Annotated in this window: 42 protein-coding genes; 3 read left to right on the plus strand and 39 right to left on the minus strand. The window is 41.2% G+C overall.

Features of this window, described 5'->3' with window-relative positions:
• From AC075J_RS13505 to AC075J_RS13650, 30 genes are all read right to left on the minus strand, one after another.
• On the minus strand, positions 1 to 1,164 hold a 1,164-nt coding region (locus AC075J_RS13505; protein ID WP_476390417.1), incomplete at its 3' end, for an MFS transporter.
• Positions 1,165 to 1,239: 75 nt separating this feature from the next.
• Entirely contained in the window at positions 1,240 to 2,643 is a 1,404-nt protein-coding gene (locus tag AC075J_RS13510; RefSeq protein ID WP_117674921.1) for a family 43 glycosylhydrolase, read from the minus strand.
• 315 nt (positions 2,644 to 2,958) lie between these two features.
• Positions 2,959 to 3,285 (minus strand): LPS biosynthesis protein, encoded by a 327-nt coding sequence (locus tag AC075J_RS13515; protein ID WP_117674922.1) that lies wholly within the window; start codon positions 3,283 to 3,285, stop codon positions 2,959 to 2,961.
• 298 nt (positions 3,286 to 3,583) lie between these two features.
• Positions 3,584 to 3,895 (minus strand): YbjQ family protein, encoded by a 312-nt coding sequence (locus tag AC075J_RS13520; protein WP_008705112.1) that lies wholly within the window; start codon positions 3,893 to 3,895, stop codon positions 3,584 to 3,586.
• Positions 3,876 to 4,517, minus strand: coding sequence for a MerR family transcriptional regulator (locus tag AC075J_RS13525; RefSeq protein WP_055060018.1), 642 nt, complete (start codon positions 4,515 to 4,517; stop codon positions 3,876 to 3,878). The genes AC075J_RS13520 and AC075J_RS13525 overlap by 20 nt, the downstream gene beginning before the upstream one ends.
• Before the next feature lie 153 nt (positions 4,518 to 4,670).
• On the minus strand, positions 4,671 to 5,984 hold the full coding sequence (locus AC075J_RS13530) for a Na+/H+ antiporter NhaC family protein (protein ID WP_476390418.1): 1,314 nt from the start codon (positions 5,982 to 5,984) through the stop codon (positions 4,671 to 4,673).
• Positions 5,985 to 6,074: 90 nt separating this feature from the next.
• Positions 6,075 to 6,929, minus strand: coding sequence for a YitT family protein (locus AC075J_RS13535; RefSeq protein WP_476390419.1), 855 nt, complete (start codon positions 6,927 to 6,929; stop codon positions 6,075 to 6,077).
• A 188-nt stretch (positions 6,930 to 7,117) separates the two neighbouring features.
• A complete protein-coding gene (locus tag AC075J_RS13540; RefSeq protein WP_022381005.1) occupies positions 7,118 to 7,771 on the minus strand; it encodes a zf-HC2 domain-containing protein in 654 nt (217 codons plus the stop codon).
• A 1-nt stretch (position 7,772) separates the two neighbouring features.
• On the minus strand, positions 7,773 to 8,282 hold the full coding sequence (locus AC075J_RS13545) for an RNA polymerase sigma factor (RefSeq protein ID WP_022381006.1): 510 nt from the start codon (positions 8,280 to 8,282) through the stop codon (positions 7,773 to 7,775).
• A gap of 282 nt (positions 8,283 to 8,564) precedes the next feature.
• Positions 8,565 to 13,004 (minus strand): coiled-coil domain-containing protein, encoded by a 4,440-nt coding sequence (locus AC075J_RS13550; protein ID WP_476390420.1) that lies wholly within the window; start codon positions 13,002 to 13,004, stop codon positions 8,565 to 8,567.
• Positions 12,997 to 13,737, minus strand: a complete 741-nt coding sequence (locus tag AC075J_RS13555; protein WP_008705122.1) for a DUF6063 family protein — start codon at positions 13,735 to 13,737, stop codon at positions 12,997 to 12,999. Before AC075J_RS13555 ends, AC075J_RS13550 begins: the two co-directional genes overlap by 8 nt.
• A 5-nt stretch (positions 13,738 to 13,742) precedes the next feature.
• Positions 13,743 to 15,377, minus strand: a complete 1,635-nt coding sequence (locus tag AC075J_RS13560) for a hypothetical protein (protein WP_008705124.1) — start codon at positions 15,375 to 15,377, stop codon at positions 13,743 to 13,745.
• Between the two features lie 114 nt (positions 15,378 to 15,491).
• Entirely contained in the window at positions 15,492 to 16,112 is a 621-nt protein-coding gene (locus AC075J_RS13565; RefSeq protein WP_008705125.1) for a DUF3786 domain-containing protein, read from the minus strand.
• Between the two features lie 76 nt (positions 16,113 to 16,188).
• Positions 16,189 to 17,121, minus strand: a complete 933-nt coding sequence (locus AC075J_RS13570) for a calcium/sodium antiporter (RefSeq protein ID WP_008705126.1) — start codon at positions 17,119 to 17,121, stop codon at positions 16,189 to 16,191.
• Positions 17,122 to 17,468: 347 nt separating this feature from the next.
• Entirely contained in the window at positions 17,469 to 18,449 is a 981-nt protein-coding gene (locus tag AC075J_RS13575; protein ID WP_476390421.1) for a Wadjet anti-phage system protein JetD domain-containing protein, read from the minus strand.
• Between the two features lie 74 nt (positions 18,450 to 18,523).
• Positions 18,524 to 18,889 carry a fluoride efflux transporter CrcB gene (gene crcB, locus AC075J_RS13580; protein ID WP_008705128.1) on the minus strand — a complete coding sequence of 122 codons (366 nt, stop codon included), beginning with the start codon at positions 18,887 to 18,889 and terminating at the stop codon, positions 18,524 to 18,526.
• Between the two features lie 84 nt (positions 18,890 to 18,973).
• A complete protein-coding gene (locus AC075J_RS13585) occupies positions 18,974 to 19,435 on the minus strand; it encodes an NUDIX hydrolase (protein WP_008705129.1) in 462 nt (153 codons plus the stop codon).
• Between the two features lie 84 nt (positions 19,436 to 19,519).
• Entirely contained in the window at positions 19,520 to 20,185 is a 666-nt protein-coding gene (locus tag AC075J_RS13590) for an energy-coupled thiamine transporter ThiT (protein WP_008705130.1), read from the minus strand.
• Positions 20,186 to 20,990: 805 nt separating this feature from the next.
• Entirely contained in the window at positions 20,991 to 21,968 is a 978-nt protein-coding gene (locus AC075J_RS13595) for a helix-turn-helix domain-containing protein (protein ID WP_476390422.1), read from the minus strand.
• Between the two features lie 150 nt (positions 21,969 to 22,118).
• Positions 22,119 to 22,439, minus strand: a complete 321-nt coding sequence (locus AC075J_RS13600; protein ID WP_476390423.1) for a DUF3784 domain-containing protein — start codon at positions 22,437 to 22,439, stop codon at positions 22,119 to 22,121.
• A 41-nt stretch (positions 22,440 to 22,480) separates the two neighbouring features.
• On the minus strand, positions 22,481 to 22,813 hold the full coding sequence (locus AC075J_RS13605) for a DUF3784 domain-containing protein (RefSeq protein WP_008373562.1): 333 nt from the start codon (positions 22,811 to 22,813) through the stop codon (positions 22,481 to 22,483).
• 57 nt (positions 22,814 to 22,870) lie between these two features.
• Positions 22,871 to 23,068, minus strand: coding sequence for a zinc ribbon domain-containing protein (locus AC075J_RS13610; RefSeq protein ID WP_008373560.1), 198 nt, complete (start codon positions 23,066 to 23,068; stop codon positions 22,871 to 22,873).
• Between the two features lie 47 nt (positions 23,069 to 23,115).
• Positions 23,116 to 23,532, minus strand: a complete 417-nt coding sequence (locus tag AC075J_RS13615) for a YjdF family protein (RefSeq protein ID WP_055059745.1) — start codon at positions 23,530 to 23,532, stop codon at positions 23,116 to 23,118.
• Positions 23,533 to 23,773: 241 nt separating this feature from the next.
• Positions 23,774 to 24,148 (minus strand): TnpV protein, encoded by a 375-nt coding sequence (locus AC075J_RS13620; protein WP_055059744.1) that lies wholly within the window; start codon positions 24,146 to 24,148, stop codon positions 23,774 to 23,776.
• Positions 24,149 to 24,151: 3 nt separating this feature from the next.
• Positions 24,152 to 25,573, minus strand: a complete 1,422-nt coding sequence (locus AC075J_RS13625; RefSeq protein WP_055059743.1) for a plasmid recombination protein — start codon at positions 25,571 to 25,573, stop codon at positions 24,152 to 24,154.
• Positions 25,574 to 25,792: 219 nt separating this feature from the next.
• Complete coding sequence (locus AC075J_RS13630; RefSeq protein ID WP_055053912.1) at positions 25,793 to 26,020, minus strand: DUF5348 domain-containing protein; 228 nt, start codon at positions 26,018 to 26,020, stop codon at positions 25,793 to 25,795.
• 150 nt (positions 26,021 to 26,170) lie between these two features.
• Positions 26,171 to 26,392 (minus strand): hypothetical protein, encoded by a 222-nt coding sequence (locus AC075J_RS13635; RefSeq protein ID WP_055059751.1) that lies wholly within the window; start codon positions 26,390 to 26,392, stop codon positions 26,171 to 26,173.
• A 127-nt stretch (positions 26,393 to 26,519) separates the two neighbouring features.
• A complete protein-coding gene (locus AC075J_RS13640) occupies positions 26,520 to 27,521 on the minus strand; it encodes an AAA family ATPase (RefSeq protein WP_072522256.1) in 1,002 nt (333 codons plus the stop codon).
• Entirely contained in the window at positions 27,493 to 28,710 is a 1,218-nt protein-coding gene (locus tag AC075J_RS13645; protein ID WP_055059741.1) for a site-specific integrase, read from the minus strand. The genes AC075J_RS13640 and AC075J_RS13645 overlap by 29 nt, the downstream gene beginning before the upstream one ends.
• A 17-nt stretch (positions 28,711 to 28,727) precedes the next feature.
• A complete protein-coding gene (locus AC075J_RS13650) occupies positions 28,728 to 28,922 on the minus strand; it encodes a helix-turn-helix domain-containing protein (protein WP_055053915.1) in 195 nt (64 codons plus the stop codon).
• Between the two features lie 159 nt (positions 28,923 to 29,081).
• Here AC075J_RS13650 and AC075J_RS13655 point away from each other — a divergent pair, with 159 nt between their 5' ends.
• On the plus strand, positions 29,082 to 29,696 hold the full coding sequence (locus AC075J_RS13655; protein WP_070100139.1) for a helix-turn-helix domain-containing protein: 615 nt from the start codon (positions 29,082 to 29,084) through the stop codon (positions 29,694 to 29,696).
• Between the two features lie 200 nt (positions 29,697 to 29,896).
• On the opposite strand, the gene tuf is transcribed toward AC075J_RS13655, so the two are convergent.
• From tuf to rpsL, 4 genes are all read right to left on the minus strand, one after another.
• Entirely contained in the window at positions 29,897 to 31,090 is a 1,194-nt protein-coding gene (gene tuf, locus AC075J_RS13660) for an elongation factor Tu (RefSeq protein WP_008705156.1), read from the minus strand.
• A 335-nt stretch (positions 31,091 to 31,425) separates the two neighbouring features.
• The gene (gene fusA / locus AC075J_RS13665; protein ID WP_008705157.1) at positions 31,426 to 33,546 is read right to left on the minus strand and encodes an elongation factor G; all 2,121 of its coding nucleotides are present in this window, start codon (positions 33,544 to 33,546) and stop codon (positions 31,426 to 31,428) included.
• A gap of 17 nt (positions 33,547 to 33,563) precedes the next feature.
• Positions 33,564 to 34,034 carry a 30S ribosomal protein S7 gene (rpsG, locus tag AC075J_RS13670; protein ID WP_020993199.1) on the minus strand — a complete coding sequence of 157 codons (471 nt, stop codon included), beginning with the start codon at positions 34,032 to 34,034 and terminating at the stop codon, positions 33,564 to 33,566.
• A 224-nt stretch (positions 34,035 to 34,258) separates the two neighbouring features.
• Entirely contained in the window at positions 34,259 to 34,675 is a 417-nt protein-coding gene (gene rpsL, locus AC075J_RS13675; RefSeq protein WP_008705161.1) for a 30S ribosomal protein S12, read from the minus strand.
• 783 nt (positions 34,676 to 35,458) lie between these two features.
• Here rpsL and AC075J_RS13680 point away from each other — a divergent pair.
• Positions 35,459 to 36,472, plus strand: a complete 1,014-nt coding sequence (locus AC075J_RS13680; protein WP_008705162.1) for an N-acetylmuramoyl-L-alanine amidase — start codon at positions 35,459 to 35,461, stop codon at positions 36,470 to 36,472.
• 113 nt (positions 36,473 to 36,585) lie between these two features.
• Positions 36,586 to 37,686: a serine hydrolase gene (locus AC075J_RS13685; protein ID WP_008705163.1), complete on the plus strand. Its 1,101-nt coding sequence runs from the start codon at positions 36,586 to 36,588 to the stop codon at positions 37,684 to 37,686.
• A gap of 252 nt (positions 37,687 to 37,938) precedes the next feature.
• Here the strand turns inward: AC075J_RS13685 and AC075J_RS13690 are convergent, their stop codons facing one another.
• From AC075J_RS13690 to AC075J_RS13710, 5 genes are all read right to left on the minus strand, one after another.
• Complete coding sequence (locus AC075J_RS13690; protein ID WP_008705165.1) at positions 37,939 to 39,168, minus strand: hypothetical protein; 1,230 nt, start codon at positions 39,166 to 39,168, stop codon at positions 37,939 to 37,941.
• A gap of 13 nt (positions 39,169 to 39,181) precedes the next feature.
• Positions 39,182 to 40,000 (minus strand): PP2C family protein-serine/threonine phosphatase, encoded by an 819-nt coding sequence (locus AC075J_RS13695; RefSeq protein ID WP_008705166.1) that lies wholly within the window; start codon positions 39,998 to 40,000, stop codon positions 39,182 to 39,184.
• Complete coding sequence (locus AC075J_RS13700; protein ID WP_008705168.1) at positions 39,981 to 41,888, minus strand: serine/threonine-protein kinase; 1,908 nt, start codon at positions 41,886 to 41,888, stop codon at positions 39,981 to 39,983. Before AC075J_RS13700 ends, AC075J_RS13695 begins: the two co-directional genes overlap by 20 nt.
• 309 nt (positions 41,889 to 42,197) lie before the next feature.
• Entirely contained in the window at positions 42,198 to 45,953 is a 3,756-nt protein-coding gene (gene rpoC, locus AC075J_RS13705) for a DNA-directed RNA polymerase subunit beta' (RefSeq protein WP_008705170.1), read from the minus strand.
• 17 nt (positions 45,954 to 45,970) lie between these two features.
• Positions 45,971 to 46,482 (minus strand): DNA-directed RNA polymerase subunit beta (locus AC075J_RS13710; RefSeq protein WP_476390424.1); only part of this gene is annotated, 512 nt, incomplete at its 5' end.

A 46,482-nucleotide genomic window follows, 5' to 3' on the forward strand; every position in this document is an offset into this window, starting at 1 on the left:
CCATGCAAGTCCCCATCCTACGATTGCGGAACCAATACCTGCACCTACTTTCATACCGAAGGACGTAACTGAGTTTGTCATTCCATCCAGACGTACACCTGTTTTCCACTCACCGTAGTCAATAACATCTGCTACCATCGCAAACAATCCTGCGTTATGAGGAATACCACCGATTCCAAGGCACACCAGGCCTACTACTGCTGTTGTAAATGATGTCTCGGTGAATGCCATAATCAGTACACCTGCAAGTTCAATGCAGTATCCAACCATCATGCTTTTCCATTTTCCAAGCATTCTGTTGATATATGGATAAACCAGGTTTCCGATCAGTTTTGGGAGAATAAAGCATAAAGTAAGAGTTCCCATAAGTCCGGCATTTCCAAGTACGTCTCTCGCATAATAAATACGAAGTCCGTTATTTACGCCAAGAATTGTATAATTTACAACAAATACAACCGTTAGAAGCCAGAAATATTTATTCTTAAAAAGTAACTTGAAGGATTCCCCGACACTTACTTTTTCTTTTGCTTCTGAAGCGGTATTTTTCTCCAGATTTGTACGCTCCTGTGTACCTGCAAATGTAATCAAAAGCAAAATAATTGCGATGGCTCCAAAGATAACAGCCATTCCTGTCCAGCCAAATTTTGCAACGAAATTGTTGCAGTTATAATTAATGAAAAGTACCACTGACATCGTTACAAAGAAACGAATGGAACTCATGGTTACACGATCTTTGGGATTTGGTGCCTCAAGTGAAAGTAACGTATTATATGCCAGATTACATGCTGTGTAAACAACTACTGCCATCAATATGTATGTAATAACTGCATACGTTAATTTACCTCCATCACTCAGCCCTTTCGGTATGCTGAACATGAGCACAAGTCCAATGCCCATAGGAAATGCTGTCCATAAGATCCACGGTCTTGCTTTTCCCCATCTTGTGTGTGTGCGGTCAATAATACTTCCCATAATAAGGTCTGAAATTCCGTCCAGCAGTCGGGTAAGAAGCATCATTGTTCCGATTGTCGCTGCTGCAAGTCCTACACTGTCTGTATAATACAGTGTCAGGTAAGAACCAATCGTTGTCCATACCAGGTTGCATCCGCCATCTCCTACAGCAAATGCGATGATTTCTTTCCATGTAGGTCGTTTGTTTTTCATTTTCTTCCTCCTTGTCTGATTTTGTTTTTTTATTGTTCTCTATTTTTTCTACATTTCATCCATTCACAGATTTTATTAATTCTTAAGATTCAATGTTATAAGAGAAAGTGAACCTTGTCCTCTGTATACCAAATATAAAACCCTGTCATGTTCAAATGAAACATTTGTTTCTGCTGCCTTCCACCATGTAGATGGAGCCAGTTTTATGATACCTTTCGATTCTTTTCCAAGTTCCGTATATATCTCCAGTTCTCCATCTGTATCCGTCTGATATATCACTTCAATTTTCTTTGTTTCTTTCAGATTGATGTATTTATATCCGATCCTGTTTCTGTCTTTTATATTTGTGATAAAACGCTCTCCGGCTTCGCAGGTCATATATGGAAAATCAATTTCTTTATTGGTTCTTCCCAATGAAGATAACGCCCCCATATGTCCATTTGTCAGATTACAGCAATAGACTGCCGGATAAGATGCATTTCCCGATAAAGGTTCAGGATTCATTCCGCTGGTCGTAATCGTAACCTGAGGAATTTTTCCATTTTTATCAAAGAAAATACGCTCTGCGCAACCCTGGCGATTATATTGATTTAAATAAGTATGTCTGTGATAAAAAATGTACCACTGTCCATTGACTTCTACGAGACCGCCATGATTATTACCTACTGACATCAGTTTTTCTTCTTCTTTTCGTCCACAGTATCCCACATCACCATTGCTTATGATCACTCCACCAAAAGTGAATCCTTCCATTGGTTTATCGCTGACTGCATAGCAAAGCTGATGCGTATTGACAGATGAATAAATCAGATAGTATTTTCCATTTATCTTACGAATGGAAGGTCCCTCGAAGTATTCGTTTCCTTCAAAAGATGTTCCTTTTCCATATTTCAGACTTGGAAGAATTACCACTGGTCCCTCTTTTACAGTCAGCATGTCATCTTCTAATTGAAGAACACTGCCACCTTGCAGATCCTGATCTTTATACCTTGGAATATTGATCATGCATGGTGCAAATCCAAAGTATAGGAAATTTCCCTCTCCTGAGCAGATGACAGATGGATCATACGTCTGGTTATCGGACATCACTCTTCCATCCTTATAATGGACTCTTCCGTAAAACTCATATTTTCCCGCCGGATCATCACTCACTGCCACATGAATGGCATCCTGAAATTTCACACAATAGTACAGATAATATCTTCCGTCTCGTCCTCTTACCACATCCGGAGCATACATAGGAAGAAAATCTGTATTATACGGATCCTGATCTTTGCGATAGATCACACCCTCATATCGCCAGTCTGATAAATCATCAGTTGGTGCTGACCATGCCACATAATCAAGTTCACAGAATTCATTTCCATTCTCAAGATCATGACTTCCAAACACATATAATCTGTCTTCAAATACATGTGGTTCGCCATCCGGGATGTGCTCATAAAGCGGAAGATACGGATTATGGCACTGTGTTTTCATACTCTTATCTCCTCCTGATAGTTTTTATACGTTTTATGAGATTTCAGTTCTCAGTTCTTTTTTACAATCTCATTCTATCCTGAAATCTTAAATCTGTTCTGTCATTTTTATCCTTTTTCACTGTCAAAAAAGGACAGTTTTATGTGCATATTGTGATTTATATATAATTTTTTTATTGCATTTTTGTATATATTGCTCATTTTTAAGTTTCTATTTTCATTTTGATATTTATAGCAATTTAGACAAAAGTTTTCCCTTTTGATCAAAATAAAAAAAGAGATAACCCTTTACTGGTTTATCTCTAAAAGTCATTTTTTATTTTTTTCTCAGAATCTCATGTGGCGCTTCTATTTCATTTGCAAGTGTATGCTCTGTCAGTTCCGACAGCAGTTTCAATTTCTTATTAATCAGCGGACGCATGCAATTAGGGACATGTTCCTGGTGAGCTCTGTGAATTGCCACACATTCTTTGCAATTTCCATGATAACGGCAGGCTTTCTGACAGGAACAATGGTCTTTATCCTTATATTCTTCACGAAATTCCGCTGCAAATTCTTCCTGAAGCCTCAGACCTTCTGTTCTATTTCCCTTGTGGAATTCTGCCATTGCATCTAGCTCTTTCTGATTTCCTTCTATCTTCATTCGTGAAACTCCTTCCAGACTGCGTAATATTATACTATTGCTGTTCTTCTATATACTGGACTCCTTTGGCCTTATCCCGTACATTTCTAAATTCTTCCGTAACAGCATGTTTTATCCCTTTTTGTTTTTTACATATAAATCGTCATCTCTGCTGTAGACACAGACAAATATTTCTAAAATAAATATACCTTGTAAAACAAAATAGCGCAAGTGGATTCTCTCAGCCACCTGCGCCGGACTTATGTTACTGCTCACTCCGTTCCCAGCAACACGCTTCGCGATACAGGAAATATGAACATTATTTGTATTTAACAGCGGTACCATACGCAATCACTTCTGCTGCCCCTGACATTACCTGGGAGGAACCATATTTCACACCGATCACAGCATCCGCATTCATCTCTTTGGCTTCATCCACCATACGCTTGGTGGCAATCTGTCTTGCCTCATTGAGCATTTCCGTATAGCCTGTGATCTCTCCGCCTACCAGGGTCTTCATCCCTGCCATAAAATCTTTTCCTACATTTTTTGTCTGTACAACTGTTCCCTTTACAATTCCCAGTGCCTCAAACTCTACACCCGGAATGTATTCAATACTTAGAAGCTTCATCCTCTTCTCCTCCTTCAATCTCTTTCATGCGTCCTGCAAGTGCTGCCAGGATTCCTCCGATGATCACAACCGGTATGGCGATCAGGAATATCAGCAGTCCGGTCGGTATGGGATCTTGTGTATTTGCCCACAGCATAAGCCCTATGGTAAATCCCATAAGCAAGATCATAACTACTGCTCCAATGATCGCTCCTGTCCTTCTTTTCTTACGGATATCTGTTTTCTTTATATCCATAAACCTTGCACCCTCTTTCTCCATCTGCTCGATTTCTTCCAGACAGTTCTCGGCATTCAAGGTATCCAGAGACTGATGCTCTGCGATCAGGCGCTCACACATTTCCTGCATTTTCACAAGTCCCTCCCTGCGGCGTTCCAGTTCTCCCAGGTGCTGTTCCAGACAAAACTGCAGGCTTTTCCTTTTTTCAAAAAGAGCTCTCATCTCTTCTATTGAAATATCCATCTTCCGGAATAATTTGATTTCCTGAAGTCTGGCAATATCTGCCGTATGATATTCCCGGTATCCGTTCTCTGCACGCTCCACATTCAGGAGACCCTGCTCTTCATAAAAACGGATATTCTTTCTGGTGATGCCTACCAGCTCTTCCACCTGTTTGATCTTCATACTGCTACCTCTTGCTTTCCTGACAGCAGATATAGCTGATCCGCTGCTCTACTGCCCTGTCTGTGCTTCCTTTATACTGCTTCCACAAGGAGGAAGGTCAAGTATTTTTTGAAAAAAATCGAAAAAAGTATAGCTTCCGGCAGGGGGAATCTTTTAAGCTCCTATACGGTCTGAGCCTCTCATAATTGTGATCAGAGAGCTGAGCAGCAATAACATGGGATAAAATAATTTCGGCATGATCTGAAATGCAGAAATCTCACCACCCAGTTCATTCACTGCTGAGATCGCAACCAGCATCTGTGCACCATATGGAATCACTCCCTGAAAAACACAGGAAAAAGTATCCAGTATGGAAGCTGTCTTTCTCGGTGTAATCCCATACTCTTCTGCCATTTCCTTTGCGATAGGGTTTGCCATTACGATCGCCACTGTATTATTGGCAGTGGCAATATCCATAGTTCCTACCAGAAGTCCCATTCCAAGCTGTCCGCCTTTCTTTCCGCGGAAAATTTTATGGATCCAGCCAAGAAGTGCATCGAATCCACCATACTCACGTATCAGCGCACACATGGCAGCTACCAGGATTGCCACCATACAAGTCTCAAACATTCCGGATACACCGGATCCCATATTTTTCAGGATCTCTACAGGTGTGGTATGTCCTCCGATCAGCATAATAAATGCTCCGGATACGATTCCTGTCAGCAATACCACAAACACATTGATCCCAACAATTCCTCCGATCAATACCAGCACATACGGTATTACCTGAGTCAGATGATAGGGCTGGATCACACGACCCTGGATTTCTGTCTGAAATGACAGGATCAGGATTAAAATCAGCGTGGCAAAAGCTGCCGGAAGAGCGATCCAGAAGTTTTCCCTGAATTTGTCTTTCATCTCACATCCCTGACCATTACATGCAGCAATCGTCGTATCTGAAATAAAAGAAAGATTGTCCCCAAACATGGCTCCTCCCATAACAGAAGCCACACAAAATGCCAGATCAAATCCTGATGCTGTGGAAACTGCTGCTGCGATGGGTGTCAGAAGGGTAATGGTTCCCACAGAGGTTCCCATAGCCACAGACACAAAACAGGCGACTATAAACAGCACAGACACTGAAAATCTGGCAGGTATCAAACTCAGCATACAATATGCAACACTCTCAGCACTGCTTCTTCCCACAACCCCAACAAAGGAACCTGCTGCAAGGAAGATTAAAAGCATAGTGATGATATTTTTGTCCCCAACTCCCTGTGCCATAATCTCCAGTTTCTTATCAAAATCCAGTGCTCTGTTCTGCAGACAGGCAACCAGGATTGCAGCAAGAAATGCTACTACGATCGGCACATTATAAAATCCCATGGGGATTTCCATCACATACTCAAACAAAATGCCCAGTCCAAGATATAATACAAGAAATACACCAATTGGAAGCAGGGCAATTCCTTTTCCTTTTCTCATCTTTCATCCTCTTTCTACCATAATCTCTTTATGGTTATATAATCACCCTGCTATTCTATCATACCCACAGCTTTCCTGCCATAATATTTCTCACAGTTTTGGCTGATAGCGCATATCCGATACATTGTAAACCGTCACAAAAGCCTTTGGATCTTCATGATTGATGTAAGCCATCAGCTTCTGATATTCTGTTTTGTCTACGATCGTGATGATCTCATTGCGTTTCTTCATATTATAGGCACCTGTTGCTTCATAGATCGTCGCTCCGCTGTGCAGATCTTCGATAATGAATTTACGCAGTTCTTCCTCTTTCTGAGTGATGACACAGACACGACGTTTAATATTATGGTCAAAGATAAAGTGATCCAGAACTATTCCATTAAAGTATGTTCCCAGAATACTCAGCACCACTGTTTTCTTATCATATACAAGCGCTGCGGAAAGAGCCACACACATACCGGAAAGAGACATTGCTTTTCCCAGTTCCATGTGGAGATATTTGTTCATGATCTTTGCCACAATATCCAGTCCGCCAGAGGATGCATTTCTGTTAAAAAGAATGCTCAGTCCTACGCTGACTACCAAGACATAGCACAGCACATCCAGCTCCTGACTGTTGGTCATAGAGCCAAAATCCGGAAATACTTTCTCAAATAATCCGAGAAATAAAGGCAAAACGATGCTGGTGTAAACCGTTTTTACGCCAAATTCGCGTCCGCAGGTGATGAAGCCAATAATCAGAAGTACCACATTCAAAATCATGGTGATTGCAGACAATGATAAAGGTACAAAGTTTGATAACACGATACCAAGACCGGAGATACTGCTTACAGAGGTATGGCTCGGCACCAGGAAGAAATAAACTGCTGCCGCAATGATCGCTACCGCACCTGTCAGGATCAGCGCTTCCTTTATGATATCTGCATAATTTAGTTGTTTTTTCATAGTTAGGTTTCCTGTCTTTCTTTCCATATTCTTGTTCTATTGTAACATATGGGAAGAGAATGTCCATCAGCAATTACAAAAAGAGGCTGCCTTCCATGACAACCCCTTTGTAAATCCTTATAACCTATAGGACTGCTTTAAAATTCACTTTCATATTTTAGAGCGTGTTTGAAAAATACTCTAATATTTTATCCTAACGGCTCTGTATGTTCTTCAGATAAATAAGCCTTCTGTTCTTCCTCCGGAGCTTCCCAGATTGTTGTTGTAGTTCCATCCTTATCTACATATACTTCTTTTATCTCATCTTTCTTCAAAATATCATGAATATGATCATATGGATAAAAAATACAGCTTACATATTTTTCCCACAGGCTCTGTTCAAAATGGATAGTCATTACGCCTGTTTCCCTGTCTAAGGATGTTCTCCAGCGATAATTTCCTTTTATATTTGTTCTATATGTTACTTCATCTTTATTATCCTCAATAATAGTTATCCCTGCATCTTTGTAGCTGATATATGTGACATGTTTATTCATGAACATGAACACTGCCACAAAGCAAACTATGGTTGCTGCTATGGAAAGCAGAATTGTTTTTATCTTTCTTTTCTTTAAAAATTTCCTGAAATTCTTCAGATCATTTGCTTCATTGCTGCTTTCTTTTGTCTGCACTGAAACCTTCATATCATTTTCAAGGTCTGTCTTTGTCTCATGGTATACCCGCTGGCAGATTTCGCAGTTTTGCAGATGTTCTTCTACAAGTTCTTTTGTGTCATCACTTACCACATCATCAATGTATAATGGCAGAATATCCTGGATCACGTTGCAGTTTATTTTTTCCATGTTACTTTTCCTCCTGACTTATCTGTGCTCTTATCATCTGGCGTGCACGATGGTAAGTCACTCTTGCCCATCCTGCACTTTTCTGATAGCATTTTCCGATCTGCTCAAAGGAGAGCTCACCATATATCCGCAGGTGAAATACTTCCCTGTAAGGTTCCGGTATCAGTTCTGCATAGCGTTTGAGATTCCGAACTGTCTCATCCTGCACAATCTGATCCAGTACTGCCGGTGATGTATCCTGCATGGGATCCTGCATTATTTCTGAAAATTCTTCGCCTACATAGATTTTATTTCGTCTGCAATAGCGGAAATATGTATTCTTCGCAATTACAAATAGCCATGCGCGGATATCCTTCCGGCCGTCAAATTTCTCAATATTATTCATTGCCTTCAGGAATGTTTCCTGGGTGATTTCCTCTGCCAGACTTTCATTTTCGGAAAGTGCCCGGATATAGAGAAAGACATCATGGAAATACTTCCGGTAGATTGTTTCGATTTCTGATTTCTCCATTCCTGCTCCTTGTATTTTTTATTATCCTACTGCATCTTTCGGGATTTTTAATAGCCCGGTCTTCTTCCATTGAATGTCTGAACATGATCCTGATTTTATTTCATCTGCATTGAATATTCCAAAATATCGTTTCATGATGATCCTCCTGTCTGCTGTATCATTATTTTATCTGATGTCTTTCTATATAATTAAGTCACAGACAGAAGAAACGTTACAAAAAATAAAAAAGAATCCCCTGCAGTTTGCTTTTCGCAGTCTCTGCAAGGGACTTACCTGATTTAGTTAAAACAACAGCTCCATCTGATCCCCCACTTCAATTCTCGCAGTGACAAGTTCATCCGGTTCTTTCCCTCTTTTGTGTTCGGCTTTCAGGTACTGGGTACCGCCTCTCAGACTTGCAGCGATCAGATTCAGCACATATATATTGTCAAAACGATTATAGATGGACTCTCCGCCCAGACCGGTAAGGCAGATAAGCTGTGTGTTGCTCTTTTTTGCCATATCCATCAGCGGGATCAGCAGATGGGAGGCATTGGTCTGTGCGAACGGGTTGTCCATGATCAGAACCTTTCCCTCATTTTTATCTGCAAAAATGTCCGTATCATCCCGTCTCATATAATACAGAAGGCTGGACAGGATTACAAATGCAGACAGAAATCCTTCTCCGCCTGAGTTTCTGGAAACCTCTTTCCATGTAATCGGATATTCCCTCTGGGCTTCGATCTTATAAAGATGGATCTGTACATTTCCGATTCCTACCACCTGATCATAGAGATTTCTGGTAGTAATACCGGAGCCGAAAAACTCCTGTGCGTTCTCATTTTTCTCGAAAAGTTCCACGCCTTCCATAGTGATCTTATCAATAAAGTCTTCCAGACGCAGACGGTAAAGCCCTGCATTTTCTTCCCAGTCCGGAAGCTGGATCTTTAACATTTTGATATTTCTTTTCCTTATGGTGATGGTTGAATTATGGTCGATTTTTCCAAGGTTACTGTGGATTTCCCGGACATAATCCTCCAGAAGTTCTGTGATACGTTCCTTCTCCCTCTCTACTACAGAAATATCAACCTCCAGCTTCTCCATAAGGCTGTCATAGGACTGCACTGTAGTTTTTAACTGAGTCAGAACACGCACTGCATCATCGGAAAGCTCCAGCATCTGTTCCAGCGGTTTCCTGTAAAAATCATCCTGAAAGCTTTCCATACGGACAATCTTATTCAGCGTGCGCACCAGTTCTTCCTTCTTCTGTCCGGTATCCCGCATTTTCTGATTATAATCCCTGATCAGGATTCCCTTGCAATTTCTTAATTCTTCCGCAGACAGATTCTCCGAAACCGGCTCATGGTCTTCTGCAGCCACAGGAATCAGTTCATTATACTCTGATAAAGCAGTCAGATTCTCTTCATAGCTGCGAAGCTTTCCGCTCAAAAACTCCTCCTGCTTCTTCTCTTCTTCCTTCTCATAAAGAAGCTGATTTTTCCTTGCCTGAAAATCCTGTCCCTGAATCTCATCCTTTGGCAGAGGTTTCTCCATACCGCAGACAGAGTGGATTCTTTTTGTCAGTTCGCTGATCTTACTCTGAGCCACTGCTGCCTTTTTGTCTGCATCATTCCACTGCATATCCTTTGTCTGGATCTTTCTGCGGAAATCTTCCAATACTCCCTCCTGATGTGACTCTTCTTTTCTGTCATAGATCACGCCGGACCACTGTTCAGGCTTTAAGTGATATTTTTTCTGAAGATAATCCAGATCTTCCTTTTCCCTCTGGTAACGTGCGGCAGACCTTCTCTCCTGCTCTTCCAGATTCTTCAGTTCCTGTGAAAGAACAGAGGTGATTGCTTCATAACGTGCTTCCATCTGCTCCGTTGACATGCTGGCAAATCCAAATTGCTGGCTCTGCTGTTTCCTGACCTCATCTGACTCTCTGCTGCCTGCCTCATATGACGCATATCTGGTATATTTTTCATCCAGTTTGTCTTTTTCTCTCTCCAGCATATTCAGATTATGCTCCAGAGTCATTTTCTCCTCCAGAAGCTTTTCCTGTCTGTCCTTTGCAAGCTTCTGGTTTTCCCGGAAACGAGTTTCATCCTTTTTACATTTTTCAAGCTCATTTCGATTATTTTCATAGAAAGCATAATCTTTTTCCAACTGGGAAAAATCTTCCAGACGCTGTTTCTGACGGTCAATTTCCGCAGCAGATTTTATGAGCAGATTCTGCAGCTTTTCATGTGCTGTCTTCAGACTGTCAAGCTCCTGCGTTGCATCCCGGATATCCTTTTCCAGAGATTTTTTCTCTTCCTCAAGAGTTTTCAGAAGCTCCTGGATTTCTTCCCATTTTTCTTTTGTTACAGACTGGTTTTTCAGTGTTTCCTGACGCTGAAAATACTCTGCGTATTCCTTTTTGCGCTGATCTACAGCCTGATTTAGTTTCTCCAATTCTTTCTTTTTCTCCCAGATCATTGCCTGAAGCTTTTCTTCATCCAGGAGGTTTTCATTAAACAGAATATAAAAGCTGATTCCAGGGAAATTTACGATTTTGTCTGTGTACTTTTCCTGAAATTCTTCTATTTTCTCACGCTCTACAATAGGCACAGGGAAGGATGTGCAGACGTTTCTGTCGTTTCGTCCCAGCTTCTCAATTTCCTGTCGGGTAAGGATCAGGGCATATGGCAGAAATGGATTCTTACGGACCAGCATCTGGTTTTTCTTCTGGGAGTATCCGTTCTTTTTCAGCCATTCCATACCATAAACTGTGTGAATTCCCAAATCATCCAGTTCTTTCTCCAGTTCCTCAGGAAGCTCCAGAACCTTTCCGCTGGTAAGGCTTAAATATTCTTTTTCCAGGGAATCCTCTTCCTTTTCCAGATTTCGCCGCAGCTCCTCCAGCTCACGCAGCTTTCGTGCAGAATTCTCCAGTATCCTGTCAGTATCCAGAAGATGGCGTTCCTCCATGTCCAGATATTTCAGGATATTCTTCCTTATTTCCAGTTCATTCTGATAGAGCTGATAGGTATGTTCCTGGTTCTCTGTCTCTGTTTTTTTATGTATCAGAGCCTCTTTCTTATCCTCCAGACTGCGCTCCTGACGGCGGATCAACTCTTTGTCATCTTCCCATTTCTTCTGATTTTCTGTACGTTCCCTTACTGTTTTTTCCAGTTCCTGTTCGTACATCTGGCGACGGATTTCCAGTGTTCCGGCTTCATAGGTTCCCAGAATATTTCGTACTAATTCTTCCTGATACTTGGCATTATACTGGTTTTCCAGACGGGTATAGGATTCAATCCGGCTTTCCAGTTTTCCTTTTTTTCCAAAGCAGTCGCGGATCTTCTCTTCCAGTTCTTCGACTCTATTCGCCTCATCCTGTGCTTCTTTTCCCTTTTTCTGTATATTTTCAGACAGGTTTTCCTGCTGTTGTCTGTTATCCTGAATACGTTCTTCAAAAATGTTTTTCAAGGTCAGGCCAAGTGCTTTTCTCTCCGGTTCCAGATCAGCTCCCTGCTGTCTGGCAACTGCGATTTTCTCCCTGAGAAGATCCAGTTCCCCTTTTTCTTCTGACACAGAATCCTGCTGTCTGGCACATTGGAGGATATGAAGTTTCTTCTCTGTCTGTTCTGCCTGCACCTGAAGATTTTCACGCTCCATATCGATCATATCACGGTTTCCGATATGAAGATTCTTCTCTTCCTCATAGTCATAGACCTGGCTGGAAAGCTCCTCGTATTCTACTCTGGAAAGCTTTTGATCCAGACCTTCCAGCACTTCTTTTGCATGATCATGAGCTTTCTCAGTCTGGCTTAAGAGTCCATTTACATCATGGATAAACCAGGCAATTTTATTCTGCTGTTTTCCTTCCTCTGTCTCCGCATTCTGATACTCTTCTGCCTGAGTCTGAATCCCATTTGCTTCTTCCTTAAACTGACGGATTGTGTCTCTTCGCTTAATTTTGGAACGGTTATCCTTATACTGTCCTGCATATTTTTCCAGAATAGACTGGAACTCTTTAATGCGGTTTTTGTCCTTATTCAGTTTGCTCTCAATAGCCTCGAGAAACCATTTTTCTGTCAGCCCCTTTTCATCCTTGCAGTCCGCAAAAAGATCTGACAGTCCGGATTCCTTCAGATTGATTTTCTTAATAATAGTTTCCCATTCCTTATAATTGATCTGGTATTCCATCAGCTTATTGAAGTACTGGCGGGACTGAGCATAGTTTGTCAGATCATAATAAAAGAACTTCATATCCCTGTCTTTTTTGTAGGTTTCAAAAAGCTGTCTGCAGGAGTTAAAATTCTTCAGGATCATCTCTTTTTTGCCTTTTTCCACTACAGGAAGGTGGTGGATATCCTGAATACAGGGGCTCTGATATTCACTGACAATTCCAATAATATCCAGATTCTCTTTTCTGTCCTCTTCCATATCCTGGGATTTTCTGACCATAAGACCTGTGAGAACATAGCCTGCACCCTGATCCAGTGCCCATTCCACCAAGATAAAGGATGGCTTATTGGTAGTAAAATAGCTTTCAAATAATCGGTCTTTGGTATTGCGGTATTTTGGATGCACAAAGGGCGCTGTCAGCATCTGGACAAGAACAGATTTCCCACCGCCGTTCTGCAGAGAGATCAGTGTGCTTTTTCCATTAAAGTGCAGAGTTTCATCGCTGATACGGTATGCATTGTTATTATAATTCACGTTGATCAGACGCACTGCATTAATCTTACTCATCTTTTGCCACCCCCAGTACTCTCAGAACCCGCTGGTAATTGTTCTGGTTCAGAAGATTCCAGTCCATAAAATTATCCAGCTTTCTGGTTGTTTTTATCATCTCATCCTGCACCACATACTCGATCAGTCCCTGTTTCTGAAGGAACATCAGAATATTGTAGATAAAGCCTTCCTTGGTTGTCTTCATCCTGGAACCTCTGTCATCAGACTTCAGCGCCTCGTAAGTTTCATAAAGGATTTTGAAAGAAATCCCAGCAGTATCTTTGGGATTCTTTCCATCTTCCTCCTCTTCAGTGGTAGTCTCTTCTGCTGCCCCTTCCTTCAGACGGGCGGAAAGACAGTTCATAAGCTCTCCCACGCGCATATATTCTCTGGATTTACTGCTGCTTCCCTGTCCGTCAAAGAATTCTACCAGTAGCGTAAGAATCACAAACTGTGACAGATAATAATCCTTGTCCGTTGCCCCGGATTTGCACAGTGTACCTTTAAGCTGCTGCTTGGAAAAGCCAAGGAAATTATTCTCCTCTTTGGGAATCAGATAGATTACATTTCCGTAGCGTTCCACATTGCTTCCCGCAATCTCTCCCTGGGATTTCACCAGATTCCGGATGGATTCTTCCTCTGTATATGCTTTATATAAAAGCTGATCGTCCTCTTCCCGCAGCTCATGATGCTCCAGAAGATAATAAAAAATCTCCTGGCTGGTGCGAATTTCCTCTGCTTCGTATGCCATATCTGTTATTCCTCGTTTCTCATGATTCGGATCAGGATATTGGAACAGCGGATGCTTTTTTTCACGCCATTTTCGCTGAAAACATTGTCAAAGGTGACTGTGCTTCCGTCTTCTATCCTGTATACCTCTATTTTACCAATCTTTTTGTCTGAAAATCTTTCTTCTGAAAGCTGGAGCAGCATTTCGTTGAGCTGAAAATCTGCTGTCTGATCCTGGATAAATTCACTTCGTTCCTTTTTCAGTACTTCCATATTGATCTCTTTATTCCGTATCAGCTCCACCATGATTTCTTTAAAAATTTCAACATTTGGGATCAGTTGCTGCTGCATTTCTTCTGCATTTTTCTCGTTCTCCTGAATGTTTTTCCAGATATCAGAAAGGGAAATTTCACCTTTTTCAGATGCCTGCTCCAGCAGAAATCCCAGACTGCTCTCATAGCGTTTCAGTTTCTGTCTGCGTTTCTCTTCCTGCTCTTTCAGATATGCATCTTCGTCAAAATCCAGCATCTCCTCAGTATCCTCATCCTCATTTCTGACAGACGGTTTCTGATATAATAAGGCTTTGTTCAGGTTATAAACCTTGTCCGGTTCCCGGTTGAACAGCGGTCTTAAAAAATAGTCCAGATTTCCCAGTGCTGACGGATTCTCCAGCACTTTATCATAGAAATCATTGCGCATGGAAAATCTCCGGATCAGGGACATCTGCGACAATGCTTCCAGTTCTCTGGTATAAAGTGCCTTCAGGTCAAAATGACTGCTCAGGATTTTCTGGTGCTCATCAATGGTTCTGTTCAGATAGCTCTCAATAATACGGAGATTCTCAAGGTTCTCCTCTTCCTTTTCGCCCAGACGGCGCACATTGATGTTCTCTTCTTCCAGCTTCTTTACCCTGCTTCGCACCAGTTCCCTGTATTTCTGGAATTTTTCTTTTGTGTCACTGATCGTATCCAGATTCTCCAGAAGGATTTCCTCGTAATCCTTTACTGAATAATTCAGGGCATTTCTGCGGATTTTTCCCATAGCTTCCTGAATCTTCTGAAGCTGGATGCGCATCAGGTTAAAAACATTCTTAATCTCATCCACAGCCTTATCATAGCTCTGTTTTTCCAGATGCATCTGGAAGATCATTTCATGGATGGTAAGCTTCATATTATTTTCTATTTCAAGGGTGGAAAGTATCAGATTGTATCCGTCGTCTGTAAGATAATAAGAAGTTCTGCGAACCTCCTGATCCAGATACACGATCCGGTTCGCCACATAGCTGATATGCATGACATGATAATCGTTCTCTTCAAAATCATAGCCGTCAAAATACATGGCACGGCCTTCATTTGATAAGATCACATTGACAACAAAATCTCCTAATTTTCTGCAGTCATCATAGGAGATTTCTTTACCCAGATACCTGGTATTGATGGTATCAATATAGGCTCCGATATCATCCATAGTACAGTTCTCTTCCCTCAGAGACTGCTCCATAATATAAAGCATTACTGCAAAAATAAGATTCATCTGTTCATCAAATTTCAGAAAGCCAAACTGTTTCCAGGATGTCTTCTGAATACTATTTTGGATAAGAACACCGTACAGGCCTACATTTTTCATTCGTTTTGGAAAATTTTTCAGAAATTCGTATTGCAAAGTTGCCTCCCTTGATTAAATATGGTTTTTACCCTATTGTTTATTTGCGTAACTGCACAAATCCTGTATCAGAAATCTGTAGATATCCCCTCCGAAGGATCGGCTACAGTGTATTCAGCCGATTATCTGCAGTATAGCCTTCAGAAGATCCCCCTGAAGATAATAGGTCGTCTCAAAATGAAGATATGATAACGATACTTTATCCCACAACAATAAGATCTTTGGTGGGAATTCTTCATCCCCATCCCAGAACTGAAACAACACAGAGAACTCCGGAAGAACAGGCATTTCAAATGTCAGATCTGCCCCAGCCAAACGTTTCGTCTGCTTTCCTCCCAGACAGATACAGGCCTGCTTTACCTCTTCCACTTTGCCGGAAAATGCTCTTGCATACTTTTCCACAAAGGGATCTGTTGACGGACTGCTCCCGGCAGTTACAAACCTGCCCACAGGCTGCCACTGCCCGGTAAGAGGAGGCAGTATCTCCTGCCCGGAACAGCAGAGAAAATCATAGATTGTCATAACAACTGTATATTCTCTGCAGTCCGTCCATTCTTCGCCTGTGGCATATTCAATAGCACCGTTTCTGCGATTGATCCGATATTCTGTTTCAATGTATTTCAAATACAGATATTCTTCATCATGTTTCAAACCATATTTCTCTATCAGCTTATCCTGATTATATTTTAAAAACAACTCTCTTCCTGTATATACCTGTTTTTCATAATTATCCATAGTATACTTTATTCCATTTCTTATTTTAATCGAATCAAGTGAGTCCCCTGCGGAGGTTGCGAAAAGCAATTATTCGTTATACCAGACATAAATACAGGAAATATGCGACATAACACAACAGCATAACCACACCACAGGGTTTTCTTAATTCTTTATGTCTGAATGTACCAATCCAGAGTATTACTCCGCACAGAACTGCAATTACAGTATCAATAATAAATTTACTCTCAAACGGCACAGTACAAATGAGTGCTGTTGTACCGATAACAAACAAAATATTAAAAATATTGCTTCCGACTATATTTCCAATGGCAATTCCTGTATTTCCTCTTCTGGCTGCTGTTACTGATGTGACAAGTTCCGGAAGAGATGTTCCCAGTGCAACAATTGTCAGCCCGATAAATCTCTCACTCATGCCAAAATAACGGGCAATCTCCGTTGCTCCGCTGACAGCAAAATCACTGCCCTTTACAACCAGAATTCCACCGATTACCATCAGGAGCATACATTTCCATACCGGATTATCCTTTGCTTCTGCTTCTTCCTGATCGTTCCCTTTCTTTGCCATCACAAACAGATATCCCAGATATATCAGAAACAGTATCCAGAAAATCACACCTTCAATAAAAGTCACCTCTGAACCTGTGATACCAAAAATCAGCAAAATAATTGTTATCACTGTCATAAACGGAATTTCGTAAAGAAGCGTGGATTTTTGAATTGCTACATTCGTAATTACTGCTGTGATTCCCAGGATGATGAAAATATTCAGGATATTACTTCCGACTACATTTCCAATGGTAATACCTGCATTCTTATTTATTGCAGCAGTAATACTGACTGCTGCCTCCGGCATGCTGGTTCCCATTGCTACAATGGTTAATCCAATGATCAACTGTGGAATTCCCAGCTTTTTCGCAATACTGGCTGCACCCTCCACAAACCAGTCTGCACCTTTCACCAGAAACAAAAAACCTGCCAACAAAATAATAACCTGTAAAAACATCATTTCTACCTCTCTTTCTTTTATTACGTACTCACAAAATCAAATATAAAAAGATTCCGGGAATACATTTATTTTGCAGTAGGTATAAAAAAAAGACTCCTACTGCATTCACAGTAAAAGTCTCGCAATTTCATCACTTTCCGAGTTATATGTTTCAATAACTGTCCTGACGAAGAAGTGAACCGAATCTACCCGGCAAGCTACTCCCTTTTCACAGGTATATTCTAACAGACTGTCTCTTAAAAATCAATTATTTTTTATCATAAGATTCTCCATAATATAAAGAAACCAGTTACTGTTCACTCCGTTCTCAGCAACAAAGAAGCCACCTCCCTGTGTCAGAATCTGCATCAGAAATCTGCAGTATTTAAAATTTCCTGAGGGATATATCTGTCCTTATCCAGAACAGCTTCCATTTTTTTGACCATTATTTCATCAAAACAGGAGAAAAATTGTGTACTGATATTTCTGTTCTGATGCTCCTTTGTCTCCGGAAGTTCAGTTATCTGTTCTGCTTTTCCAAGCATAGCCTGATATGCCGGCACAAAAGGAAGGATTTTCCATCTGCTGCGAAATTTTTCTGCCAGATTTTCGTATATACCGATACCCTCATAATCCAGATCCCCGAAATAATAAATCGTATTCTCCGGATGTTTCATATAGGGTTCCGCACACAGATCAAAATCCTGAAAAGAACGGATAATACCTTTTCCTGCACCATAAATCAGAGTTCCGATTTCTGCACCAAAAATTTCAGTATGTCCATTCAGAAGATAATTACGCATACTGAAAAAAGGATCTTTATTTTCCAGAATCAGGATATTCTGCGGCGTATTTCTTGTATGTGTATAATATGAAAGGGGCTCTGTTGTCCTGTATACATTCAGAGCCTCCACATTGAGTCCGCAGCGTTTCAGAATCTTCTTTCCCTGCTCTCTGTCCAGAAATTTCTCTCTGTGCCATATTTCAAAGCTTCTTTCATTCAGAGATTCCGCTGTCAGTAAGGCATCTGCATGTTTTTTCAGATATTCATTCAGCATAAGTACCCAGATTCGGTCTTTCTCATATGTATCCGGATGCGCCAGATAATAATCCACGGAAATCATGGTAGAAAAGGTATATTTTATTTCTTCTATATAATTGCTGTAATCCTTCTGTTCTTCTACCATCCAGTATTCGCGATAAAGCGCCGGCTTCTTGCCATTGCTCTTAGAAGCCTTTACAGGTTTTATCTGACCTTTTTCCAGCAATTTCATTATGTATTCATACTGTTCCTGATAGTCAAGATCCTGTCTGGTATGAAGAAGGTCATCCAACGATATTCTTTTCATTGATTAATTTCTCCAGAGTGGGTGAATATTCGTCCCGCCCGCTTAACTTATTGTTTTTTTACGATGGAAGCAGCTTATCTTACAGTAAGATATTCCACTGCAAAAATCGCCAGCACGCCTACCAATACGCTAAGTAATACATAACATAGAGCTATTCCCATATGTCCATCCCGGATCAAATCCGAAGATTCCAGTGCAAAGGTTGAGAATGTGGTAAATCCACCGCAGACTCCCACCTTCAGAAACAAAATCATCCTTGGTGGAACAGACAATTTCGCCGCCAGTACTGTGATTGCTCCGATCACAATACATCCAATCACATTGATACAAAAGGTTTTTACCGGAAAAATCATGGTTTCTCCTGTGGGAATCAGCCCAATCAGGTACCGCAATACTGCTCCTGCAAAACCACCCAGCCCTACTGCCAAACAATTCATCATTTTATCTCTCCAAAATCAAGCGGATAAAATCATCCGCTTCGCTACGCGGCTCTATACCGAATAACTGCTTCGCAGTTTATTCGGTTAATATAAATTTACTTGTTTATCTACGAGTTTTTCCCCTTCATACTGCAATTTTAAAGAAAAAAATCGCTCATCTCCTGAAAGAAGCAAATCCAGAAAAACTCTGTCACCTTCCCATGTGGGAAGTGTCGGCACAACAGCTTTATCTATCCAGTAAAGTTCTCCTTCATTGCATTCTGTTAATTCACCGATATATTCGTTGGCCGTAAACACACACATAAGCTCCGGTTCACATTTATCGCTTATAAATGTAACCAGACCTCGAAGTTTATATGATGTCAGTGTTAATCCTGTTTCTTCTTTCACTTCACGCAAAAGACATTCCTCCGGGGATTCCTGGCCCTCTGCATGTCCGCCGACTCCAATCCACTTTCCCTCATTTATGTCATTGTGCTTTTTTATCCTGTGAAGCATCAGATATTTGCCATTATTTTCTATATAGCATAAAGTCGTTATTGTCATTCTTACACTTCCCTAAACAAAATTACTATACCAAATGTTCTGAGTACCGGGCAACGACACATCCCTGTTGCCAGACAAAACAAACTACTGCAGTGCGGCACGCTTTACCTGGATCAGTGCTTTTGACACCGCAGGTACTGAAATGATGATCACCGTGATAATGCCCTCTGCCAGCAGATAGCTGTAATTGTATAAGATCGGATATACGGCTGTCAGAGATTTTGGGAAATTGTCTGGCATATAGCTCATCCAATAAAGATAACCGCCCAGAGAATGAAAAGCTCCTCTGGCAATTACAGCTATTATGTATCCTTTCAGAAGTCCATGACTCTGTTTTGCAAATAATCCTGCCAGTCCAAGTGCCGCAAATGCAAGTATGTAATCACAGCACACCTGAAAAAATGAAAGTATATAAGGCTCCTGGATAAACTGCAGGATTCCGTAAGCAAACCCAGCCATAATACCAGTTCCGACCCCATACCAGTTTGCGATCAGAACAATAAAAAGCATACTGCAAAGAGTGACGCTTCCTCCCCACGGCAGTTTGAAGATTTTCAGATAAGACGTAATAAAAGCAAGTGCAATAGCTACGGCACAGAATACCAGTTGCCTTGTGGTAAGCTTTTTCTTGTCTGAATTCTTCCCTGCAAAATAAATCGCCAGAAAAAACAAAATGATTCCGGCAATAACTGTAATCACATATCCGGCAGTTGTAAGTCCACCATCAGCAGTTACCATAAAACCAAACATAAAATGACCTCCCTCTTGTTATTAATTTTTGTGTAATTGATTTTATCTGTTGTTCAGATACTAATTTATTATAAGGATTTTATCATTTTTCGTCAATTATTCGTCGCTTACGTTTTTAATTTATTCGCTATTCTTTACAGCCTTATTTTAAACTTTTTACTCAACAGAAAAACCCCGGAAACCTTACGGTTCTACGGGGTATCTTACGTTTGGACACAATGTACCTTGCGGTACTCTATTTATATAATTAAGATGTTATGCTAAAATTATTCGATAACTGTAGCAACACGTCCTGATCCAACAGTACGTCCACCTTCATGTTTGTGAGGTTCTTAAAATCTCATTATTTTCTGTGATTTTCGTGTCTTTATTGTCCTGTGTTATAGGATTTCTACGCTATATTTCTGTTCTCTTCATTTTTTAGTATCAAAACGGTATCACAGCCAGATTTTCATGAGCTGTCAACTTTCCGGTTGCAGATTCCCACCTTGACTGTTATAATCGAAACATGGGTGCTATCATAACGGTAGGCGGTTAGTCCTTCAGCAGAGGGACTGTGACCCTCTGATTACATAGAAACTCGAAAGAGAATCCACTGGAAAGGAGGGCTAAGCCATGAGTATTGTTGATTTTATTGCAGTAGTGAGCTTCGGCTTAACCTGCTTTGGTCTTGGATATACCTTTGGCAAGGATAATAATAAACCACAAAAATAGCCGCCCTGGTCTGGTAAACTAAGCGGCAATTTTTGTCAAAACATATATCGGACTAACCGTCTATCGGTAGCACTCTTTTTCTATAATCATATTAGCACGCATGTGTGAAAATGTCAAAAATTTTCTTCATCTCTTGGTTATTAATCTCCTTGATCAACTGTACTGCCTTCTCTGCATCATCGGTTTTCACGAATATATCCACACCATATATTCCAAATCCAGGTGCCCCATGCATTGCAACATTCGCACCTGCTTCCTGTGAAAAAGCTGCTATTCCATTTTGCTTTAACATTTCTACAAGTTGTTCTGTCTCTACTATATTCTGTGCATTATAAATTTTTGTCCATTCTACCTGAGATAGGGAAATTTCCTTTTTCTCCTGAACATTTGACAAATTCTGGTTTCTTTTTCGATTAATAAATGCCAAGAGCCTAAGAATAATAAATGCCACAATAGTAATACCAATCAGAAATCCCAATGCTAATCGTGTTATCTGTGTTTCTGTAGCTCCCATTCTGAATAAGCATACACCATAGATGACGGTAAAAATTCCTGCACATATCACACTGGTGAGAAAATCTCTCCATATAGTAGCACTTTTTGGCAAACATTTATCCCATATTCCATTGTACACCATAATAGAGGCGTACAGGATTCCTCCTACTAAAGCAGTTGCTGTCTCTCCTAAAACCAAGCGAATATCCACCGTTAATAACATCTGAATAATAATCGCTAACACACTAATCACAAACATTGATGCAAATGCAAGATTTCCAGCCTTTAATGCTTTTTGTTTCACCCATTCTTCATACACCGCAACTTTGTCCAATGTTTCTTTCATCTCTTTATTCATAGTCTGGCTCCTTTCTCCATCCAGGAGCTCTCTCATCTCAACATCGTAATACTCAGCAAGTTGAACAAGTATACTGAGATCTGGCATATTTATTCCTGTTTCCCATCTGGAAACTGTTCTTGCAGATACTCCAAACTTTTCAGCAAGCTGCTCTTGTGTAAGATTCTTTTCTTTACGACATTGCTTTAAAAAAGCTCCAATCTTTTTTGTATCCATATCTCTACCTCTCTTCCACTTACAGCTTACCAATATATACCAAAATTACCACGACATAAAACGAGAATCCGCTAATTTTCAACCGGACATCGTATGTCTAAAACAAATAAACGGTATTTTCACCCCAAAAGCATTCTATTCCTCTATAAATTAACCTTCTCTTTTATGTCTATCCATAAGCAGCAGAATAAACATAACAAACCATATCACCCATGCCATTAAACAACCGATTCCTATATACCAAATATCTATTATCATTCCAGCAATAAAAGGAATTGACATAAACATCATTCTCTTCCCATATGCCTTACACATAGCATTTTCATCATATTTTTTTCGTTCTTCTGCTGATTTCATATTATCACCAGACAAGAAGTTAGATGCTTGTCCCTTTGACCTATAAAACCATATTCCAAATAAAAACATAATCACTGCCATTGCAAAGTCAAAAATAATATAAATATAGAACATATAATGCCTTCCTTTCAGTCCATTCCTCAAACCAGAAGTTATTACTTTTTGCATAGTGTGTTTTCTAAAATGATAATAACCACGACATCAACTACAATGATTCCCAATGCAATATATACAAAAAATGCAGGCAAAATATTTTCAAGCAAGCCCATAATTAATGCAAGAATTGCTATAATAGACATTCCAACTCCCATTGTCCTGCATAACTTCTTTTCATCATATTTTTTCTTTTCTTCTTTTGAAGCTGTATTATATCCAGAAATAAACCAGCTTCCGTGTCCAGAAAGTAAAACTATAGAAAGTACAGCAAATATTACAAAGACAATCCACACTATCCAATCAGAACCTGTTGCTAAATCTGCTAATTTCAATTATAGACCCTCCCTAAATTTCGTTTTTCTTAATTCTAAAAATCTGAAAGTTGTCTTTTAAGATTTCAATTTCGTTAAATCCTCTAAATACATTTCTGTATAACCACATTCTGGGCAGACTGCAACTCTAACATCATCTATAGTTGTCGCCTTTTGTTTTTCATCTACACGAACAACCATCCCATAGCCACCGCCATTAACTTTAAGTCTTAAATCTAATTTCATACTTGCTCCACACTTTTCACATTTCCTCATTGTTTATACCTCCAAATCCCGAATTTGAGAAAAAGCTCAAAGGACTTTTAATGTCCCTTATGCTTTTCTCTTTTCTTTCGCTGTTTTAGTTCAAACATTCGCTGTTCTTCCGCCTCTTTTTTCTTTCGTTTTTTTTCTTTACGCTCCTGTTTGTTCTGTTCCTGTTGTAATTTCAACGCCTGTTGCGATTTTGTGCCAATGCCAGTTTCCAGCATCTGCTTTTTTGCTGAACGCTGCATCCGTTTCGGATTTCTTTTTATATCCTTTACAATAGCTTCAACAGCCGGACTGAATTTCAAACCGAAATAGTATTTTTGAATATATTCCTGCACTTCATATTCTTTTGGTTCTACGCCAAATGTTACCTTTGCCACAGATAATTTACCATCTTCAATATGCTCAAATATGCCTACCCAAAATGGTTCTTCAAAATATACCGTCAATCTTCCATTTACTTTGTCCATAAAAATCCCTCCTAAAATTTATTGAACAAAGAATGGACAACCCGGAGGGGCAGGTTACTTACCCTATTTATATAGGACGGCCGGGCTACCTACCGGCTCTGGCACATCAAAGATGCACGTTGCGTTTTTATCTTTGTTTTGATAACTTTCAATTTACCTTCACTTTATTTTACCATAGTGCTTTCTAAAGTTCTATTCTAATATACAAAAATGTAAAAAAGCGATCTTATCCCCCTCGCAATCACACATATATCATGTTTTTCAATACAATTTCTTCTGCACTAGCTTTTATATTATTCATCAGCCTGACCCTCTCCATCTGATCCTGTGCCTTTAATTCTTCAGTTACACCCTGTTTTTCTGTCATCTGTTCCATAAGCGTTTCCACCTGTTCTCTAGCTTCCTGATCAGTCTGATTCAGATGTTCATTCAGCTTTCCAGTCAATAACAAATACTGATACCTTGCTGATCTGTGTTCTTTTAAGAACTGCTTTCGTAACATTCCATATTTTCCATATGTCGGTTCTTCTTCTCTTAAAACCAGATCCGGCAAATAGTAATCTCCATGCAACGTATAGCTCATTCCATTTTTCTCATCATAAATCTGTTTTTTCATAGTCTAAATCTCCAATCCTTTGTATTTTGTTTTATTTTTCTTACGTTGTTGGTTTTCAATCTGGCTCTTTTGAGTTGCCCATTCCAACTGTTTCAGAACGCTTCCCTTTGGCATTTGTTCCATTCGACGCTGCTCTTCCAATTCCTTTTGTTCTTTAATATCCTGCTGCACTACATCCTCTACAACTTCTGTTCCCAGAATACGCACCACTCTGTCATATCTGTCCGAAGTCTCCTGTAAACGTTGATTATCATTTGATAATTTTCCATTTTCCTTACGTACATCGTCTAACTGTTTCTGGATATTATCACATTCCTCAACAGATTTTTGATATTTATTTTTCCAGCTTTCTACCATTTTGTTAAGCTCTACAACCTTTCCAGCTAATGCAGCAATCTGATTCTTCATCTTGATAAACAATGGCTTGATTTTATTCTCCCTGTAAGGTACTGCACGTTCAAATGTTCCTGCCTCCGGTAAAAACGTCTTAATCATTCCATATTCTTTTATTTCCTTACTGGCATTATCCATGATTGGTTGTAGCACATTCCGACGATCTTCCAGACTTTTTAGTTCTTTTTCTGCGTCCTCTGCCCTTTGTTCTGCTTCTTGCTTCTCCCTAATTGCCTGTTCCTTATCGTCTTTTAAAATCTGGATATCTGCTCTGGATTCCGCAATTTGTGCTGTCAGTTCTTCGTTTTCTGCAGTTAGATACTCTTTCTCCTGCTCTAATTTCTGTACTTCCTTTTTCCGTTCTTTTTTCTTGAAGTTATAGACATCCAGATGTTCCTCATGACTGCCTTTCTGTTCCCATTCAATACCATGCTCTTTTGCAATCCCTGCCAGAACTTCTTTTTCATGGTTCATCCACTGGTTTAACTCAGTATCATGCTTATTCCCACCTTGAAATCCAAGACTTTTTAATGCCTGTTTCAGCGAAACTCTGGTGTCCATTCCTTTTCCTTTCCAATCAGTTACATAAGGAATAAAATCAATATGTAGATGTGGCGTAGCTTCATCCTGATGTAGATAACAACCAAATACCCGTAGCGTTGGATTCCGTTTCTGGAAGTCCTTTACATACTCATCCAGTACTTTTACAGCCTGACCTCCTTCTGCTGTTCCGACAGCCATATCTTCTCGATTTCCAATCTGGAAAATCACTTCATGGAACAATTTTTCCTGTTTGCCCTGCCGGATTTTTTCATAGTAATTTGTAATCTGTCGATCTTTTCTTTTCCCGATATTATATCGTTCTACAGCTTCATCAAACAGTTCTTTATAAACTTCTTTTAAATTCTCATTCTGATAGCAAATATTTAATTGCACTCTGTCTGAATCAACATTTTCTGCTATAAATTCCCTTCTGTTATGAGCCAGAGAACCTGTCCCGATCATACCACTAATTGTTCGTTTCAGCGTCATGTTCGTCACCCCACTTTCTAAAACCAGTGCCAGACATGGCACATAAATTTGTATCTTTACCAGCTATAGTATAAAAAGAAATCTTCGCCGGATACGGCGGTTTTGTTACTTTTGTCAAAAGTAACGCAAAAGCACTTTCGACAGCCGTTCCGTCCATCAAAAGTACCCTTGCGCCCTGCCGGGGGCTATTTTATCTCTTTCGTTACTCTCTCGACTAAATTATTCCGGTATTCTTGCCTGCACATATTCCAGATCTCCACAGTATGGCGTTCCAACCAGATACCATTCTCTTGCTGGATTCATCTCCATTCTTGTCCTTACCCACTTATCATCGACCAGCACCTCAAGACCTTCTCCACAGTGAAATCCCGTATCAATCCATAAGTCTGATGCCAACAACCCATATCTGTCATTGCTACTGTTATATCCTAATCTTCCCTGTTTCATTGTATCTTTCTCCCTTCTTCACAACTATCAAATTTACAGCCGTCTCACATTCCAGCCACAGTTTTCCGTCTGCACCTTACCAACTTTCTCCTTGTTTACTTCTCACAGGTGCGTGACACGCTCCTGTAAAAAGATAATCAATAAGAACTGTTACCATCGAAAGCTCTCTTGCATTCCTTTTCTGTCCAGATACTCCTGCCGGAACTTTTCCCGTTCTTCTTCTGTTGGTGCAGTTTTGAATTTACTGTATACCTCACGATTTACCATTGCATCCAGCTTTTTCTCCAGACCTTTTCTTATATCATCTGCTTCCTGTTCCTGATCCAGTAAATGATATTTTATAATCTTTCCAAATAACTCCTCTGGAATCATAACGTTTTTCAAGCTCTCACCTTCTTACAATTTATGTAAGGACGCAACACTGCAATGTCTTTACAGATTGCAACCTTGCATTTTAATTCCGCATTTTCTATATACTCTGCAATGTTGCACCCTTAATTTATTCCGGCTTAACTTTATCTAAATCCCAATACCATGAATTGCCGATTCGTCTTGCCTTAATTTCAAGTTCCTTTTTTGCATTTTCCAGTGTTCTTTTAGAAATATTCAAATCTTCTGCCATATCAAAGATTTCACTGCTTTGCACAGAAGTTGATGTTTCTGCCAGTTCCCTCAGCATCTTCTTTGCCTGTTCCAGTTTATTTACCTTTGGCGCAATTCCACCAAGCACCTCATCTGCTGTGATTTCATAGTCACCTATCCACTCAAATCCTGTTTCTGTCAGGCGAAATGCTTTGGAATGCCCAAATGCAGCCAGATTATTTTTAATCTGAACCACTGCTCTTAAATCCGGTTCTCCCTCTATTCTTCCTACCAGTAATACGCTTCTGGCTACTGCAAAAAAGTCAATCGAACCCATTCCTCTATATGCAGCTTTGTTTCCACCAGCTTTATTCATGTGTCCGATTAATAAAATTGCACATTTGTATTTTTCTGCCAACAAACTCAATCTTTTCGTCATATCCCTTGCTTCATTTGCACGGTTCATATCCATTGTTCCTCCAAGGTATGCCTGAATCGGATCTAAAATAAGCACTCTCGCACCAGTCTGTTTGATAGCAGTTTCCAGTCTTTCATCAATCATGGAAAGTGATTTTTCTGTTTCATCTATAACCATAATTCTTTCACAGACCGCTTCTGCCAGCTCCAGTCTGGGTTTTACTGTATCTGCCAGTCCATCTTCCGCTGTCTGATAGATAATATTCACGGGTTCTGTTACTTTCATATCGTTATCCAGACCTTCTCCTTTAGACAATCTTGCAGCAATATTTAATACCAGCGTAGTTTTTCCATCACCGGGATCTCCCTGAATAATCGTTAATTTTCCATAAGGGATAAACGGATACCAGAGCCAGTCCACTGTCTGAGACTGGACATCTGACATCTTTATCATTTTCAATTCTGTTTTATTCTCATTTCTCTGTTCCATAAATTCCTCCATTTTCCCAACTGTTCTCGCCAGTTATCTGTTGTTCTCTGGAAGAATCTCTGCTATAATCAACTTGTCTAGGGTTGACATTTGTGGATTTGTCCTCATTTGTCACATTGCTCCGGTTGTTCGTACTTCCGGAGCTTTTTATATTTTCATCATCCAACATATCTGCCACTACTTTCTGCTGATCTGGATATAAGTGCCCATAAGTATTCAATGTAATGCGAATGTCCGTATGTCCAAACCTTTCTTTAATCATCAATGGTTGCACTCCCTTATTGATCAGAAATGCCGCATGACTGTGACGAATGTCGTGTACTCTTATCTTTTTTACTCCGGTCTTTTGAACCACCTGTTTTAACTTATGCTGTACCGCTTCATGAACCATTGGAAAAATCCGTTCATCTTCGGGCAACTCATACAGTCTGCTAATATAATCCTGAATCTCTTTTTTCAGAAATTCCGGTATGGAAATCGTACGGTTCGATTCTTCTGTTTTGGGAGATGTAATCACGTCCTCTCCATGCATACGGTAGTAAGTTTTATTGATATGAAGTAAATTCCTTTCAAAATCAATGTCAGCAGGTGTAATGCTGAGTGCTTCGCCTTCTCTCGCTCCTGTCCAGAATAATAATTCAAACAGTACATAATATTTGCTTCCCGGTTCTATTCCGGTCATAAACTGCCGATATTCTTTAATTGTCCAAAACTTCATTTTCTTTTTTGAAGTCTTTCCCATACGTTTTACTTTGTCACAGGGATTATCTGCCAGATTGTAGATATTCTTCGCATGATTGAATAATGCCGTCATCTGATTCTGTATTGTTTTCAGATAATCATCTGAATATCCTTTTTCAATAATCGTATTCTGCCACTGGATAATCTCTGCTGGTGTAATACTGTTCATTGGTCTGTCCTTAAAATACGGTAACAGTTGAGCCTTCATCGTATCTCTTTTATTCTTGATACTCCTGTCCTTCAATGACTGAGACTTGTCTCGGAAGTAGACTTCTACAAACTCTCCCATTGTCATATCCATGTCTGCTTTCGCTGTTCTTTTATACTCCGCTTCAAAATTTAATGCTTCTTTCTTAGTGCGGAATCCTCTTTTTACTTTTCGCTTTTTGGCTCCTGTCCAGTCCTCATAATAAAATGAAACATACCAGGTTCCTCTTTCTTCATCTTTGTATGCTGCCATACTTTCTCCCCCCCCCTTTACATTGCAATCTGGGAATATCCATAAAATTTCTTTTCCCAGAATGCTCTCGGTATCTTGCCCGCAACGGTCACATATCCCTGATCTGCAAGCTCTTTGTTCAGTTTGCGAAGTAGCTTGTAAGCATATCCAAGTGAAATCCCCATGCTCTCTGCAACTTCTTCCGCTGTAATCATATAGTTTTGTCTCTGCATATCATTTCCTCCTTGTCTATAATTATCATTTTCACTGATACTATATCATTTTAAATAATCATTGTCAATGGTTTTTATCTGTGTGAATGATATTTTTCTATATTGTTGATTTTTATCATTTGTGATATACTAATCATAGCTTTTAAGGAGGTGGATAATATGCAGGAATCATCTATTTCAGAAAAAATAAAAGAGCTACGAACTGATCTGAAGATGAATCAAAAAAACTTTTCCGCAGCTATTGGTATACGTCAGTCAACTTTATCCAGTTATGAAAATGGTGTGGTTACTCCCTCCAATGATGTGTTATTGACTATTGCTCAGAAATTTCATGTCTCACTGGACTGGTTATTTGGATTATCTGAAAATAAAGTACAGATTTCTACTCTCAGCGATATTCTTTGGGTTTTACTGCAGATGAATGAATCCAATGAACTCCGGTATGAACTGGATATAAATAATAAACTTCCCGGTGATATAGAAACAGAAACACAGAAATGGTATGCCGGACTTCGCTTTTATGGAAATGATCCGGAACATTCTTTAAACGCAGATATGTGTAATTTTCTTGCTGATCTGCAGGAGAACAGAGAAAGCCTGGAATCTTATTTCACGGGCAAAGATATGTTTGATATGTGGAAAAAGCAGACGTTGGAATACTACACTTCCAAACCTGTCACCCATAAAGAAATTGAAGAACTGGATTTTGAGACACGAATCCGTAAACGAGATGAACTTTTAACACAGAAATTTTCCAATAACGAACAGAAATAGTATCATAACAGTATCACAGGCAGATATGCGAAGGTTTTCATTTTCTTCCCATACCTGCCTGTTTTTAATTTATTCGCTATTCTTTACAGCCTTATTTTAATCTTCTGTTCAACAGAAAAACCCCGGAAACCTTACGGTTCCGGGGTATCTTACGTTTGGACACATGTACCTTGCGGTACTCAATATATATTAGTCAGTGATTACTCGATGATTGTAGCAACACGTCCTGATCCTACAGTACGTCCACCTTCACGGATAGCGAAAGTAAGACCCTGGCTCATAGCGATTGGGTGGATCAGTTCGATTGTCATTTCGATGTTATCTCCAGGCATACACATTTCTGTTCCTTCTGGAAGGTTGCAAACACCTGTTACGTCTGTTGTTCTGAAGTAGAACTGTGGACGATAGTTGTTGAAGAATGGAGTATGACGTCCACCTTCATCTTTTGTCAGAACGTAAACCTGAGCTGTGAATTTTGTATGGCATGTAAGTGTTCCTGGTTTAGCAAGAACCTGTCCACGCTCGATTTCGTTTCTCTGAACACCACGAAGAAGTGCACCGATGTTATCACCAGCCTGAGCTTCATCAAGAAGTTTACGGAACATCTCGATACCAGTTACAACTACTTTACGTGTTTCTTCTTTGATACCAACGATTTCAACTTCGTCAGATACATGAAGTACACCAGCCTCTACTCTACCAGTAGCAACTGTACCACGACCTGTGATAGAGAATACATCCTCTACAGGCATTACGAATGGTTTATCTGTGTCACGCTGTGGGTCTGGAATGTAGCTGTCAACAGCATCCATAAGTTCCATGATCTTGTCTCCCCACTCACCGTTCGGATCTTCAAGAGCTTTAAGAGCAGAACCTTTGATTACCGGGATATCATCTCCTGGGAAATCATACTCGGAAAGAAGTTCACGAATCTCCATCTCAACCAGTTCAAGAAGTTCTTCGTCATCAACCATATCACATTTGTTCATGAATACAACGATGTAAGGAACACCTACCTGACGAGCAAGAAGAACGTGCTCTTTTGTCTGAGCCATAACACCATCTGTAGCTGCTACAACAAGGATAGCACCATCCATCTGAGCTGCACCTGTGATCATGTTCTTAACGTAGTCAGCATGTCCTGGGCAGTCAACATGTGCATAATGTCTCTTCTCTGTCTGATACTCAACGTGAGCTGTAGAAATTGTGATACCACGCTCTCTTTCTTCTGGAGCTTTATCGATATCTTCAAAGTTTTCTACTACGTTTCCAGCAACTCTCTCAGCCAGAACTTTTGTGATTGCAGCTGTTAAAGTTGTTTTACCATGGTCAACGTGTCCAATGGTACCAATGTTACAATGCGGTTTTGTTCTCTCAAACTTAGCTTTTGCCATTTTAAAACGTCCTCCTTAAAACAATTGGCTCTTATATTATTATAGAGCATCTTTTCGGTTTTAAACTTGCTATCCTTGATTATATTGCATAATCAGAATATTTGCAAGCATTTTATACAATTTGATAACTTGCATTACCAATTGTTATATCATTACAGCTCACCCACGCCGCTATCACACGAGGTGTTTTGGCATGTATATGCCAAAATTCCATTGCAGAAAACAATCTGGAATGAATTTTTGGCAACGTTACTGAGAACGAAGTGAACAATAACGTTATATCTCCTGCAGTCCGTTGGCTTTAAACACCAACAGACTGCAGATGATCAAAATTATCAGTCTTTCTTAGCAAGAATCTTTTCCTGTACAGACTTCGGAACCTGCTCATATTTCTCAAAGAACATAGAGTAGTTACCACGTCCCTGTGTTCTGGAACGAAGGTCTGTAGCATATCCGAACATTTCGGAAAGTGGAACGTATCCACGGATCATCTTACCACCGCCGATATCTTCCATACCTTCGATACGACCACGGCGGGAGTTGATATCACCGATAACATCACCCATGTAATCCTCTGGTGTAGTAACTTCGACTTTCATGATAGGCTCAAGAAGAACCGGAGCTGCTTTCTGCATAGCATCTTTGAATGCAAGAGAACCTGCAATGTGGAATGCCATTTCAGAGGAGTCGACTTCATGGTAGGAACCATCGTATACGTTAGCATATACACCGACTACAGGGAATCCGCCAAGGATACCAGCTTTCATAGCTTCTTCGATACCTTCGCCGACTGCCGGAATGTATTCCTTCGGAATAGCACCACCAACAACTGTGGATTCGAACTTGTACAGTTCTTCTCCGTTGGCATCCATAGGCTCGAATTTAACTTTACAGTGACCATACTGTCCACGACCACCAGACTGTTTTGCATACTTACTGTCTACATCAACAGCTTTGGTGATTGTCTCTTTGTAAGCAACCTGAGGAGCACCTACGTTAGCCTCAACCTTAAATTCACGAAGGAGACGGTCAACGATGATATCCAGATGAAGCTCACCCATACCAGCGATAATAGTCTGTCCAGTTTCCTGATCTGTATGTGCACGGAATGTCGGGTCTTCCTCTGCAAGTTTTGCAAGAGCTTCACCAAGTTTACCCTGTCCAGCTTTAGTCTTAGGCTCGATAGCCAGCTCGATAACTGGTTCTGGGAATTCCATGGACTCCAGGATTACCGGATGCTGCTCGTCACAGATTGTATCACCAGTTGTTGTGAATTTGAATCCGATAGCTGCAGCGATATCACCGGAATATACTTTATCAAGTTCCATACGTTTGTTAGCATGCATCTGAAGAATACGTCCAACACGTTCTTTCTTGTCCTTAGTAGCATTAAGTACATAAGAACCAGAATTCATTGTACCGGAGTATACACGGAAATATGCCAGTTTACCAACAAATGGGTCTGTCATAATCTTGAATGCAAGTGCTGCAAACGGTTCTTCATCAGAAGAATGTCTTACTACCGGGTTGCCGTCCAGGTCAGTTCCCTCGATTGGAGGAATATCTGTTGGAGCAGGCATATACTCAAGGATAGCATCAAGAAGTTTCTGAACACCTTTGTTTCTGTAAGCAGAACCACAGCAAACCGGAACAGCTGTACACTCGCATGTCGCTTTTCTTAATGTTGCTTTCAGTCTCTCAACAGTTGGTTCTTCACCTTCAAGATATTCCATCATTAAGTCGTCATCAAGCTCACAGATTTTCTCAATGAGCTCTGTATGATAAAGCTCAGCATCTTCCTTCATGTCTTCAGGAATGTCAACGATGGAGATGTCATCACCTTTTTCATCGTTGTAGATGTAAGCTTTCATTTCGAATAAGTCAATGATTCCTTTGAAATCATCTTCTTTTCCGATTGGCAGCTGTAAGCAGATTGCGTTTTTACCAAGACGAGTCTTGATCTGCTCTACTGCACCGTAGAAGTTTGCACCAAGGATATCCATCTTGTTGATGAATGCCATACGTGGTACATTGTAAGTGTCGGCCTGACGCCATACGTTTTCAGACTGCGGTTCAACACCACCCTTAGCACAGAAAACGCCGACAGCACCGTCAAGTACACGAAGAGAACGCTCAACTTCTACTGTGAAGTCAACGTGACCTGGGGTATCAATGATGTTGATACGATGTTCCAGAGCACCTGGCTTCGGTTTGCAGTTCTCTTCCAGAGTCCAGTGACATGTTGTAGCCGCTGAAGTGATTGTGATACCTCTCTCCTGCTCCTGTTCCATCCAGTCCATGGTAGCAGTACCTTCATGAGTATCACCAATCTTATAGTTGACACCTGTATAATACAGGATACGTTCTGTAAGAGTTGTTTTACCCGCATCGATATGAGCCATAATACCAATATTTCTGGTACGCTCTAATGGATATTCTCTTCCCTCTTTAGCCAATGGATTTTCCTCCTATATTAGAAGCGATAGTGAGCAAATGCTTTATTTGCCTCAGCCATCTTGTGCATGTCTTCTTTTCTCTTAACGGATGCACCTGTGTTGTTCATTGCATCTAAAAGCTCATTTGCAAGTCTTTCTTCCATTGTTTTCTCGCCTCTTTTACGAGAGAACATTGTTAACCAGCGAAGAGCCAGTGCCTGACGTCTGTCTGCTCTTACCTCGATCGGAACCTGATAAGTAGCACCACCGATACGTCTAGCTTTTACTTCAAGAAGTGGCATGATGTTGTTCATAGCCTCTTCGAAAACTTCAAGTGCTGGTTTACCAGCTTTTTCTTCGATTCTGGCGAATGCACCGTAAACAATTTTCTGTGCTACACCTTTCTTACCGTCTAACATGATGTTATTGATAAGTTTGGTAACCACTTTATTGTTGTACATTGGATCTGCCAGAACGTCTCTTTTCTGAGTATGTCCTTTACGTGGCACGTTACTTCCCTCCTTAATCATTGTGATTAAATCATCGGTACTCACGCAGATAACTATTGCATGTTCGCACTGGTAAGGTCCTATATTTAACCCGCAACCGGCAGGGTATATGGAATACCGTACAAATTCATAGTTCTAGTCTTCCGTGAATTTTCGATTGATTAATTCCTGCTGTCCTAAACAATAGGATCAGTTCTTAAAATTCTTATGAAACCTTTTTAGAATTATTTCTTTTTCGGTCTCTTAGCGCCGTATTTAGAACGGGCCTGTTTTCTGTTAGCAACACCTGCAGTATCAAGAGTACCTCTGATGATGTGGTATCTTGTACCAGGTAAGTCCTTAACCCTTCCACCACGGATAAGAACAACGCTATGCTCCTGAAGGTTGTGACCTTCTCCTGGGATGTAGCTTGTTACTTCGATTCCGTTGGAAAGACGAACTCTGGCGATTTTTCTAAGAGCTGAGTTAGGCTTCTTAGGAGTTGCAGTCTTAACTGCTGTACAAACGCCACGTTTCTGTGGTGCAGACTGTTCAACTGCTTTCTTTCTTAAAGAGTTGAATGTTTTCTGGAGAGCCGGAGCTGTAGATTTCTTTACAGATGTCTGGCGTCCTTTTCTTACTAACTGGTTGAATGTTGGCATTCCATTTCACCTCCCGATTTATTTCTCCATAGATTTTTCTATGGGGCCTTGCGGTTGCTATTCGTGTAATTACGCGCAAAAAAATTAAACGCTCCTTTTGCACGCTTGCTTATTATATCCCGCAAAACTCGCACTGTCAAGGGATTTCTCGTGAATTTTACAGTATTTTTTCATATTTTTATCATAACCAAAAAATCCTTTCCTCATACACTACATCACCATATTAAACTTATCTGACAATATGCTCCCCCTCCAACCACTTTACTGCCACTTCCCCACTGCGAATCCCAGCGCCGGATAATATTTATTTTGTGTGCATTTGCAGGATGCTTAGAGATACTTAATCTGCAGAAATCTGCGTTATGAGCAGACCGTCTCACGTGTTTGAGCGAAGTTTGCAACGTAGCGAGTTTGAGAGGGCTGCTCATGCTTTTAGCAGATTTCTGCAGATTTATAGCAGTCCTAGTAAATAATGCATTTAAGACAGTTCAGCAGAGTGCGAAAGACAAGGAAGATATCTGCAGGCGTGCTAACGCACGGCAAAGATATCTGACGCAGGATTTCACACTCTGATGGGCTGGATTAAGATGCATTATTTACTAGGACTGCTATAATATCTCTTAGCGTCCGAAACCGCACACAAAATAAATATTATCCGGCGCGTCCCCTTCACTAACAATTGCATTTCCCCCTCCCTTTTATTATAATAACAACTAAAGCAGGCAAATCAACTTGCAGACACACTATAACATTCTATAAACTCAGGAAAGGACACTATAATATATGAAGAAACCCAGCATGATCAGCATCCTTCTGTTTCTGACAGGACTCCTGTGCATCATAGCCCTGATCTTCTTTAACAGGACCACACTGCACCAGATCCTCACCACTGAAAAAGAAGTCGATACAATCTCCGAACAGATCACTGCAAAACACGACGAAGTCAAACAGGCAGTAGACAAGTACACTACCGCCATAGACACAGTCCAGTCAAATATCAATCGCATGAAACAAAAACAACAGACAGCCACACAGAAGAAAACCAAAGAAAAAGCTGAAATCCCGGAAGAAGCTTCATCAAAGCCTTCTGTATTCAGCCAGAACAGCACCAGTGCCTCTTCTGATTCCAGTGCCAGCGTTTTCTCCTCCGATGCCGAAACAGACGGACATATAATAGGAATCGATCCAGGGCATCAGAGTGAGTCCGTAGATATGAGTGCCCCGGAGCCCAACGGTCCCGGTTCTTCTGAAATGAAAGCAAAATGTACCAGCGGAACTCAGGGAACCTACAGCGGTGTTCCCGAATACCAGCTCAATCTGGAGGTCTCTCTTCAACTAAAGGATGAACTGGAACAGAGAGGCTATCAGGTAGTCATGACACGAACAGACAATGAAACAGCCATCAGCAACATGGAACGCGCACAATATGCTGCTTCACAGGGCGCAGAAATCTATGTCCGCATCCATGCAAACGGCGATGATTCCCATACTGCATCAGGGGCACTGACCATGTCACCCTCCCAGAATAACCCTTATATCCCACAACTGTTTGAACAGTCTGATCGATTATCCCGATGCATCATCGATTCCTACTGTGCTGCAACAGGTTTTCAGAACCTTGGAATCCAGTACACTGACACGATGACAGGAATTAACTGGAGCACTGTTCCTGTTACGATCCTCGAAATGGGATTTATGACAAGCCAGAATGACGATCTGAAAATGAATGATGCAGAATTCCAGAAAACAATGGTACAGGGAATCGCAAATGGCATTGACAGCTACTTTGCATCATGATGATGTAAGTGTCAAAAAGCATTTTGCCCTTGACTTGATATCTGCGGATTGCTACGCAGCTTCGCAGTTCCCGCAATCCTGATTACAATAATAATTACGAAAGGAAAACCGCAATGAATAAAAAGCCAAATGAAAAACCTATTTTTCTCTATATAGTGATCGGCATACTGACTGTTGCAGTGATTGCACTGGCAGCTGTTTCATTTTTATCACTGAACCATCTCGTCACACTACAGCAAAAAGTACAGACACTCTCCAAAACCGTAGAGGAGATTTCCACTGATGCAAATACCCTTATCAGTCAGGCAGATCAGTTAGATGAATTAAGAGAACAGGAAAGTTCTGTCAAGGCAGCCACCGGAGAAACATCTCCTGCGCAGTCAGAATCCGCTGAACCCTCTTCAGAATCCGAACAGCAGAACGGAACACTTTCCCCTTCCTCCAACAACACATTTACCGACAACACTGATTCCAGCATGGACAATCTCCTGAAACAGGTACAGTCCCTGCTGCCGGCTGATAACGGAACCTGGTCCGTCTATGTCTGCAACCTGCCGAAAGATTCTGAAGGCATGATCAACGATACTCCCATGCAGGCAGCAAGCCTGATCAAACTGTATATTATGGGAGCTGTATACGAAAACTACGATACACTCTCCCAGTCTCACAATGGAGACGAAATTGACAGTAATATTTCAGCCATGATCACTGTCAGTGATAATGATGCTGCTAACACTCTGGTAAACTGGCTTGGAAACGGCGATAACTCTGCAGGTATGGCAAAAGTAAATGGCTTCTGCCAGGAACATGGTTTCACCAGCACCCAGATGAACCGCCTGCTTCTCGCAGGTAAAGAAAACGGCGACAACTATACATCCGTCAAAGACTGTGGAACCTTTTTAAAGCAGATATACCAGACTGTCAACGGAACCCTTCCCGCTTCTACTCTTCCAAACGCAGATGCAATGTATTATCACTTAAAAATGCAGCAGCGTAAAAACAAGATCCCTGCACAACTTCCAGAAGGCGTCGGTACTGCCAATAAGACCGGCGAACTTGACACTGTAGAAAATGATGCAGCGATCATCTATGATACAGCCAAAGGAATTGATCTTGTAGTATGCTTTATGTCACAGAATCTTACTGATACCGGTGCAGCCCAAAGCACCATTGCTGCAGATGCACGTGCTATCTACGGATATTATAATGAATAAACACACTCTTCTGAATCTACAGTCTATCCAGATAATTGTCATAAATCAGACAGATATTCGCAACCTCCGCAGGGGACTTACTTGATTCGGTTAAAAGAAGGAGGCACATCCCTTAACGGGTTGTGCCTCCTTCTGCAAATTCAACAGGAAGAATCGTCAATGTCTCAATCACTTCCCCTTTTATTTTCTTTAATAAAAGTTCCACAGCCTTTCGTGCCATATCCGGCACCGGCTGTACAATTGTTTATACCATTATGCCTCTTCAGCTTCCCCCTCTTCATAGGACTTCTCCCATATCTCCGAAAATACTGCCAGCGGACAGTCTGTGAGAAGGCACATGAGAAGGAAACATTCGTATGGATTTACTATGTATATCTCTCCCATTCCACATCGAAGCAGAATATCCTGAATCTCATCCAGAAAATGCTTGTATCTGTTAAAAGGATCATCATCCTCCATTTCCTGGGATACGATAAAGAATTCCAGTGTGATCAGGTCAAAGCGCTCCACCGGGAGTTTGTGGCTTAAAATATTTGTAATCCTCTGCCTGCTGAAACGCTTCTGGCTGAAATGCTTTGCCAGAATGGAGGCAGACATTTTCTTCAGATTGCCCATTTTGTTGATGGGGATTCCGCTGCAGATTACTTTTTCCACATCAGAAGGTGTAATTCTTTCTGCTGTCCACACCTTATCCCCACCTTTTTCCTCTTCATCATGCTGATACAGTCCGGCAATAATCTGCTTCGCATGATATAAAAGCTTTGTAAACTCCTGAAATGCCTGACTTTTCTCAGATATGGGATCTACTCTTTTTGATTTCAGTCGGGCAAGATAATCGATCAGTTTCTCCTCCGTATCAAGGCACAGGTTGCTTCCGTATAAAACCTGAGTATTTTCCACTTCCACAGGAGCGAGTATCTCATATTTTTTTTTCAATTCCTCTGCTTTATGATAACCCTGCTGCGTACTGTAACAATACCAGTAGATCACCTCGTCCGGATTGTAAAAATCAAAATCCTGTTCTTTCAGTACTCTTGTCAGGAAATCCGACACATCCTCTGTGGTCATTTTCAACCCAAACCCCAGAAGAAAAACAGTTTCTCTTTTTACAGATGCCTGATTCAGCCAGTTATTCACCAGTGCCGACAACTTGGTAGAGGTAGGATTCATGGATTTGGGCGTATAGGTTTCCTTAAAGGAATCTACTACGATCTCCTTATACACTTCCTGTGGAATCTCCGAGAAAGGTTCTTCCAGCTCTGCCCTTTCATAAATATATCTCTTCAGATGGTCGCCAAAGGACACCAGTTCCATCTCTTTATATAAATAGTGGAAAATAACATCCGCATCTTCGTCTTCAAAACTGTCCAGGCTTACCACCTGCCGAAATCTCTGTGCCGCCCTTCTGGTAAATTCATACTCCTGTACTTTATCAAACGCAACATTCTGTTCAAAATCCAGATCCTGCATACGGTTCTTCATGCTGCCCCACCTCTCATTTTTTATCTTTCAGATTTTTCATCCATTCTTTCATTCTGCGGACTGTATCCAGCTTCTGTACTTCACAGAGCACGATCGTCACATTATCTCTCCCACCTTTTTGGAGAGCATTTTTAAGAAGATCATTTACAATCTCCGGGATTTCCATATCCTGTGACAGAATCGCCTCTATCTCACTGTCCGAAAGCATATCTGTTACTCCATCTGAACACAGAAGATATCTGTATCCCTCCTTATGCTCGATTTCTGTCACAGAAGGTTCCAGTCTCTGCAGCTCTTCAGGAAGTCCAAGATACTGGGTTAACGGGGCTTTCCCAACTGCCGTACCACCAAAAACATGGTCTGTGGAAATCTGCTGAAGCTTACCACCATCCATAAAATAAATCCTGCTGTCCCCAAGATTGCAGGCAAACATAGACTCTGGTGTAAAGAGGAGCATCGCCATTGTGCTTCCCATGCTCCAAATATGATGCTCTGTTCCATATCTGCATACTGCCTGATTCATCTTCTCACATACATCGTCTATAAAATCTTCCGGCATATCCCTCAGCATTCTTTTATTCGCATTATAAAATTTTCCAAATTCTTCTGATGCAAGAAAGGCTGCAATCTCGCCGCAGCTTTCTCCTCCCATACCGTCAAATACCGCCATTGCCGGTACTCTGTTACCCGAAATAATCTTTGAGCAGATACCCTTTGTTCCTTCATTGTTCACCGGAAGGGATTCCCCAAAACACCAGAAATTATCTTCATTATTTGCCCGGATATTTCCTGTATGGCAGGTATATGCACATTCAATCTGATACATTGCCATTATCTGTCTTTGTTCCTTCTCCCTTCAATGCTTTCAATGAATTGTTCCAGTATTTCTCGCCACGTTTCACGAATTCCTCATTATCTTTTTCGTTATCGTGACACTTTCCATTGGAATCGATCCATCTTATCAGTTCGCCGTCGTTATAATAATAATATTCTGAAGTTTCATCATACCAGATATATGCAAAGAATAACTTCTCTCCCCAGTAGAAATATTCTTCATAAACTCCATCTCCGGATTCTGCCGGATAGACCAGAGCTTTCATGCATTCACTCTCAATATCCAGATTTCCATCTGCCTGCTGAGTGGTCTTTACCCTTCTCAGATATCGCAGAACAGTTCCTTCTGTTCCAACCCAGTCGTAACTGTTCAGATTATCTGTGATAGTTGTTGCCTGCTCCTTGATCGTATCCAGAGCTTTGGAGAAATCTTTGGATCCGGATTTTGTGGAGCTGTATTTCTCATCATCCAGAATTGCGATCGGATTATCCTCCTGTCCTTCCTGAGCATGATCTTTACTTACTCTGTAATAGACGGCGGCCATCATAAGTATCGCTGTACCTGCCACAATTGCAAGCAATGCCCTGCGCAGCAGCTGTTTCTTCCTGCGTCTTCGCTTTCTGGCTTCCACAGCACGCGCAGATCTTATCGCAACTGTTTCTGATGGCGTTTCCTGTGGCTGTATTTTCTGTTCTGCTACAACTGACATTGTTTCTTTATCTGTAAAGCTGCTCGCCGGAACATTGTTTACAGCACGTTTTCTTTTTGCAGCATTCTGAAAATCTGATGTTTTTTTATTTCCCCGGGTATTCTGTACTGACGTATTCTGCACTGTACTTTTTCGTACATTTTCGGCATCTGATGTAACATTCTGTGCTGCTCTGCCGTTCTGTGCAATTGCACTATATGATTCTGTTTTATCCGTTCCTGCTTTCTGAACACCGTTTTGTAACTGCCGGATTCTGCCAGATCTTCCATTTTTCAGATCATCCAGCGCACTATAAAGCTCCTCCGGTGTCTGATATCTCTGTGCAGGATCATAAGCACAGGCCTTCATGATAATACGGGCAAACTGTGTTCCTGCATCCACAGGTGCACTCATCTGCTCTCCTGCAACACGCTTATTTAATGCATTTTCCTTATCCCTGTAAGTGATAAACTGTTTTTCCAGACTCATAAATGGCAGTCTGTTATGATTCATCAGCCTGTACAGCACAATCCCAAGAGAATAAATATCTACCCTGCTGTCATATTTCTCACCTTTATACATCTCAGGCGCCATATAAGAGTAAGTACCTTTCTTGGAAAATCCGCTCATGGTTCGCTCAAGTTCACGTGCAATTCCGAAATCTCCAAGCTTAAAATCGCCAAATCTGGATACAAAAATATTCTCCGGCTTGATATCCCTGTGAATGATCTTAAGTTTCCGGCAATATTCCAGTGCCTTACTCAAATCCATTCCCAGCTTTATTACCTCTTTCTCAGTAAGCTGCTTTTCCGCACAGTAATCCATAAAACTTGTCAGATATTCCATCCTTATGGAAATCTCCCATCCAATGACATCCAGATATTCCATAACCTTAAAATCTTCTACAGAGACAATGTAAGAGTTTCCTCGAAAGTATTCCATGGTACTGATTTCCTGAATACATTCCTCAACCAGATTCTGAAAATACTGTCTTGTGGACTGCTCATCCCCTGTTTCAGAACGTACGCTGTTCAACTCGCTCTGGCTTCCGGGTATATTGATGATCTTGATAGCAGAATAGAAAGATTTTCCACGTTCTGTTCTCTGTGCCTTATACACCTTTCCAAAAGAGCCTTCGCCGATTTTCTCTATGATTTTCCATTCCGGCCATGCTGAAACCGGAAGTTCTTTATCCATATTGCACCTCCATTTCTGTTCAATTTCTATTTCCTTCCCTGTCCCGGTCAATGCTTTTTACAAGATGTTACCGGAAACAAAAATGTATATTTATCATAACTGTAAAAATACTTCACAGTTCATTACCTGCTCATAATGTACTGGTATTATAACACAAAAAGCAGTTTCTTTGTATTTTTCTCTTTTTTCGGCAATGGAATGTTCCGGAAAATAAAAGAGAACTACCTCGCCGGCAAAATCTGTCGGCACAGATAGTTCTCTTGTGAATTCATATCAAATCAGTCCGGATAAGTTATCTACTCCGTTGGATCATTCGTTGTCTTCTGCATCGTCTGAAGCCTGATCATCAGCTTCGTCTTCAGCAGCCTCTTCTTCATCAGATTCTTCAACATCGAATTCTTCGTCTTCCGGAAGTTCTTCATCCATTGTGACCATCTCATCATCTTTGATTTCTTCATCTTCCGTAAGTTCTTCGGCTATATCTTCAACCTTTACTTCCGGTTCAGGCATTGTGCTGTTGAGCCTTACATCTCTGTAGCGTTTCATACCGGTACCTGCAGGAATCAGTTTACCGATGATTACATTCTCTTTCAGACCGATCAGCGGGTCAACTTTACCCTTGATAGCGGCTTCAGTCAGAACTTTAGTTGTTTCCTGGAAGGAAGCGGCTGACAGGAAGGAGTTTGTAGCAAGAGATGCCTTGGTAATACCAAGCATAACCTGTTTTCCATCTGCAGGCTGTTTGCCTTCTTTTTCCATCTGCTCGTTAACGTCCTCGTATTCAAGGAAGTCAACCAGTGTTCCAGGAAGGAATTCTGTATCTCCGTTATCTTCGATACGGATTTTCTTCAACATCTGACGAACGATAACTTCGATATGCTTATCGCTGATCTCAACACCCTGGAGACGATATACACGCTGTACTTCACGGATCATATAATCCTGAACTGCACGTACACCCTTAATTCTCAGGATATCATGCGGATTTACGCTACCTTCTGTAAGTTCATCACCTGCTTCAAGGATCTGTCCGTCTGTGATCTTGATACGGGATCCGTATGGAATAAGGTAAGTCTTGGATTCACCTGTTTCCTGATCTGTAACGATAACTTCACGTTTCTTCTTAGTGTCATTGATAACAGCAACACCAGGAATCTCTGTGATGATGGCAAGACCTTTCGGCTTTCTTGCCTCAAAAAGCTCCTCGACACGAGGAAGACCCTGTGTGATATCTCCACCGGCAACACCACCACTGTGGAAAGTACGCATGGTAAGCTGTGTACCTGGCTCACCGATAGACTGAGCAGCGATGATACCGACAGATTCACCAACCTGTACCGGCTCGCCGGTTGCAAGGTTCGCACCGTAACATTTCGCACAGATACCAACTTTACATTTACATGTAAGGATTGTACGGATCTTAACTTTCTCGATAGATCCGCCTGTCTGGTTGTCCACGCCTTCTTTCATGATGCGGGCAGCACGTTTCGGTGTGATCATATGGTTGGCTTTTACGATAACTTCGCCATCTTTATTCTTAATTGTCTCACAGGAGAAACGACCTGTGATACGCTCCTGAAGTCCTTCGATCTCTTCTTTACCATCTACAAAAGATTCTACATACATACCTGAGATCTCATCTCTGTTTTCACAGCAGTCTGTCTCACGTACGATCAGATCCTGAGAAACGTCAACCATACGTCTTGTCAGGTAACCTGAATCGGCTGTACGAAGAGCGGTATCGGACATACCTTTTCGAGCTCCATGGGCAGACATGAAGTATTCCAGTACGTCAAGACCTTCACGGAAGTTAGACTTGATAGGCAGCTCGATGGTGTGACCGGTTGTATCGGCCATCAGTCCTCGCATACCTGCAAGCTGTTTGATCTGTTTATCGGAACCACGGGCACCGGAGTCGGCCATCATGAAGATGTTGTTGTATTTATCAAGTCCGGACAACAGAGCATGTGTCAGCTCATCATCAGTCTTCTTCCATGTATCAACAACTTCTTTGTAACGCTCTTCTTCAGTGATAAGACCACGTTTGTAGTTCTTTGTGATAAGGTCTACTGTATCCTGAGCCTGTTTGATCATCTCCGGTTTCTGCGGCGGAACGGTCATATCGGCAATGGCAACAGTCATGGCTGCACGTGTGGAATACTTGTAACCTGTAGCTTTGATCGCATCAAGAACCTCAGCAGTCTTTGTAGCACCGTGAGTATTGATAACTTTTTCAAGAATCTGTTTCAACTGTTTCTTGGCTACCAGGAAGTCAACCTCAAGAAGAAGTTCATTTCCCGGAACACTTCTGTCTACGAAACCAAGATCCTGTGGAAGGATTTCGTTAAACAGGAAACGTCCAAGTGTAGATTCTACTGTACCGGTCAGAACGGATCCGTCCGGCATTGTCTTGCTGCAGCGAACATGGATTCTGGACTGCAGTGTGATTACTTTATTCTCATAAGCAAGAATTGCTTCGTTTACGCTCTTAAAGAACTTGCCTTCACCCTTGTTTCCAGGTCTTTCCTGAGTCAGATAGTAGATACCAAGTACCATATCCTGTGAAGGAACGGCTACAGGACCACCATCAGAAGGTTTCAGCAGGTTGTTCGGTGATAACAGAAGGAAACGGCACTCTGCCTGTGCTTCCTGTGAAAGCGGAAGATGTACGGCCATCTGGTCACCATCGAAGTCAGCGTTGAATGCGGTACAAACCAGCGGATGCAGTTTGATCGCTTTACCTTCTACAAGGATCGGTTCGAATGCCTGGATACCAAGACGATGCAGTGTAGGTGCTCGGTTCAGCATAACCGGATGTTCTTTGATAACATCCTCCAGAACATCCCATACAGCAGGCTCCAGCTTCTCAACCATTTTCTTGGCGTTCTTAATGTTGTGCGAAGTTCCGTTGGCAACAAGCTCTTTCATAACGAAAGGTTTGAACAGCTCAATGGCCATCTCTTTCGGAAGACCACACTGATAAATCTTAAGTTCCGGTCCTACAACGATAACGGAACGTCCGGAATAGTCAACTCGTTTACCGAGAAGGTTCTGACGGAAACGTCCGGATTTACCTTTCAGCATATCAGAAAGGGATTTCAGGGCTCTGTTTCCAGGACCTGTTACAGGACGTCCGCGACGACCGTTGTCGATCAGGGCATCAACAGCTTCCTGAAGCATACGTTTCTCGTTACGAACGATAATATCCGGTGCACCTAATTCCAGAAGTCTCTTCAGACGGTTGTTACGGTTGATGATTCTTCTGTAAAGATCATTTAAGTCAGATGTAGCAAAACGTCCTCCATCCAGCTGAACCATAGGACGAAGATCCGGCGGGATTACAGGAATCACTGTCATGATCATCCACTCAGGACGGTTTCCAGACTCACGGAAGGATTCTACAACTTCCAGACGTTTGATGATTCTGGCACGTTTCTGGCCTGTAGCATCTTTTAATTCTTTTTTCAGTTCAACAGAATCTTTCTCAAGATCAATTGCCTCAAGAAGCTCTTTGATGGATTCTGCACCCATACCTACACGGAAATCATACCCATAAGCCTCACGTGCATCCTGATATTCTCTCTCTGTAAGTACCTGTTTGTACTGGAGTCCGGAATTAGCCGGATCCAGTACGATATAGTTAGCAAAGTAAAGAACTTTCTCCAGAGTTCTCGGAGAAATGTCAAGGATCAGTCCCATACGGGACGGAATTCCTTTGAAATACCAGATGTGGGATACCGGAGCAGCCAGCTCGATATGTCCCATACGCTCTCTACGTACAGAGGATTTGGTAACTTCTACACCACATCTGTCGCAGACAACACCTTTATAGCGAATCTTTTTGTACTTTCCACAGTGGCACTCCCAGTCCTTGCTCGGTCCAAAGATTCTTTCACAGAAAAGTCCGTCTTTCTCCGGCTTTAAGGTACGGTAGTTGATGGTCTCAGGTTTTAAAACCTCGCCTCTTGACCACTCTCTGATTTTCTCAGGGGACGCCAGTCCGATTTTGATGGCATCGAAAGTCATTGGCTGATATGTTTCATTGGCGTTAGTTGTTTCTGCCATGTATTCTTTCCCCTTTCTTACTCTTCGTCATTGTCTTCAAGAGCCTCATCCAGCTCAATGAAGTCATCCTCATCTTCATCCTCGTCAATGTCAACGAGTTCTTCTCCGTCAAACTCCTGCTTTGTATAGCCATGTTTGCCGTAGTCTTCTTCTCTGTCATGATGTCTTCTGGAATCTCCCTCGATGACAGAACGAAGGTCTGTGTCACCGTAATCTACAGATTCAAGAAGATGTACTTCTGTATTGTCATCCTTGAGTACCTTCACATCCAGACCAAGAGACTGAAGTTCTTTTAAGAGAACCTTGAAGGATTCCGGAATACCCGGCTCAGGAATATTGTCACCCTTGATGATTGCTTCGTATGTCTTAACACGTCCAACAACATCATCGGATTTTACTGTCAGGATTTCCTGCAGTGTGTAGGATGCACCGTATGCTTCCAGTGCCCAAACCTCCATCTCACCAAAACGCTGTCCACCGAACTGTGCTTTACCACCCAGTGGCTGCTGTGTTACCAGAGAGTAAGGAC

This window comes from Blautia sp. ZXY-1-C6 (assembly GCF_056339875.1).

What these genes read in the sequence shown, in the direction of transcription:
- AC075J_RS13565 (WP_008705125.1), bottom strand. Translation starts at nt 16,112, where the DNA reads ATGGATAATTATGAAAAACAGGTATATACAGGAAGAGAGTTGTTTTTA.
- AC075J_RS13510 (WP_117674921.1), bottom strand. Translation starts at nt 2,643, where the DNA reads ATGAAAACACAGTGCCATAATCCGTATCTTCCGCTTTATGAGCACATC.
- AC075J_RS13635 (WP_055059751.1), bottom strand. Translation starts at nt 26,392, where the DNA reads ATGATTCCAGAGGAGTTATTTGGAAAGATTATAAAATATCATTTACTG.
- AC075J_RS13680 (WP_008705162.1), top strand. Translation starts at nt 35,459, where the DNA reads ATGAAGAAACCCAGCATGATCAGCATCCTTCTGTTTCTGACAGGACTC.
- AC075J_RS13600 (WP_476390423.1), bottom strand. Translation starts at nt 22,439, where the DNA reads ATGTTCTATATTTATATTATTTTTGACTTTGCAATGGCAGTGATTATG.
- AC075J_RS13610 (WP_008373560.1), bottom strand. Translation starts at nt 23,068, where the DNA reads ATGAGGAAATGTGAAAAGTGTGGAGCAAGTATGAAATTAGATTTAAGA.
- AC075J_RS13540 (WP_022381005.1), bottom strand. Translation starts at nt 7,771, where the DNA reads ATGGAAAAAATAAACTGCAACGTGATCCAGGATATTCTGCCATTATAC.
- AC075J_RS13695 (WP_008705166.1), bottom strand. Translation starts at nt 40,000, where the DNA reads ATGGCAATGTATCAGATTGAATGTGCATATACCTGCCATACAGGAAAT.
- AC075J_RS13595 (WP_476390422.1), bottom strand. Translation starts at nt 21,968, where the DNA reads ATGGATACAAAAAAGATTGGAGCTTTTTTAAAGCAATGTCGTAAAGAA.
- AC075J_RS13530 (WP_476390418.1), bottom strand. Translation starts at nt 5,984, where the DNA reads ATGAGAAAAGGAAAAGGAATTGCCCTGCTTCCAATTGGTGTATTTCTT.
- AC075J_RS13630 (WP_055053912.1), bottom strand. Translation starts at nt 26,020, where the DNA reads ATGAAACAGGGAAGATTAGGATATAACAGTAGCAATGACAGATATGGG.
- tuf (WP_008705156.1), bottom strand. Translation starts at nt 31,090, where the DNA reads ATGGCAAAAGCTAAGTTTGAGAGAACAAAACCGCATTGTAACATTGGT.
- AC075J_RS13515 (WP_117674922.1), bottom strand. Translation starts at nt 3,285, where the DNA reads ATGAAGATAGAAGGAAATCAGAAAGAGCTAGATGCAATGGCAGAATTC.
- AC075J_RS13690 (WP_008705165.1), bottom strand. Translation starts at nt 39,168, where the DNA reads ATGAAGAACCGTATGCAGGATCTGGATTTTGAACAGAATGTTGCGTTT.
- AC075J_RS13685 (WP_008705163.1), top strand. Translation starts at nt 36,586, where the DNA reads ATGAATAAAAAGCCAAATGAAAAACCTATTTTTCTCTATATAGTGATC.
- AC075J_RS13615 (WP_055059745.1), bottom strand. Translation starts at nt 23,532, where the DNA reads ATGGACAAAGTAAATGGAAGATTGACGGTATATTTTGAAGAACCATTT.
- AC075J_RS13585 (WP_008705129.1), bottom strand. Translation starts at nt 19,435, where the DNA reads ATGACAATAACGACTTTATGCTATATAGAAAATAATGGCAAATATCTG.
- AC075J_RS13520 (WP_008705112.1), bottom strand. Translation starts at nt 3,895, where the DNA reads ATGAAGCTTCTAAGTATTGAATACATTCCGGGTGTAGAGTTTGAGGCA.
- AC075J_RS13545 (WP_022381006.1), bottom strand. Translation starts at nt 8,282, where the DNA reads ATGGAGAAATCAGAAATCGAAACAATCTACCGGAAGTATTTCCATGAT.
- AC075J_RS13640 (WP_072522256.1), bottom strand. Translation starts at nt 27,521, where the DNA reads ATGGAGGAATTTATGGAACAGAGAAATGAGAATAAAACAGAATTGAAA.
- AC075J_RS13655 (WP_070100139.1), top strand. Translation starts at nt 29,082, where the DNA reads ATGCAGGAATCATCTATTTCAGAAAAAATAAAAGAGCTACGAACTGAT.
- AC075J_RS13525 (WP_055060018.1), bottom strand. Translation starts at nt 4,517, where the DNA reads ATGAAGATCAAACAGGTGGAAGAGCTGGTAGGCATCACCAGAAAGAAT.
- AC075J_RS13550 (WP_476390420.1), bottom strand. Translation starts at nt 13,004, where the DNA reads ATGAGTAAGATTAATGCAGTGCGTCTGATCAACGTGAATTATAATAAC.
- AC075J_RS13645 (WP_055059741.1), bottom strand. Translation starts at nt 28,710, where the DNA reads ATGGCAGCATACAAAGATGAAGAAAGAGGAACCTGGTATGTTTCATTT.
- AC075J_RS13535 (WP_476390419.1), bottom strand. Translation starts at nt 6,929, where the DNA reads ATGAAAAAACAACTAAATTATGCAGATATCATAAAGGAAGCGCTGATC.
- AC075J_RS13570 (WP_008705126.1), bottom strand. Translation starts at nt 17,121, where the DNA reads ATGATGTTTTTACAGGTTATTATTTTGTTGGCAGGTTTTTTGTTTCTG.
- rpoC (WP_008705170.1), bottom strand. Translation starts at nt 45,953, where the DNA reads ATGGCAGAAACAACTAACGCCAATGAAACATATCAGCCAATGACTTTC.
- AC075J_RS13555 (WP_008705122.1), bottom strand. Translation starts at nt 13,737, where the DNA reads ATGGCATACGAAGCAGAGGAAATTCGCACCAGCCAGGAGATTTTTTAT.
- AC075J_RS13700 (WP_008705168.1), bottom strand. Translation starts at nt 41,888, where the DNA reads ATGGATAAAGAACTTCCGGTTTCAGCATGGCCGGAATGGAAAATCATA.
- rpsL (WP_008705161.1), bottom strand. Translation starts at nt 34,675, where the DNA reads ATGCCAACATTCAACCAGTTAGTAAGAAAAGGACGCCAGACATCTGTA.
- AC075J_RS13575 (WP_476390421.1), bottom strand. Translation starts at nt 18,449, where the DNA reads ATGAAAAGAATATCGTTGGATGACCTTCTTCATACCAGACAGGATCTT.
- crcB (WP_008705128.1), bottom strand. Translation starts at nt 18,889, where the DNA reads ATGATGAATTGTTTGGCAGTAGGGCTGGGTGGTTTTGCAGGAGCAGTA.
- AC075J_RS13590 (WP_008705130.1), bottom strand. Translation starts at nt 20,185, where the DNA reads ATGTTTGGTTTTATGGTAACTGCTGATGGTGGACTTACAACTGCCGGA.
- AC075J_RS13620 (WP_055059744.1), bottom strand. Translation starts at nt 24,148, where the DNA reads ATGAAAAAACAGATTTATGATGAGAAAAATGGAATGAGCTATACGTTG.
- AC075J_RS13625 (WP_055059743.1), bottom strand. Translation starts at nt 25,573, where the DNA reads ATGACGCTGAAACGAACAATTAGTGGTATGATCGGGACAGGTTCTCTG.
- AC075J_RS13650 (WP_055053915.1), bottom strand. Translation starts at nt 28,922, where the DNA reads ATGCAGAGACAAAACTATATGATTACAGCGGAAGAAGTTGCAGAGAGC.